The organism is Nocardioides sp., from assembly GCF_036374615.1.
Lineage (GTDB): Bacteria > Actinomycetota > Actinomycetes > Propionibacteriales > Nocardioidaceae > Nocardioides.
On record NZ_DASUTK010000235.1, the window covers coordinates 1 to 55,250 of the forward strand.

The 55,250-nt window shown below is 70.7% G+C and carries 52 protein-coding genes; 33 read left to right on the forward strand and 19 right to left on the reverse strand.

What is annotated here, in order from left to right; translation table 11 throughout:
- From VFZ39_RS18285 to VFZ39_RS18300, 4 genes are all read left to right on the forward strand, one after another.
- Window positions 1–2,053 (forward strand): ExeM/NucH family extracellular endonuclease (locus VFZ39_RS18285; RefSeq protein WP_330867230.1); only part of this gene is annotated, 2,053 nt, incomplete at its 5' end.
- Window positions 2,054–2,116: 63 nt separating this feature from the next.
- Window positions 2,117–2,599 carry a nicotinamide-nucleotide amidohydrolase family protein gene (locus tag VFZ39_RS18290; RefSeq protein WP_330867231.1) on the forward strand — a complete coding sequence of 161 codons (483 nt, stop codon included), beginning with the start codon at window positions 2,117–2,119 and terminating at the stop codon, window positions 2,597–2,599.
- A 37-nt stretch (window positions 2,600–2,636) separates the two neighbouring features.
- On the forward strand, window positions 2,637–2,927 hold the full coding sequence (locus VFZ39_RS18295) for a helix-turn-helix transcriptional regulator (RefSeq protein ID WP_330867232.1): 291 nt from the start codon (window positions 2,637–2,639) through the stop codon (window positions 2,925–2,927).
- 4 nt (window positions 2,928–2,931) lie between these two features.
- Window positions 2,932–4,038, forward strand: coding sequence for a PP2C family protein-serine/threonine phosphatase (locus VFZ39_RS18300; protein ID WP_330867233.1), 1,107 nt, complete (start codon window positions 2,932–2,934; stop codon window positions 4,036–4,038).
- 16 nt (window positions 4,039–4,054) lie between these two features.
- Here the strand turns inward: VFZ39_RS18300 and VFZ39_RS18305 are convergent, their stop codons facing one another.
- Complete coding sequence (locus VFZ39_RS18305) at window positions 4,055–4,819, reverse strand: DNA-formamidopyrimidine glycosylase family protein (RefSeq protein ID WP_330867234.1); 765 nt, start codon at window positions 4,817–4,819, stop codon at window positions 4,055–4,057.
- A complete protein-coding gene (locus tag VFZ39_RS18310; RefSeq protein ID WP_330867235.1) occupies window positions 4,812–9,266 on the reverse strand; it encodes an ATP-dependent helicase in 4,455 nt (1,484 codons plus the stop codon). The genes VFZ39_RS18305 and VFZ39_RS18310 overlap by 8 nt, the downstream gene beginning before the upstream one ends.
- A gap of 95 nt (window positions 9,267–9,361) precedes the next feature.
- Here VFZ39_RS18310 and VFZ39_RS18315 point away from each other — a divergent pair, with 95 nt between their 5' ends.
- On the forward strand, window positions 9,362–10,495 hold the full coding sequence (locus tag VFZ39_RS18315; RefSeq protein WP_330867236.1) for a GNAT family N-acetyltransferase: 1,134 nt from the start codon (window positions 9,362–9,364) through the stop codon (window positions 10,493–10,495).
- A 104-nt stretch (window positions 10,496–10,599) separates the two neighbouring features.
- Complete coding sequence (locus VFZ39_RS18320; protein WP_330867237.1) at window positions 10,600–11,424, forward strand: alpha/beta hydrolase; 825 nt, start codon at window positions 10,600–10,602, stop codon at window positions 11,422–11,424.
- A gap of 6 nt (window positions 11,425–11,430) precedes the next feature.
- On the opposite strand, the gene VFZ39_RS18325 is transcribed toward VFZ39_RS18320, so the two are convergent.
- From VFZ39_RS18325 to VFZ39_RS18335, 3 genes are read right to left on the reverse strand one after another with little or no spacing between them, the layout of a single operon-like run.
- The gene (locus VFZ39_RS18325; protein WP_330867238.1) at window positions 11,431–12,450 is read right to left on the reverse strand and encodes an App1 family protein; all 1,020 of its coding nucleotides are present in this window, start codon (window positions 12,448–12,450) and stop codon (window positions 11,431–11,433) included.
- Window positions 12,451–12,460: 10 nt separating this feature from the next.
- Window positions 12,461–13,939, reverse strand: a complete 1,479-nt coding sequence (locus VFZ39_RS18330) for a serine hydrolase (RefSeq protein ID WP_330867239.1) — start codon at window positions 13,937–13,939, stop codon at window positions 12,461–12,463.
- 47 nt (window positions 13,940–13,986) lie between these two features.
- On the reverse strand, window positions 13,987–14,376 hold the full coding sequence (locus tag VFZ39_RS18335; RefSeq protein WP_330867240.1) for a RidA family protein: 390 nt from the start codon (window positions 14,374–14,376) through the stop codon (window positions 13,987–13,989).
- A gap of 94 nt (window positions 14,377–14,470) precedes the next feature.
- On the opposite strand from VFZ39_RS18335, the gene VFZ39_RS18340 reads away from it, so the two are divergent.
- The 19 genes from VFZ39_RS18340 (at window position 14,471) to VFZ39_RS18430 (ending at window position 29,671) form a co-directional block, all read left to right on the forward strand.
- Complete coding sequence (locus tag VFZ39_RS18340; RefSeq protein ID WP_330867241.1) at window positions 14,471–14,812, forward strand: metalloregulator ArsR/SmtB family transcription factor; 342 nt, start codon at window positions 14,471–14,473, stop codon at window positions 14,810–14,812.
- 3 nt (window positions 14,813–14,815) lie between these two features.
- Window positions 14,816–15,322, forward strand: coding sequence for an SRPBCC family protein (locus VFZ39_RS18345; protein ID WP_330867242.1), 507 nt, complete (start codon window positions 14,816–14,818; stop codon window positions 15,320–15,322).
- A complete protein-coding gene (locus VFZ39_RS18350; RefSeq protein ID WP_330867243.1) occupies window positions 15,322–15,942 on the forward strand; it encodes a dihydrofolate reductase family protein in 621 nt (206 codons plus the stop codon). Before VFZ39_RS18345 ends, VFZ39_RS18350 begins: the two co-directional genes overlap by 1 nt.
- Before the next feature lie 49 nt (window positions 15,943–15,991).
- Window positions 15,992–17,314: an HNH endonuclease gene (locus VFZ39_RS18355; RefSeq protein ID WP_330867244.1), complete on the forward strand. Its 1,323-nt coding sequence runs from the start codon at window positions 15,992–15,994 to the stop codon at window positions 17,312–17,314.
- Between the two features lie 91 nt (window positions 17,315–17,405).
- Window positions 17,406–18,155: an aminoglycoside phosphotransferase family protein gene (locus VFZ39_RS18360; RefSeq protein ID WP_330867245.1), complete on the forward strand. Its 750-nt coding sequence runs from the start codon at window positions 17,406–17,408 to the stop codon at window positions 18,153–18,155.
- Window positions 18,156–18,273: 118 nt separating this feature from the next.
- Window positions 18,274–19,188: an ABC transporter ATP-binding protein gene (locus VFZ39_RS18365; RefSeq protein WP_330867282.1), complete on the forward strand. Its 915-nt coding sequence runs from the start codon at window positions 18,274–18,276 to the stop codon at window positions 19,186–19,188.
- On the forward strand, window positions 19,188–19,982 hold the full coding sequence (locus tag VFZ39_RS18370; protein WP_330867246.1) for an ABC transporter permease: 795 nt from the start codon (window positions 19,188–19,190) through the stop codon (window positions 19,980–19,982). The genes VFZ39_RS18365 and VFZ39_RS18370 overlap by 1 nt, the downstream gene beginning before the upstream one ends.
- A complete protein-coding gene (locus VFZ39_RS18375; RefSeq protein WP_330867247.1) occupies window positions 19,982–20,797 on the forward strand; it encodes an ABC transporter permease in 816 nt (271 codons plus the stop codon). Before VFZ39_RS18370 ends, VFZ39_RS18375 begins: the two co-directional genes overlap by 1 nt.
- Before the next feature lie 30 nt (window positions 20,798–20,827).
- A complete protein-coding gene (locus tag VFZ39_RS18380) occupies window positions 20,828–21,985 on the forward strand; it encodes a class I SAM-dependent methyltransferase (protein WP_330867248.1) in 1,158 nt (385 codons plus the stop codon).
- Window positions 21,982–22,176, forward strand: a complete 195-nt coding sequence (locus VFZ39_RS18385; protein ID WP_330867249.1) for a DUF3046 domain-containing protein — start codon at window positions 21,982–21,984, stop codon at window positions 22,174–22,176. Before VFZ39_RS18380 ends, VFZ39_RS18385 begins: the two co-directional genes overlap by 4 nt.
- Complete coding sequence (locus VFZ39_RS18390; RefSeq protein ID WP_330867250.1) at window positions 22,173–23,444, forward strand: MFS transporter; 1,272 nt, start codon at window positions 22,173–22,175, stop codon at window positions 23,442–23,444. The genes VFZ39_RS18385 and VFZ39_RS18390 overlap by 4 nt, the downstream gene beginning before the upstream one ends.
- A gap of 223 nt (window positions 23,445–23,667) precedes the next feature.
- The gene (recA, locus tag VFZ39_RS18395) at window positions 23,668–24,720 is read left to right on the forward strand and encodes a recombinase RecA (RefSeq protein ID WP_330867251.1); all 1,053 of its coding nucleotides are present in this window, start codon (window positions 23,668–23,670) and stop codon (window positions 24,718–24,720) included.
- The gene (locus VFZ39_RS18400) at window positions 24,710–25,234 is read left to right on the forward strand and encodes a regulatory protein RecX (protein ID WP_330867252.1); all 525 of its coding nucleotides are present in this window, start codon (window positions 24,710–24,712) and stop codon (window positions 25,232–25,234) included. The genes recA and VFZ39_RS18400 overlap by 11 nt, the downstream gene beginning before the upstream one ends.
- A gap of 68 nt (window positions 25,235–25,302) precedes the next feature.
- A complete protein-coding gene (locus VFZ39_RS18405) occupies window positions 25,303–26,166 on the forward strand; it encodes an alpha/beta fold hydrolase (protein ID WP_330867253.1) in 864 nt (287 codons plus the stop codon).
- A gap of 47 nt (window positions 26,167–26,213) precedes the next feature.
- Window positions 26,214–26,918 carry a GNAT family N-acetyltransferase gene (locus tag VFZ39_RS18410; RefSeq protein WP_330867254.1) on the forward strand — a complete coding sequence of 235 codons (705 nt, stop codon included), beginning with the start codon at window positions 26,214–26,216 and terminating at the stop codon, window positions 26,916–26,918.
- 6 nt (window positions 26,919–26,924) lie between these two features.
- The gene (locus VFZ39_RS18415) at window positions 26,925–27,683 is read left to right on the forward strand and encodes an MBL fold metallo-hydrolase (protein WP_330867255.1); all 759 of its coding nucleotides are present in this window, start codon (window positions 26,925–26,927) and stop codon (window positions 27,681–27,683) included.
- A gap of 7 nt (window positions 27,684–27,690) precedes the next feature.
- Window positions 27,691–28,527, forward strand: a complete 837-nt coding sequence (locus VFZ39_RS18420) for a PPK2 family polyphosphate kinase (RefSeq protein ID WP_330867256.1) — start codon at window positions 27,691–27,693, stop codon at window positions 28,525–28,527.
- Window positions 28,527–29,294 (forward strand): HipA family kinase, encoded by a 768-nt coding sequence (locus VFZ39_RS18425; RefSeq protein WP_330867283.1) that lies wholly within the window; start codon window positions 28,527–28,529, stop codon window positions 29,292–29,294. Before VFZ39_RS18420 ends, VFZ39_RS18425 begins: the two co-directional genes overlap by 1 nt.
- The gene (locus VFZ39_RS18430) at window positions 29,291–29,671 is read left to right on the forward strand and encodes a DUF3037 domain-containing protein (RefSeq protein ID WP_330867257.1); all 381 of its coding nucleotides are present in this window, start codon (window positions 29,291–29,293) and stop codon (window positions 29,669–29,671) included. The genes VFZ39_RS18425 and VFZ39_RS18430 overlap by 4 nt, the downstream gene beginning before the upstream one ends.
- 18 nt (window positions 29,672–29,689) lie before the next feature.
- On the opposite strand, the gene VFZ39_RS18435 is transcribed toward VFZ39_RS18430, so the two are convergent.
- The 5 genes from VFZ39_RS18435 to VFZ39_RS18455 all read right to left on the reverse strand — a co-directional run bounded on the left by VFZ39_RS18435 (window position 29,690) and on the right by VFZ39_RS18455 (window position 35,573).
- A complete protein-coding gene (locus VFZ39_RS18435; protein ID WP_330867258.1) occupies window positions 29,690–30,433 on the reverse strand; it encodes a sirohydrochlorin chelatase in 744 nt (247 codons plus the stop codon).
- A 29-nt stretch (window positions 30,434–30,462) separates the two neighbouring features.
- On the reverse strand, window positions 30,463–31,206 hold the full coding sequence (locus VFZ39_RS18440) for a phosphoadenylyl-sulfate reductase (RefSeq protein WP_330867259.1): 744 nt from the start codon (window positions 31,204–31,206) through the stop codon (window positions 30,463–30,465).
- 163 nt (window positions 31,207–31,369) lie between these two features.
- Window positions 31,370–33,091 carry a nitrite/sulfite reductase gene (locus VFZ39_RS18445; RefSeq protein WP_330867260.1) on the reverse strand — a complete coding sequence of 574 codons (1,722 nt, stop codon included), beginning with the start codon at window positions 33,089–33,091 and terminating at the stop codon, window positions 31,370–31,372.
- Between the two features lie 281 nt (window positions 33,092–33,372).
- Window positions 33,373–34,761 (reverse strand): hypothetical protein, encoded by a 1,389-nt coding sequence (locus VFZ39_RS18450; RefSeq protein WP_330867261.1) that lies wholly within the window; start codon window positions 34,759–34,761, stop codon window positions 33,373–33,375.
- Between the two features lie 5 nt (window positions 34,762–34,766).
- The gene (locus tag VFZ39_RS18455; protein WP_330867262.1) at window positions 34,767–35,573 is read right to left on the reverse strand and encodes a hypothetical protein; all 807 of its coding nucleotides are present in this window, start codon (window positions 35,571–35,573) and stop codon (window positions 34,767–34,769) included.
- Between the two features lie 158 nt (window positions 35,574–35,731).
- Here VFZ39_RS18455 and VFZ39_RS18460 point away from each other — a divergent pair, with 158 nt between their 5' ends.
- From VFZ39_RS18460 to VFZ39_RS18470, 3 genes are all read left to right on the forward strand, one after another.
- A complete protein-coding gene (locus tag VFZ39_RS18460) occupies window positions 35,732–38,677 on the forward strand; it encodes a helix-turn-helix transcriptional regulator (protein ID WP_330867263.1) in 2,946 nt (981 codons plus the stop codon).
- Between the two features lie 75 nt (window positions 38,678–38,752).
- On the forward strand, window positions 38,753–39,079 hold the full coding sequence (locus VFZ39_RS18465; RefSeq protein WP_330867264.1) for a hypothetical protein: 327 nt from the start codon (window positions 38,753–38,755) through the stop codon (window positions 39,077–39,079).
- A gap of 9 nt (window positions 39,080–39,088) precedes the next feature.
- A complete protein-coding gene (locus VFZ39_RS18470) occupies window positions 39,089–40,525 on the forward strand; it encodes a glycine hydroxymethyltransferase (protein ID WP_330867265.1) in 1,437 nt (478 codons plus the stop codon).
- Between the two features lie 185 nt (window positions 40,526–40,710).
- Here the strand turns inward: VFZ39_RS18470 and VFZ39_RS18475 are convergent, their stop codons facing one another.
- A complete protein-coding gene (locus VFZ39_RS18475; RefSeq protein ID WP_330867266.1) occupies window positions 40,711–42,378 on the reverse strand; it encodes an acyl-CoA dehydrogenase family protein in 1,668 nt (555 codons plus the stop codon).
- Between the two features lie 17 nt (window positions 42,379–42,395).
- On the opposite strand from VFZ39_RS18475, the gene VFZ39_RS18480 reads away from it, so the two are divergent.
- Together VFZ39_RS18480 and VFZ39_RS18485 are read left to right on the forward strand one after the other, a co-directional pair.
- Window positions 42,396–43,310: a YihY/virulence factor BrkB family protein gene (locus tag VFZ39_RS18480; RefSeq protein ID WP_330867267.1), complete on the forward strand. Its 915-nt coding sequence runs from the start codon at window positions 42,396–42,398 to the stop codon at window positions 43,308–43,310.
- Between the two features lie 9 nt (window positions 43,311–43,319).
- Window positions 43,320–44,426 (forward strand): potassium channel family protein, encoded by a 1,107-nt coding sequence (locus VFZ39_RS18485; RefSeq protein ID WP_330867268.1) that lies wholly within the window; start codon window positions 43,320–43,322, stop codon window positions 44,424–44,426.
- A 55-nt stretch (window positions 44,427–44,481) separates the two neighbouring features.
- Here VFZ39_RS18485 and VFZ39_RS18490 read toward each other — a convergent pair whose 3' ends face one another.
- From VFZ39_RS18490 to VFZ39_RS18520, 7 genes are all read right to left on the reverse strand, one after another.
- Complete coding sequence (locus VFZ39_RS18490) at window positions 44,482–45,777, reverse strand: FAD-dependent oxidoreductase (RefSeq protein WP_330867269.1); 1,296 nt, start codon at window positions 45,775–45,777, stop codon at window positions 44,482–44,484.
- Between the two features lie 58 nt (window positions 45,778–45,835).
- Window positions 45,836–47,788 carry a PxKF domain-containing protein gene (locus VFZ39_RS18495; RefSeq protein ID WP_330867270.1) on the reverse strand — a complete coding sequence of 651 codons (1,953 nt, stop codon included), beginning with the start codon at window positions 47,786–47,788 and terminating at the stop codon, window positions 45,836–45,838.
- Window positions 47,789–48,016: 228 nt separating this feature from the next.
- Window positions 48,017–49,090, reverse strand: coding sequence for a hypothetical protein (locus tag VFZ39_RS18500; RefSeq protein WP_330867271.1), 1,074 nt, complete (start codon window positions 49,088–49,090; stop codon window positions 48,017–48,019).
- Between the two features lie 75 nt (window positions 49,091–49,165).
- Window positions 49,166–49,525, reverse strand: coding sequence for a hypothetical protein (locus tag VFZ39_RS18505; RefSeq protein ID WP_330867272.1), 360 nt, complete (start codon window positions 49,523–49,525; stop codon window positions 49,166–49,168).
- Window positions 49,526–49,610: 85 nt separating this feature from the next.
- Entirely contained in the window at window positions 49,611–50,111 is a 501-nt protein-coding gene (locus tag VFZ39_RS18510) for a hypothetical protein (protein ID WP_330867274.1), read from the reverse strand.
- A 242-nt stretch (window positions 50,112–50,353) separates the two neighbouring features.
- Window positions 50,354–51,388 carry a glutaminase A gene (glsA, locus tag VFZ39_RS18515; protein ID WP_330867276.1) on the reverse strand — a complete coding sequence of 345 codons (1,035 nt, stop codon included), beginning with the start codon at window positions 51,386–51,388 and terminating at the stop codon, window positions 50,354–50,356.
- Between the two features lie 31 nt (window positions 51,389–51,419).
- The gene (locus tag VFZ39_RS18520) at window positions 51,420–51,983 is read right to left on the reverse strand and encodes a DUF1269 domain-containing protein (RefSeq protein WP_330867277.1); all 564 of its coding nucleotides are present in this window, start codon (window positions 51,981–51,983) and stop codon (window positions 51,420–51,422) included.
- 237 nt (window positions 51,984–52,220) lie between these two features.
- Here VFZ39_RS18520 and VFZ39_RS18525 point away from each other — a divergent pair, with 237 nt between their 5' ends.
- The gene (locus tag VFZ39_RS18525; protein ID WP_330867278.1) at window positions 52,221–53,090 is read left to right on the forward strand and encodes a hypothetical protein; all 870 of its coding nucleotides are present in this window, start codon (window positions 52,221–52,223) and stop codon (window positions 53,088–53,090) included.
- 61 nt (window positions 53,091–53,151) lie between these two features.
- Here VFZ39_RS18525 and VFZ39_RS18530 read toward each other — a convergent pair whose 3' ends face one another.
- The gene (locus VFZ39_RS18530) at window positions 53,152–53,769 is read right to left on the reverse strand and encodes a MerR family transcriptional regulator (protein ID WP_330867279.1); all 618 of its coding nucleotides are present in this window, start codon (window positions 53,767–53,769) and stop codon (window positions 53,152–53,154) included.
- Window positions 53,770–53,841: 72 nt separating this feature from the next.
- Here VFZ39_RS18530 and VFZ39_RS18535 point away from each other — a divergent pair, with 72 nt between their 5' ends.
- Both VFZ39_RS18535 and VFZ39_RS18540 read left to right on the forward strand, forming a co-directional pair.
- Window positions 53,842–54,249, forward strand: coding sequence for a hypothetical protein (locus VFZ39_RS18535; RefSeq protein WP_330867280.1), 408 nt, complete (start codon window positions 53,842–53,844; stop codon window positions 54,247–54,249).
- Between the two features lie 37 nt (window positions 54,250–54,286).
- The gene (locus VFZ39_RS18540) at window positions 54,287–54,847 is read left to right on the forward strand and encodes a GNAT family protein (protein WP_330867281.1); all 561 of its coding nucleotides are present in this window, start codon (window positions 54,287–54,289) and stop codon (window positions 54,845–54,847) included.
- Window positions 54,848–55,250: the final 403 nt, after the last annotated feature.

Below are 55,250 nucleotides of genomic sequence, written 5' to 3' on the forward strand. Positions count from 1 at the left end.
TGGCGTCGTGACCGCGGCATACCCGACCGGGGACTTCTTCTCCTTCGTCATCCAGACCGAGGGCACCGGGACGGCCACGGACGCAACGCCCGGCTCCTCCGATGCACTGTGGGTCTTCCACCGGTGCTGCGGGATGGACGCCGAGGTCGGGCAATACGTCGAGGTCACGGGCCTCGTCGAGGAGCGCTTCGGCCGGACCCAGCTGGTCTACGACCCCGACGAGCCGCTGACGGTGCTGGATGAGCCGTTCGACCCGGTGACCCCGCTGGCCACCGAGTGGTGGACCACCGAGACCGAGCGCGAGGCACACGAGAGCGAGCTGCTCGACGTCTCAGGCGTTCCCTTCACGGTGAGCAACAACTTCAACACCAACCGGTTCGGCGAGGTCGGCCTCGCGGCAGGTGACCGTCCCCTCGTGTCACCGACCGAGGTCGCGAACCCGAACCTGGATCCGGCCGGGTACCAGGCGGCGCTCGCCGACAACTTCGCCCGCGGCGTCGTCCTCGACGACGGAGCCGATTGGGACTACCTGAACGACGAGTTCAGCTGGGACGACGCCGTCCCGTGGATCGACCGCGAGACCACCGCGCGGGTCGGTGCACCGGCGACCGTGACCGGGCCGGTCATCCTCGACTTCGGCTTCGGTGACTGGCGGTTCCAGCCGACCAGCCAGGTGATCGGGACCCAGCCCTCGCTGGTCAGCTTCGGCGAGACCCGGCCGGAGAACGCCGCCCCCGCGTCGGTTGGCGGCGACCTGCGGATCGCGACGTTCAACGTCCTGAACTACTTCAACACCACGGGAGAGGACTTCGAGGCTGCCGGGGGTAGCTGCACCTACTTCACCGATCGCTTCGGCGAGGAGGTCACGAACGAGGAGTGCGTGCCCGACGGACCCCGCGGCGCCGCCGACGACGAGGACCTCGACCGGCAGCAGCGCAAGATCGTGACCGCCATCAACGCGCTCGATGCGTCCGTGGTCTCGCTGGAGGAGATCGAGAACTCCGTGAAGCTGGGCGAGGACCGCGACGACGCGCTGCAGGCGCTGACCGAGGCGTTGAATGCCGCCGCCGGGACCGAGCGCTGGGCCTTCGTTCCGTCACCGGCGCCCGAGAACCTGCCTGCGCTCGAGGACCAGGACGTGATCCGGACCGCGTTCATCTACGACCCCTCGACGGTCGAGCTGGTCGGCGGCTCGGAGGTCCTCGTCGGCTCCCCGGCGTTCGGGAACGCCCGGCAGCCGCTGGCCCAGGCGTTCAGGCCGGTCGGTGCCAGCGACGCTGACGCATTCGCGGTCATCGTGAACCACTTCAAGTCCAAGGGCTCTCCGTGCGCTGGGGAACCGAACGGTCCGCAGGGCAACTGCAACCAGAGCAGGATCGCCCAGGCCCGGGCGCTCGACGGCTTCGCCGACGAGTTCGCGGCCGAGCGCGATCTGGAGCAGGTGTTCCTCACCGGGGACTTCAACGCCTACTCCCAGGAGGACCCGATGGTCGTGCTGGACACCCTCGGCTGGACGAACCTGGAGTCGGACACCGAGGACGAGTGGAGCTACTCCTTCGACGGTATGTCAGGCTCGCTCGACCACGTGCTGGCCAACGATGCAGCGCTCGCAGAGGTCACCGGTGTCGACATCTGGGAGATCAACGCCAACGAGGCCTTGGCGTTCGAGTACAGCCGCTTCAACTACAACGTGACTGACTTCTACGAGGACAACCTGTTCCGCGCGTCCGACCACAACCCCGAGCTGGTGGGCATCGACGTGCGCGACGCGAGCGAGGTGTCGCTCGCGCTCTCGCCGAGCCAGGTGAAGCGCAAGCGAGGCATCTCCACCGCGACCGTGACCGTCACCGGGGTCGACGACCAGGCGACCGGCATCGTCCGGTTCCTGGTCGACGGTGAGCCCATCGGTCAACGTGCGCTGCTCGAGGGTTCCGCGTCGATCGCGGTCGGTCCGTTCGACACGAAGGGCAATTACACCGTCACCGTCGAGTACCTCGGCGACGACGACAACCTGCCGGGCACAGACTCGGCAACACTCCGCGTCGGTAACTGACGCTCACGTCCCGGGCCGCGCGAGTGCGCGCGTGGCCCGGGCGTGATGGCCTACCGTCGCCTCGTGGACGCGCGGGTGGTGCTCGACCTGCTGGCCGGCCGCGGTGAGACCTTGGCAACTGCCGAGTCGCTCACCGGCGGCCGGCTGGCGGCGCTGGTCACGGCGGTCCCCGGCGCCTCACGCGTGTACGTCGGAGGCGTCGTGTCCTACGCGACCGCGGTCAAGCAGGACCTGCTCGGCGTCCCGGAGCTGGTGGTGGAGCGGCACGGCGTGATCTCGCCCGAGTGCGCCCGGGCCATGGCCGAGGGCGCCCGGCACCGGCTCAGTGCGACGTACTCGATCAGCACCACCGGGGTCGCAGGCCCGGACCCGCAGGAGGGCCACCCGCCGGGGACCGTGTTCGTCGGCATCGCCGGTCCGGGCGGCGTGACTGCGCTGGCGCTGGAGCTCGCCGGGAGTCGTTCGACGATCCAGGACCGCACCTGCACGGAGGCGTTGGAGGCTGTTGCGGACATCCTGCGGCGGGAAGAACCGGGCCTCGGGTAGCGTTGGCCCCTAGCAGACCTGGAGGAGGTGGACCCGGATGGCGTTGTTCCGACGGTTGCTCGGCGACGTGCTCCGCCACAAGCGGTTGCAACGCGGCATGACCCTGCGCGAGGTTTCCGCCGAGGCCCGGGTCTCGCTCGGCTACATCTCTGAGATCGAGCGCGGTCAGAAGGAAGCCTCCTCCGAGCTGCTCGCCTCGTTGTGCGCCGCACTCGACGTGCCCTTGTCCGAGGTGCTGCGCGACGTCTCCACCCTGGTCGCGGTGGAGGAGACCCCGAGCCTGAGCGAGGTCGCATCAGGCCCCGAGGTCGTCGCTTCCGCAGCCTGAGGCGGTGGTCACCACGTCCGGCAGGCCGAGCGCGATCGGGGCTGCGCTTGCCGCAGTGACGCTGGTGGCGCTGGTGGTCCTCGATGTCGCGACTCCCGACCGGACGGTCGCGCTGGCGCCGCTGTTCGCGCTCGCTCCGCTGATCGCGTGCGCCGTGCTGCCGCCGGTCCCCACGGCCGGGTTCGCGGCCGCGGCGTTCGCCGCCGCCGTCGGCTCCGGTGTGTGGAACAACAACTCCGACGCGGCCCAACAGCTGGTCCGACTCCTCGACGTCGCTCTGATCGGTGCGGCTGCCGTCGTCGTCTCGGCGGTCCGGGTGCGCAGGGAGCAGCAGGTGGGCCGGCTCGCCACGCTCGCGGAGGTGGCGCAGAAGGCGGTGCTGCCCGTGCTGCCGGCCCATGCGCGGCACACCGACATCGCGGTCCGGTACGAGTCCGCGGCCGAGGACGCCGTGATCGGCGGGGACCTGTACGACTGCTACCACTCTCGTACGCACACCCGGTTCCTGATCGGTGACGTGCGCGGCAAGGGGATCGGAGCGGTCGAGCAGGCTGCGCGGGTGATCCGGTCGTTCCGACAGGCGGCCGCCGTCCAGACCGACCTCCACGCGGTTGCCGAGGACATGAGCGACTACCTGACCCCGTTCTTCGACCCCGAGGAGTTCGTCACCGCACTGCTCCTCGACACGACCGCCAGCGCCCGGCCGCTCCTGGTCAACGCGGGACATCCACCCCCGCTGCTCGTCCATCCCGACGGGACGTGTGAGTTCCTCGAGACGGACGCGGACCTCCCTCTCGGGCTCGGGGAGCGGTACGGCTTTCACGAGTTCGACTGGGGTCCGGGGGACCGGTTGCTGATGTACACCGACGGGGTGAGCGAGGCGCGTGATCGTGACGGGGACTTCCTCGATCTGAGTCGGCTCGCGCCGCTGATCGTCGACGGGTCGTTGGAGGACGCGCTCGACCGTCTGCTGGATGCGGTGCGCGCGCACACGGTGCGAGGCGATCTCAGCGACGACGTCGCGGTGCTGCTCCTGGAGCACACGACGACAGGACAGGAGTTCCAGCCGGTGGCCGGCGAGCACGACTGGCGCACCTCGCTGCCCCGATGACACAGGTGACACCGGGTCACGGCGCCGGCTGACACCGAGGGCAGAAGTACGACGGACGCTCTCGCCCCGGCGGGCCGAGCTGTTCGACCTCGACCGGCCCTCCGCACCGGGGGCAGGGATTCCTCCGCCGGCCGTAGACCCACATCCGTTGTCGCATCCGAACCGCGCTGGCGGCCATCAGCTCCTGTGCCTTCGTGACCAGGGCGGTCAGGTCCGGGACCACCGCGACCGGGGTGCGTGGATGGACGCGCACGGCGAAACAGGTCTCGGCGACCCACATCGTGCCGATCCCGGCCAGGTTGCGCTGGTCGAGCAGCGCCTCCCGGATCGTGAGGTCGGGGTGCTGCCGCAGCCGCCGAACGGCCTCGGCGGGGTCCCAGTCCTGACCCAGGACGTCAGGGCCGAGGTGGGCGACCGGCTCCTCCTCGCGGGCACGGGGCAGCAGCTCGACCACGCCGAGGGAGAACCCGACGGCACTGCGCTCAGCCGTCGTCAGGACGACCCGGGCCTGGAACGCGGGACGGGTCCACCGCTGCCCGGAGTCGTAGACGCGCCAGGACCCTTCCATCTTCAGGTGGGTGTGCAGCGACCACCGCTCGTCGCCCCGGTCCACGCGCGTGAAGAGGTGCTTCCCGCGGGTGTGGGTGCCGACCACGACACCGCCCGACAGGTCGGCGGTCGCGTGCTGCGGCACGCGGAAGTCGGTCGCGGTCAGGACCTGGCCGGCCAGGCCCCGGTCGAGTCGTCGCGCGGTCCGGACGACGGCGTCACCCTCAGGCACGCAACCGCAGTCCCCTCGGGGTGGACACGAAGCCGGCCGCGTTCAGCGCGGCACGCAAGGGCGTGTCACCGGAGCCGAGCAGGGCGGTGCCGTCGGCCTTCTCGACCGTGAGCCGGCCGAGCTGACCGCGACGTACGGCCGTCGCGAGCGCCTCGGTGGCAGGCGTGAGCAGGTCGCCGTCGTCGGACCACGTGAGCAGCGTCTTGCCGCCGCGCTCGACGTACAGCGTGAGCACGCCGTCGACCAGCACCACCAGGGCGCCGGCCTTGCGCCCTGGCCGGTGGCCGCCCTCGGTGTCGGGCCAGGGCAGCGCCGCGCCGTACGGGTTGGCGGGGTCGGTCGCGGCGAGCGTGACCGCTGCCGGCTTGTCGGACGTGACGTCGGTGAAGGTCCGGAGCCGATCGACCGACCCGGCGGTACCGAACTGCGCGGCGCCGAGGCCCTCCACGAAGTAGCCGCGGCGGCAGCGACCGGACTCCTCGAACGTCGAGAGCACCTTGTAGACCGCAGCGAACCCGCCCGGCGTGCGCTCGCTCTGGACCGCACCCCGGGTGACCACGCCGTGCCGGTCGAGCAGCCGCTCGGCGGTGGCGTGGGCGCGGCGCGTCGGGTCGGTGTCGAGCGCGGGCAGCAGCGCCCACCGTCCGGCCGTGTGGGGTGGGCCGCTGCGGAGCACTCGCGGGCCCGGGCGCCGCTGCCGATGGGTGCCCCGGCCGCCGATCAGCGAGCGCAGGGGTGCGAGTGTGTCGTTGCCGATCCGACCCGCCCACACGAGGTCCCAGAGGACGGCGGCCAGCGGTTCGTCGAGTGCGTCGACAGCTTGGCCGAGCTGGCGGAAGAACCACGCTCCGCCGGGCTCGAGCGCATCCAGGACCTGCTGGTGCAGCGCTGAGAGCTCCGTCGGCGTCGGCTCCGGGAGCGTCAGTGGCGCCTGGTCGGCGAGGTGCAGCGAGACCCAGCCGTCCTGTCCCGGGAGCGGGCCGTGCCCGGCCCACACGACGTCGCCGGCGCTGGTGAGCTCGTCGAGGAACGCCGGCTCGTAGTCGTCGACCCGGCTCGGCAGCACCAACGACTCGAGAGCGCTGGCCGGAACCGGGCACCCGGCCAGCTGACCGACCACGGTCAGGACCCCGTCGACACCACGGGGACGGCGACGAGTGGTGCCGACGTGCTGCCACGCCGCCAGGAACCGAGCCAGCACTGCTGGCTCGACCGGCTCGATCTCCTGCCGCAGTCGCGCCAACGAGCGACGACGCAGCCGGCGGAGCACCTCGGCGTCGCACCACTCGATGCCGGAGCCGGACGGCCGGAACTCGCCGTCGAGAACCCGCCCCTGCGCCGCGAGCCGGTGCAGCGTCTGCCGCACGACGGCGGCACCCAGGCCAAGCCGGGTGGCGACCTCGTCGGCGAGGAACGGGCCGTGGGTGCGCGCGAACCGCCCGACCAGGTCGGCCAGCGGGTCCTCGACCGGGTCGGCGAAGACATCGGGAGTGCCGGGCGGGACCGGCACGCCGAGACCGTCGCGCAGCCGGGCGACGTCCTCCACGACGGCCCACCGCTCATCGCCCGCGATCCGGACCTCGACCACCCGACGGGCGTCGGTGAGCGTCGTGAGCCAGTCGTCGACGTCGGCTCCGTCGACGGCGCGGGCCACGACCTCGTCGGTCGTCAGCGGTCCGAGCAGCCGGAGCAGGTCGACCGCACCCTCGACGTCGCGGACGCGGCGGTCGGGAGCGAGCCGCTGCAGCTCAGCCTCCACCTCGGCCAGCACGTCGGGGTCGAGCAGCTCGCGCAGCTCCGCGCGGCCGAGCAGCTCGGCGAGCAGTCCCTGGTCGAGGCTCAGCGCGGCGGCGCGGCGCTCGGCGAGCGGTGAGTCGCCCTCGTAGACGAACTGGGCGACGTAGCCGAACAGCAACGTCCGGGCGTACGGCGACGGCTGGGTCGTCGCGACGTCGACGACCGATACCTCGCGCCGGTCGACGCGCTTCATCAGGGTGACCAGGCCCGGTAGGTCGTAGACGTCCTGGAGGCACTCGCGGATGGCTTCGAGCACGATCGGGAACGAGGGGTAGCGCGACGCCACCTCGAGCAGCTGGGCAGCGCGCTGCCGCTGCTGCCACAGCGGGCTGCGTCGGCCCGGATCGCGCCGGGGGAGGAGCAGCGCCCGCGCCGCACACTCCCGGAAGCGACTGGCGAAGAGCGCACTGCCGCCGACCTCGGTGGTGACGATCTGCTCGATCTCCTCCGGGTCGAACGCGACGACCTCGCCGGTGGGCGGCTCGGCGTCGGTGTCGGGGATCCGCACCACGATGCCGTCGTCGGACGCGACCGCCTGGCCGTCGATGCCGTAGCGCTCGCGCAACCGGGCGTTGATCGCCAGTGCCCAGGGCGCGTGCACCGGGACGCCGTACGGCGAGTGGACGACCAGCCGCCAGTCGCCGAGCTCGTCGCGGAACCGTTCGACGAGCAGCGTGACGTCACTCGGCACGGTGCGCGTGGCCTCGGCCTGCTCGGCGACGTAGGCGACGAGGTTGCTGGCGGCATACTCGTCAAGGCCACGGTCGCGGGCGAGGGCCTCCGCCTTGGGGAGGGGCAGGCCGGCGAGCTCGCGCGTGAACGAACCGACCGCCTCGCCGAGCTCGGCGGGTCGGCCAAGCGCGTCGCCCTTCCAGAACGGCAGCCGACCCGGCACCCCGGGCGCGGGGGTCACCATCACCCGGTCGTGGGTGATGTCCTCGATCCGCCAGCTGGTCGCGCCGAGGGCGAACACGTCGCCCACCCGCGACTCGTAGACCATCTCCTCGTCGAGCTCCCCCACGCGCCGACCCGTACCCTCACCGACGAGGTAGACACCGAAGAGGCCGCGGTCGGGGATGGTGCCGCCGCTGGTGACCGCGAGCCGCTGGGCGCCGGGTCGGCCGGTGATGGTGCCGCCGACCCTGTCCCACACGATCCTAGGGCGGAGCTCCGCGAACTCGTCGGACGGGTAGCGGCCGGCGAGCAGGTCGAGGGTGGCGTCGTACGCGCTGCGGGGGAGGTTCGCGAACGGCGCGCTCCGCCGGACCAGGGCGTAGAGCTCGTCGACGTCCCACTCGTCGAGCGCGGTCATGGCCACCACCTGCTGCGCGAGGACGTCGAGCGGGTTGGTGGGGATCCGGAGGCTCTCGATCGCACCTTCTCGCATCCGTTGGACGGCCACGGCGGTCTGCGCCAGGTCGCCGCGGTGCTTGGGGAACAGCACCCCGCGGCTCACCTCGCCCACCTGGTGGCCCGCGCGGCCGACCCGCTGGAGAGCGCTCGCCACGCTGGGCGGCGACTCGATCTGCACCACGAGGTCGACGGCACCCATGTCGATACCGAGCTCGAGGCTGCTGGTGGCGACCACGGCCGGGAGTCGGCCGGCCTTGAGGTCGTCCTCGATCAGCGCCCGCTGCTCCTTGGAGACCGATCCGTGGTGGGCCTTGGCCAGGACGGAGTCGGTGGCGTGCGAGGCACCGGACTGGGCCATCACCTGCGCCGGTGGTCGGTCGTCGTCGGATCGTCCACTGGCGATCTCGTTGAGCCGCGCGGTCAGGCGTTCGGCGAGCCGCCTACTGTTGGAGAACACGATCGTCGACCGGTGCTGTCCGATCAGGTCGGCGACCCGTTCCTCGACGTGAGGCCAGATCGACTGGCTGCGGTCGGGGTCCTCGCCTGACTCGTCGTACTCCTCAGGCGCCGTCATGTCCTCGACCGGGACCACGACCTGCAGGTCCCAGGCCTTCTCGCTGGGGGGTGCCACGATCTCCACCGGCGCCTGGCCGCCGAGGAAGCGCGCGACCTCCTCGTGAGGTCGCACGGTCGCGGACAGGCCGATCCGCTGCGCGGGACGGTCGAGCAGCGCGTCGAGCCGCTCGAGGGTGAGGGCGAGGTGGGCGCCCCGCTTGGTGCCGGCCACGGCGTGCACCTCGTCGAGGATGACCGTCTCGACGTGGTGCAACGACTCGCGGGCCCGGCTGGTCAGCATCAGGAACAACGACTCGGGGGTGGTGATGAGGATGTCAGGCGGCGACGTCACCAGCTTGCGGCGGTCGGCTGCCGGCGTGTCACCGCTGCGGACGCCGACCCGGACCTCCGGCAAGGACTCGCCCAGCCGTTCGGCGGTGTGACGGATGCCGGCCAGTGGCGCCCTGAGGTTGCGCTCGACGTCGACGGCGAGCGCCTTCAGGGGCGACACGTAAAGGACCCGGCACCGCTCCTTGGTCGGGGGCACGGGTTCGGTGAGGAGCCGGTCGAGCGACCAGAGGAACGCACTGAGCGTCTTGCCGGACCCGGTCGGCGCGACCACGAGTGCATGGTTGCCCTTGCTGATCGACTCCCAGGCGCCGTTCTGGGCGGGAGTGGGCTCCGCGAAGGCGGCACCGAACCACGTGCGCGTGGCTGCGCTGAAGCGGTCGAGGGCGGGCACTCGTCAATCCTGCCTGACGCCACTGACAGGCGTCGCTTCGCGAGTGGGTGCAAACCCGGTCGCGTCCTGCCCGCGACGTCGGTGAGACTGTCGCGGTGCGATTCCCAGACGACGTCCCGACCTTGACCGACGGCGTGGTGACGCTGCGGGCGCACCAGCCGGCCGACTTGCCACGCATCGTGCAGCAGGCCACCGACCCCGAGTCGGTCCGATGGACCACCGTCCCGCACCCGTACGCCGAGAGCGACGCCGTGGACTGGACCACGAACGTGCTCCCCAAAGGCTGGGCGACGGACTCGACGTACGGCTTCGCGATCGAGCACGAGGGGCTGTTCGCAGGCTCGGTGGACCTGCGGATGCGCGGTGAGCTCGAGGCCGAGGTCGGCTTCGCCCTGCACCCCGGGGCCCGCGGCTCCGGGGTGATGCGCCGGGCGCTGGACCTGCTGCTCGACTGGGGCTTCGGGCGTGGGGTCGAGGTGGTCTACTGGCGTGCGTTCGTCGGGAACTGGGCGTCGCGCCGGATCGCCTGGCGGCTCGGGTTCCACTTCGGCCCCACGATCCCGCGGTTGCTGCCGCAACGGGGCGAGCAGCGAGACGCCTGGACCGCGTGGCTCGGGGCCGACGACCCGCGCGAGCCGGTCGAGCCGTGGCTCGTACCACCGGTGCTCGAGGCCGACGACGTGCGGCTTCGGCCATGGCGCGAGGCCGACGGACCGCGGCTGGTCGAGGCTGCCAACGACGCGGTGCTGCGCGAGTGGATCCCCGACACCCCGCTGCCTCGCTCCCTGGAGGCCGTTCCTGCCTACCTCACGCGCGTGCACGTCGGTGCCGCAACCAACGGCCGGCTGGCGTGGTGCGTCGCCGACGCCGGAACCGACGTGGCGCTCGGCAACGTCGCCCTGTTCGAGTTTGAGGACGAGCCCGACGACCTGACCGCCCAGGTCGGGTACTGGTCGCACCCCGCCGGGCGGGGTCGGGGGGTCATGACGGCTGCGCTGCGACTGGCGACCGACTGGGCGTTCGGGAGAAGTGCCGAGGGCGGGCTGGGTGCCCGTCGGCTGTACCTGCTCACGTCGGTGCGCAACGACGGCTCGCGTCGTCTCGCCGAGCGCGCCGGGTTCGAGCACGTCGGCACCGAGCGTGGCTCGGCGCCGCTGGCCGCCGGTGGCTACGAGGACAACGCGCTGTACGACCGGTTGCGGGAGGAGGAGACAGCACCGACGACCTAGGGGTCGGCTCGCTGGCCGAGCCCGGGACCCTTGGAGGTTGCGGGGGAGCCGTCCGGAGGACGATGCTCGCTGCGACCTACGGCGGGAGGGAGGCGGATGCGACCATGGGACCTCAGCAGACCGCCGCTCGCGGGATGTTCGGTAACGGGATGGAGTACCTCTCGTGGGGAGCCGGGCCGAGGACGCTCCTGTTCCTCCCGGGAGGACCGGGGAGTGGTGTCCCTCAGGGCGTGACGGGTCGGATGGCCCGCCGGTGGTTCGACCCGTTCGTCGAGGCCGGGTACACCGTCTGGTACGTGACCCGCCGCCGGAACATGCCGTCCGGGCACACGGTCGCCGACATGGCGGACGACTACGCCCGAGCCCTGGCCGGTGAGCTAGGCGGGCGGGTCGACCTCGTGGTGGGTGAGTCGTACGGCGGGATGATCGCGCTGTACCTGGCCGCGCGTCACGGCGACGCCTGTGGGCGCGTCGCCGTCGTGGTGGCGGCCGTCGAGGTCAGCGACTGGGGCAAGGAGGTCGACACCCGACTGGCCACTGCGTTGGCCGCAAGCGACCGGACGGGGGTCGGGACGGCGTTCGCCGAGTACGCCCTCCCCGGGGCTCGCAGCCGCTGGATCCGGCGCGTGGTCGCGCCCTGGATCGCGCGGAGCCTTCTCTCGGGGAAGAGCTACCCGCCGAGTGACCTGCTCGTCGAGACCGAGGCGGAGCTCGCGTTCGACGCCCGACCGGTCCTGCCCGAGATCGGCGTGCCGGTGGTGCTCCTGTGCGGAGACAGCGATCGGTTCTTCCCCCAGGAGCTTGTGGAGGAGACAGCTCGGATGATCCCGGAGTGCACGCTGGTCAGCTACGAGGGGCTCGGCCACATGAAGGCCGCGACCAGCCGTCAGGTGCCCCACGACGTGCTCACGTTCGTCGACCGAGGCTGACGACGGTCAGAGCAGGCCCAGGCCGCTCGCGTGTCGGCGTACGACGTCGGTGTCGGCTGCGAGCACGAACGGCACGTCCTCGGCCCAGCGACTGCTGACCTGCTCGACCCGGCCATCGCCCGGGTCGAGGCGCACCTCCCGGATGTAGGTCGCCCGGATCCTCCCGGGATGGTCGCGGACGGTGTCGGCATAGATCTCCGGGTCCTTCTCCCCGGAGTCGCCGATCAGCACGAACTCCAGCTCCGGGTGGAGCTCGAGGACCTCGGCGATCCGGTCGTGCTTCTGCTCGCGACCCTCGGCGGTGCCCAGCAGGTCGCGCAGCAGTACCGGTCCGTCGGGGAACCGCCGGTACGCAAGGAACGACACCAGGAAGGTGTGGAGGTTCCACGGACTGGAGGAGACGTAGAACACCGGGTTCGTCCCCGCGGTGAGGTCGCGGTAGAGCTCGGGTGCTCCCGGGAACGGCGTTCGCGTCAGGGCCGACCCGGTGAGCGTCTGCCGGACCATGTGACCCACTCGCTGCACGCCGGTCTCGAGGATCGTGTCGTCGACGTCGGAGATGACTCCGAATCTGGCGTCCTTGCCCGGTACGTGGACCCGGACCGAGGTGGTGTGCGGTTCGCTCAGCCCTCGGTAGGGCTCGGCGAGCTCGACGGTGCCGTCGGTCCACGGGCTGGTGAGTCGCTCGGCATCCGGCGTGAGGACGACGCGGAAGTAGCCCTCGGTGTCGGTGACCGTCCCGACGGTCGTCCCGGCGACGGTGATGCGTAGCGGGACTCCCGGCAGCTCGTCGGTGAGGAACTGGCGCACAGTGCGCAGCACCGCCGCGCCGACTCCCTCGCCCTCGACCGCCTCCGAGGGAGGGGGATCGTCGAGCACCCGACCGCGCACCACCACGCCTGCGGCGCTCCCGTGACCGCCGTACGGCTCGATCCGGAAGTGATCCGGCGTGCGGTTCGCCGCTCGGCGCTGCCGGGCGCTGTCCCACGCGCTCTCGAGGCCGAGGGCCCAACGAGGGACACCCATGGGCGGCACCCTAGAGGTTGCCCAGGATCTGCGCGGCCTCCTCGTTGTCGGGGTCGAGGTCGAGAGCGCGGCGGAGGTTCTGGCTCGCCTGGTCGAGGCGGCCGTCCACCTGGTGCGCCCATCCGGTCATCGTCCACGCATCGGACGAGTCCGGACGCAGCTCGGTCCACACCCGCAGGAGGGGCCAGACCGCCGCAGTGTGGTGAAGCTCGATCGCGCCCCACACAGCGTCGATGAACACCTCGTCGTCGAGGTCGAAGGTCGCCGGCTCGACCGTGGCCAGTCGGTGGAACGTGTCGTGTGCGGCCGCCGCGCCCGCCGTCGTGATCGCGTCGGCGAGGGGTCGGGTGATCGGCGGCAGCAGGGTACGCAGCTGGGCGACCCCTTCGCCCGGCTCGTCGGGCGCCACCTCGGAGAGAGCCGAGAGCGGCAGGTCGGTGAAGAGGATGTCGAGCGCTGCCGCTGCGATGGACCCGGTATGGCCGGTGTTGGAGTTGGCCAGCACGACCACACCGGTACGCCGATCGGGGACGAGCACCAGCTTCGAGCCGAACCCGGGGTCCGCGCCGCTGTGGCTCAGCACGTGGTGCCCGCGGTAGCTCCCCACGGCCCAGCCGAGCGCTTGTGCCTCCTCCCAGGGGGGTCGGCCGACGGGTGCCACGGGCTGTCGCATCTGGTCGACCAGACCCGGGTCGAGCCGGGCCCAGGGACCGGCTGGTCCGTCGGTGCCCGGTTCTGCCGGCTCGAAGTGGGCCACCATCCAGCGACACAGCTCGTCCACGTTGGAGTGCAGGGTCGAGCTGGGCGCATGGCGGCGGGTGTAGGGATAGGCACCATCCAGGACCGTCAGCGGCATCCCGACGTGGGGCGACGCGGCCAGGTGCTCCGGCACCTCACTGCGCAGGAACGTGCTGTTCCGCATTCCGAGCGGTATCAGCACCCGTTGTCGGACGGCGTCCTCGAAGGTCGTGTCCATGACCCGGGACAGCACCAGCCCGAGCAGCTCGAACCCGGCATTCGAGTAGGAGAACGACGTACCGGGTTCGGCCTGCAGTCGCCAGCCTGACAGGCTTCGGGCGAACTCGCTGAGGGCGTCGTCGCCGAGCTGGGGGTCGTGCCAGCCGTACTCCGTCACGTCCGGAAGACCACTGGTGTGGCTCAGCAGTCCCCGGGCCGTGACCTCCTCGGCCCGGCCGTCGGCCAGCGAGAACTCCGGCACCCAGTCGGTGATCGGAGCATCGAGGTCGAACAGGCGTCCACCGGAGTCGCCTCCGGTGGCCAGCGACACGATCGCGGTCGCGACGAACGGCTTGGAGACCGACGCCAGGTGGAACATCGTCTCAGGGGTGGCGGCAGCACTGGTGCGGACGTCACGGACGCCGAACCCGCGGGCCACGACCTCCTCGTCGGAGACGACCGCGACGGCCAGGCCGGCTGCCTCGTACGAGTCGAGGAAGTGCTCGACCAGGGGCCAGAGACCTACCTCCACGCGTTCTCGCAGGCGTCCCGTGCTAGCCCTGTCGTCCCGTCGCTGCGTCACGAGGTCGCCCGCCCCAGCACCGCGTCCAGCTCCACCTCGACGTGCCAGCGAGGATCGAGCAGTCCCACCACGACCATCGTGCTCGCCGGCCGGACGTCTCCGAACACCTCGGCGTGGACAGCGCCGACCTGCTCGGCCACGTCGGGCGAGACGACGTACTGGCGGGTGCGGACCACGTCCGTCACCTCACCGCCGAGCTCGCGCAGGGCGGCCAACGCGATCTCCCAGCACCGCCGGGCCTGGTGGGTGGGGTCGGGGTCGACCGCATCGTCGGGCCAGACCGGGGCGGTGCCCGACACGGAGATCAAGGTTCCTGCGCGCGTTGCGCGGCTGAAGCCGATGGTCGTCTCGAACGGGGAGTCGGACGCCGCGCGTTGGTGGTCCACAGGGGACACCGTAGAGAGGGTCCGTGCCGAGATCCATGATCCGCCGCGGCGGCCCTTCCGTTGACGCATGCCGATATAGGCATATGATGTCACCATGGCACGAGCGGCGACGACATCGGACGTCTTCAACGCGATCGCCGAACCGCAGCGACGGGAGATCCTGGTGCTGTTGCGAGCAGGGGAGCGGCCGGTGACCGAGCTGGCCGGGGAGCTGGGGATGACCCAGCCGCGCGCGTCCAAACACCTGCGGGTGCTCCGCGCGGTCGGACTCGTGCGGGACCGCAAGGCAGGCAGGCAGCGCATGTACGGCCTTGACGCCCGGGGGCTGAGGCCGGTCCACGAGTGGGCCGGTGGGTTCGAGCTGTTCTGGAACGAGAGCTTCGACCGACTGGATGCGTACGTGCAGGACCTCAAGCAGGCAAGGCAGGAGGAGTAGCTGATGAGCGCGACGGGACGAGGAGCACCGGCGCGGTCCGCGACCGCCGACCGCGAGATCGTCATCTCACGGGTGATCGACGCGCCACGGGAGCTGGTGTTCGATGCGTTCACCGAGGTCCGGCACCTGTCGCGGTGGTGGGGACCGGACGGGTTCACCACCAGCACGCGAGCGTTCGAGTTCCGCGTCGGCGGGGAGTGGGACTTCGTCATGCACGGACCAGACGGCACGGACTACGCCGAGTGGATCTCGTGGACCGAAATCGTCCGGCCGGAGCGCATCGCGATGCTCCACGGCGAGTCTCGCGGCGACCCGAACGCGTTCGAGTCCGTCGTGACCTTCGAACCCGACGGTGCGACGACCCGGATCGAGATGCGCACGGTGTTCCCTACCAAGGAGCTGCGCAACGAGGCGATCGAGAAGTACCACGCCATCGAGGGTGGCCAGCAGACCCTGAGCAGCCTGGCTTCGTACGCCGCCGAGCTCCTTGGGCGCGGAGCGGAGGGCTGATGCCCGGGAAGGTGTTCTTCAGCGTGTCGATGTCGCTGGACGGGTTCATCGCGCCCGAGTCCCTCGCGGACTTGATGGGTCCGCAGTGGATGGAGCTGCAGGCATGGGTCTTCCCGCTGCGGTTCTTCCGGGAGAACCTGAAGCTCGGCGAGGGCGGCGACGAGGGCCGCGACAACGAGATCGTGCGGGAGACGTTCGACCGCAGCGGCGCGAGCATCATGGGCAAGCGCATGTTCGACGCGGGCGCGCGGGCGTGGCCCGAGGAGGCGCCGTTCCACACGCCCGTCTTCGTCGTGACGCACGAGAGGCGTGAACCCTGGGAGCGGCCGGGCGGGACCGCCTTCCACTTCGTCAACGACGGCATCGAAGTCGCGCTCGACCAGGCCCGCGACGCCGCCGGCGACCGCGACGTACGCATTGCGGGCGGCGGCGCGACGATCCTGGAGTACCTGAACGCCGGCCTGGTCGACGAGTTCTCGATCGCGCTGTCGCCCGTGCTCTTCGGCTCCGGGATCCGCCTGTTCGAGGGCGTGGACGCGGACCGAGTAGCCCTGGAGCAGGTTCGCGCGGAGCCGTCCCCGAGGGTGACGCACCTGACCTACGCCGTCCGGGAGCGCTAGTCGGCGACGGTCCGGGTGGCTGTCGGTGGATTCCCCTACAATCGAACTTGTGTTCGAACTCGACCAAGTGCCCGACCGCCAGGCAGCGCCGGCGGTGGCCCCGACGCCCGCGGAGGTGCTGGCGTTCGCGGGCTCGCTGGCTGCTGGGGTGGAGCAGCTGGACGATCGTGCGCGGATCGACCTGCTCCGGGCCCTTGAGGTCCTGAAGTGCGCGGCCGAGGGCACCCAGGTCGTCGTCACGGCTGACTTCGACGTCAGCCGGCGCGCTTCCGCGGCCGCCCGCGGGGTCCCCGAGCAGAGGCAGGGCAGGGGCATCGCCCACCAGGTGGCGTTGGCTCGCCGGGTATCACCGCACCGGGGGCAGCGGCTCACCGGTCTCGCAAAGATCCTGGTCCGTGAGATGCCGTGCACGCTCGCAGCGTTGCGTGCCGGACGTATCACCGAGTGGAAGGCGACGCTGCTGGCCCGGGAGACCGCGTGCCTGTCGTTGGCGGACCGACGCAGCATCGACAGGCAGCTGGCCGGTGACCTCGACAAGATCGAGAAGATGGGCGACCGCGAGCTCGGCGACCGGGCGCGCAAGCTGGCCGCAGAGCTCGATCCCGCCTCGGTCGTCGCGCGCAAGCGCAAGGCCGAGGCCGACCGGGGCGTCACCATCCGCCCGGCGCCCGACACCATGACCTGGCTGACCGGCCGCCTGCCCGTGAAGCAGGGGGTCGCCGTGTACGCCGCGCTGCGCGCTGAGGCCGACCGTCTGATCGGAGCCGGTGACGGGCGCAGTCGCGGCCAGATCATGGCCGACACGCTCGTGGAGAGAGTGCTCGGTACGCCGGCGGTGGCCGTCCCGGTCACCGTCAGTGTCGTGATCAGCGGCGACAGTCTGGTGGGTGGCAGCGAGTCAGCCGCCGACATCCCGGGCTACGGCCCGATCCCCGCCAAGGTCGTCCGGGAGTGGATCCGCGACGGCTTGGCGGCCGACGCCGAGGTCGAGCTCCGTCGGCTCTTCGCCGACCCGTCGACCGGCCAGCTGGTGGCCATGGAGTCGGCCGCACGATTCTTCCCCCCGCCGCTCGCCGAGCTGATCGCGCTGCGCGACCAGCGTTGCCGGACCCCTTGGTGTGATGCACCGGTTCGACATGCCGACCACGCCACGGCACATGACGACGGAGGCGTGACGAGCTTCGTCAACGGGCAGGGCCTGTGCGAGTCGTGCCACTACGCGAAGGAAGCGTTCGGGTGGACCGCCAGACCGCGGCCCGGACCCGCTCACGTGGTGGAGACGACGACACCGACGGGCCACATCTATCGGTCCCGCGCCCCCTCGGTCATCGAACCGAGAACCGCCAGGATGGACCTCGCCTGGGCCGCCTGACTGTCGAGCGACGCAGTGTTGGCCGGCCGTGGCGCTCGGAGGACGGCGTGGAGCCGCGACAGGCGGACGACGCTCACGACATCATGGCCCGGTGGCGAAGTGGCGACTGGTCGGCGGGGGCGTCACGATCGTCGACGACCTGGTGCTGCGTCCTGTCCGCCCGTGGACCGGCGCGGTCCACGCACTCCTGACCCACCTGCGGGACTCCGGGCTGGACTGCGTGCCTGAACCGGTCGGGGTCCGGCACGACGTCGAAGCCGTGACGTTCATCCCCGGTGACGCCGGGGGCGACGCCTTCCGACACCAGCTGACGATCGAAGGACTCGAGTCCGCCGCGAGGTTGCTGCGCAAGGTCCACGATGCGACCGCCGGGTTCGAGCCCCCGGATCGAGTCGAGTGGGCGCACTCGCCGGTACGCGGCGCGACGACGGTGTGTCATGGCGATCCTGCCCCCTGGAACTTCGTGTGGCGCGACGGCGAGGCCGTGGGCCTGATCGACTGGGACCATGCCTACCCGGCCGCCCCGATCGACGACGTGGCCTACGCACTGGACACCTTCACTCCGTTCCGGCCGGACGACGTGACCGTCCGCGACCACCGTTTCCCGCAGCCGCCGGAGCGTGCCGCCCGGGTGCGGGCCTTCGCCACGGCGTACGGACTCGGGGGGACGGCCGGCATCGTCGACCGCGTCATCGAGCGCCAGCAGCAGACCGTGGCCCGGGTGCTGTCGCTGGCCGAGCGAGGACTGGATCCGTGGGCGGCCTGGTGTCGCGAGGGGTACCTGGAAGAGCTGCAGGCCAGACCCCGGTGGACCCGTAGCCACCGCCACCTGTTCGAGTGACGTGAGGTTGTCCAGACCCAGTCCTTCCCCTCTACGCCAGCCCGACTCCCCCGACGACCGATAACCGCTGGGGACCTGTGGGGGGTCGTGCCTAGGATCGACCCTCGTGAGCGACGCGATGATCCGGGCTGTCGGCCTGCGCAAGTCCTTCGGCGGCTTCGAGGCGGTCAAGGGCATCGATGTCGAGGTCCACAGGGGCGAGGCGTTCGGCTTCCTCGGCCCGAATGGCGCCGGCAAGTCCTCCACCATGCGGATGGTGGCGGCTGTCTCGCCGGTGACCGCTGGTGAGCTGCAGATCCTCGGCCTCGACCCGGCCACCGACGGTCCCGCGATCCGTGGCCGGCTCGGCGTCTGCCCCCAGGAGGACACGCTCGACAACGAGCTCAACGTCTTCGACAACCTCTACATCTATGGTCGCTACTTCGGCATCGACAAGGCGACGGTCCGGCAGCGCGCCGAGGAGCTCCTCGACTTCGTGCAGCTGACCGAGAAGCGCAAGGCGCGGGTCGAGGACCTCTCGGGCGGCATGAAGCGGAGGCTGACCATCGCCCGCAGCCTGATCAACGACCCCGAGGTGCTGCTCCTCGACGAGCCCACGACCGGGCTCGACCCGCAGGCGCGGCACGTGTTGTGGGACCAGCTGTTCCGTCTCAAGCAGGCGGGCGTGACGCTGGTGATCACCACGCACTACATGGATGAAGCAGAGCAGCTTTGTGACCGGCTCGTCGTCATGGACAAGGGCGTGATCGTCGCGGAGGGCAGCCCGAGGGAGCTGATCGAGCAGTACTCCACCCGCGAGGTGGCCGAGCTGCGGTTCGGCGTCGGTGAGCACGAGGCCCTCGGTGAGAAGCTCGCCGACCTCGGCGACCGGGTGGAGGTGCTGCCCGATCGACTGCTCGTCTACAGCGACGACGGCGAGCAGGTGATCGCCGAGACCCACGAGCGCGGCCTCCAGCCGGTCGCCACCCTCGTGCGCCGGTCGACGCTCGAGGACGTGTTCCTCCGGCTCACCGGCCGGAGCCTGGTGGACTGATGGCGAGCACGCTCAGCCTGCGCGAGGGCACCGCCCGCCAGTACGACTACTGGTGGACGGTCTACAAGCGCACCTGGAAGGCCACCATCGTCAGCAGCTTCCTCAGCCCGGTCTTCTACGTGCTCGCGATGGGGGTGCTCCTCGGCGGCTTCATCGCCGGCGACCCGGACCAGCTCGAGGGTGCCACCAGCTACCTCGCGTTCGTCGTACCCGGTCTGGTCGCGGCGCACGCGATGCAGACCGCGGTCGGCGAGACGACGTACCCCGTCATGGGTGCGATCAAGTGGCACAAGAGCTACTACGCCCAGCTCGCCACCCCGCTCGATCCGGCTCACCTGGTGGCGGGTCACCTGATGTTCGTGTTCTTCCGGCTCGTCTCGACGTGTGCCGTCTTCATGGCAGTGCTGGCGCCGTTCGGGGTGTTCGAGTCCTGGTGGGGGCCGATCCTCGCCTTCGTGTCGCAGGTGCTGGTCGGCATGGTGTTCGCCTCGCTCGTCTTCGGGTGGAGCGCTCGGCTCAAGGACGAGGCAGGATTCGGCGTGCTGTTCCGGCTCGGCATCTTCCCGTTGTTCCTCTTCTCCGGAGCGTTCTTCCCGGTCTCCAACCTCGGCGACGCCGGCGCGTGGGTCGCTCGCCTCACGCCGTTGTGGCACGGCGTGAACCTGTCCCGGATGTTCTGCGTCGACGCCGTCGACTGGCCGGTGGCCGCCATCAACACCGCGGTGCTGGTCGGACTGCTCGTGATCGGCTGGTTCTGGTCGGTGTCCGGGCTGACGAAACGGCTGGTGGTCTGATGAGCACCGTCCTCGAGAGCACTGCGCTCAAGGACCCGGTCACGCCACTCCGCCCGCTCGGTGCGCTGCGGATCCTCGTGCTCCGCAACTACATCACTTACCGTCACGCGTGGAAGCTCTTCCTCACCGGCTTCCTCGAGCCGGTCTTCTACCTGTTCTCGATCGGGATCGGCGTCGGGCAGCTGGTCGAGGGTTTCGAGTTCAACGGCGAGCCGATCTCGTACGCCGCGTTCGTCGCGCCCGGGATGCTCGCGGTGTCCGCGTTCAACGGGGCGCTGATGGACTCCACGTTCAACGTGTTCTTCAAGCTCAAGTACGACAAGCTCTACGACCAGATGCTGGCCACTCCGCTGACGACGGCCGACATCGCGCGGGGCGAGATCACGTGGGGGCAGCTGCGCGGGGCGAGCTACTCGGCGGCGTTCCTGGTCGTGATGTGGGCGATGGGGCTGGTCGGGTCGTGGTGGGCCGTGCTGGCACTGCCGGCAGCGCTGCTGATCGGATTCGCGTTCAGCGCGGTCTGCATGGCGCTGACGACCTGGATGACGAGCTGGCAGGACTTCGACAAGATCACGCTCGCACAGCTGCCGATGTTCCTGTTCTCGGCGACGTTCTTCCCACTGACGGTGTTCCCGGGCTGGCTGCAGTGGGTGGTGGAGGTGACACCGCTCTACCGCGGCGTCGTGCTCTGTCGAGAGCTGACGACCGGCTCGATCACCTGGGCGAGCGGGGTCTCGGTGGTCTACCTCGTCGTGATGAGCCTGATCGGCCTCGCCGTGGTGCGACGTCGGCTCGACACGCTCCTGCTCACCTAGCCCTTCGAGGGGTCTGACAGCATGACGCCCATGATGATCGAGCCCGACACCAAGGACTGGACCTGGGTGCTGGAGCGTCCCTGCCCCGAGTGCGGCTTCGACGCCCCCGGCCTGGACCGTGACCGCATCCCGCAGGCGATCCGCGACAACGCGACCCTGTGGGACGTCGTGCTCGACACCGAGGACGCCGCGGTCCGCCCGTCCGCGCACGTGTGGTCTCCGCTCGAGTACGCCTGCCACGTCCGTGACGTCAACGAGCTGTTCGCCCGCCGGCTCGAGCTGATGCTGACCGAGGACGATCCCGCGTTCGAGAACTGGGACCAGGACGACGCCGCGGTCGTGTCCGACTACGGCAGCGAGCAGCCCGACAAGGTCGCCGCGGAGGTCACCGCGGCCGCCGACGCCGTCGCCAGCGCGTACGAGCGCGTGACGGGGACGCAGTGGGACCGCACCGGTCGCCGCGACGACGGCGCGGTGTTCACCGTCGACTCGTTCGCGCGCTATCACCTCCACGACCTGGTCCACCACGCCCACGACGTCTCCCACATCACCAAGCGGGTGACGGTCGCGTCGTACGAGGCCGCGGTCGAGGCGTACACCGCCGGCCAGCCGCCGATGTCGGCTGACGTGCTCGCGGCCATCGACCAGTTCGTCTCGATGCTCCCGGCCGGAGCTCGGGTTCTCGAGATCGGGAGCGGCTCCGGTCGCGATGCCCTCGCGCTCGAGGAGCGCGGCCTCTCGGTCCGTCGGACCGACATCACCCCGGCGTTCGTCCGGATGCTGCGCGAGGCCGGCCACGAGGCGACCGTCCTCGACCCGCTGACCGACGACCTCACGGACCCCGAGCGCACTGGTTCCCCGGAGTCGGGGCTGTACGACGGGGTCTGGGCGTCGGCGAGCCTGTTGCACGTCCGCCGTGAGGACCTGCCGCAGGTGCTGGCCAACCTGGCCGACGCAACCGTCCCGGGCGGCGCCCTCCACCTGGCGGTGAAGGAGGGCGACGGCGCCCGGTTCTCGGTGCACGGCAACGTCAGCGGACCCCGGCACTTCACGTTCTGGCGTGAGCCGGGTCTGCGAGCCGTGCTCGCCGACGCCGGCTGGGAGGTCCGTTCCCTCACGCGCAACCTCGGCCGGCGCGACGAGACCTGGCTGGACGTGATCGCCGTCCGCGCCACCTCCGGGCCATGAGGCACACCGAGTTCTGGTCGCGGCTGGAGGAGGCGCTCGGCCCCGCCTATGCGCATGCCTGGGCCAAGACCCAGGTGATCGGCACTCTCGGCAGCCGCACACCACAGGAGGCCCTGGACGCCGGAGTCCCGCCGAAGGAGGTCTGGCGCGAGGTGTGGCGGGTGCTCGAGCTCCCGCCCTCGCTGCGGTGAACGCCGCGCCGGCGTACGACGTCGCGGCCGTGCACCGTCGCACGGTCCGCACCCTCGTGGCGGCGCAGGCGCTCGGCGGCATCGGCATCACGATCGGGGTGGCGACCGCGTCCCTGCTGGCCCGGGACGTCAGTGGCTCGGAGAGCCAGGCGGGCCTGGCCCAGACGACCCAGGTCCTCGGTGCGGCGGTCGCCTCCTTCCTGCTCGCCCGGCTGATGTCACGACGTGGCCGACGCGTCGGGCAGGTCACCGGGCTGCTGCTCGGGGCCAGCGGGGCGGCGCTGGCGGTCGTCGCCGGCGTGGTCGGCTCGATGGCGCTGCTCCTCCTCGGCACGGCCATGCTCGGTTGCTCGTCCGCGGCCAACCTCGCCGCGCGGTACGCCGCCACCGACCTGGCGCCGGTCGAGACCCGTGCCAGGGCGCTGGCGTTCGTGGTGTGGGCGACCACCGTCGGCGCCGTGGTGGGGCCCAACCTGACCGGGGTGGCGAGCGCGCTGTCCCGATGGCTCGGGATCCCTGAGCTGACGGGACCGTTCCTGATCGCCGCCATCGGCATGCTCGTCGCTGCGTTCGTGATCGCCGTGTGGCTGCGGCCCGACCCGTTGCTGCTCGCTCGCGACGTGGCCGGGGTCCAGCCGTCGGGTGCCGGTAGCACGTCGTGGCGACGGGCGCGGCAGGCCCTGGCGACCAGCCGCCCCCTGCTCGCGGCCATCGTCGGCCTGGCGAGCGCCCACGCGGTGATGGTCTCGGTCATGATCATGACGCCGTTGCACATGGAGCACGGCGGCGCCGAGCTGTCGGTGATCGGGTTCGTGATCTCCGGGCACGTGATCGGAATGTTCGCCTTCAGCCCGGTCGTCGGATGGTGTGCGGACCGGTGGGGGAGGCCCACCATGATCCTCGCCGGCGCCGCCCTGCAGCTGCTGTCGTTGCTGCTGGCGGGCAGCTCACCTGAGGGGTCGTCGTGGCAGATCACCGCCGGCCTGTTCCTGCTCGGTCTGGGGTGGTCGAGCGCCACCGTCGCTGCGTCAGCCACGGTCGCCGACCTTGCTCCCCTCGAGTCCCGCGCCGACGTGCAGGGGATCGCCGATGCCTCGATGTGGCTGATGGCCGCCGTTGGAGGAGGCCTCTCCGGGTGGATCGTGGCGGCCTGGGGGTACCCGGCCCTCACCGGCTTCTCGGCGGTGCTCGCCGGGGGTGTGGTGCTGGCCGGGGTGGTCGTCGCCGGTCACCAGCGGACGCGCGAGGCGGAACCGACCTACCCCTGAGCCCGGGTGTGACGCTCGAGCGCACCCCAGGGCTCCCGACTCGTCTGCGACACGCCGCCCCAACGCCCCGGATCGAACAGTTGTTCGGGCTAGGTTTGTGTCCACAGGTACGACGCGGACGGAGTTGTCCACAGGTGTCGGTGTCCTCGACGAGGGGATGTCGGTGGCCCGTCCTAGCGTCGCCGACGTACCTGGCCCGTCACGACACGAGAGGAACCGGCACATGGCTGGTGGAGACCGCGAGAAGGCGCTCGACGTAGCGCTCGCGAACATCGAGAAGCAGTTCGGCAAGGGGTCGGTGATGCGGCTCGGTGACGAGACCCGTGCGCCGCTCGAGGTGATCCCGACGGGCTCGATCGCCCTCGACGTCGCGTTGGGCCTCGGTGGTCTGCCGCGCGGCCGGGTGGTGGAGATCTACGGTCCGGAGTCCTCCGGAAAGACGACGGTCGCGCTCCACGCGGTGGCCAACGCCCAGCGGGCTGGCGGCATCGTGGCGTTCATCGACGCCGAGCACGCCCTCGACCCGGACTACGCGAAGGCCCTCGGTGTCGACACCGACGCGCTGCTGGTCAGCCAGCCCGACTCTGGCGAGCAGGCGCTCGAGATCGCCGACATGCTGGTGCGCTCCGGTGCGCTGGACCTGGTCGTCATCGACTCCGTCGCGGCGCTGGTGCCCCGCGCCGAGATCGAGGGCGAGATGGGTGACAGCCACGTCGGACTCCAGGCGCGCCTGATGAGCCAGGCGCTGCGCAAGATGACCGGTGCCCTCAACGGCTCCAACACGACCGCGATCTTCATCAACCAGCTGCGCGAGAAGATCGGAGTCATGTTCGGGTCGCCTGAGACCACCACCGGCGGCCGGGCGCTGAAGTTCTACTCCTCGGTGCGGCTCGACGTGCGCCGGATCGAGACCCTCAAGGACGGCACCGACATGGTCGGCAACCGGACCCGGGTCAAGGTCGTCAAGAACAAGGTGGCTCCGCCGTTCAAGCAGGCCGAGTTCGACATCATGTACGGCAAGGGCATCTCCCGCGAGGGCGGCCTGATCGACGTCGGCGTCGAGGCCGGGCTGGTCCGCAAGGCCGGAGCCTGGTTCACCTACGAGGGCGACCAGCTCGGGCAGGGCAAGGAGAACGCGCGGAACTTCCTGCGCGACAACCCCGACCTCGCCAACGAGCTGGAGAAGCGGATCCTCGAGAAGCTCGGCGTAGGCCCACAGGTCGACACGCCGGCCGACGACCTGTCCGACGAGCCGATCGGGATCAATGACTTCTGAGCCACCGGATCCGCGGGACGTCGACGCGGACCCCGAGTCGGTGGCCCGGACGATCCTCCTCGACCAGCTGGCCGGTCGAGCCCGGTCGCGACGCGAGCTGGCCGACAAGCTGGCTCAGCGCCACGTGCCGGACGAGCTCGCCACCCGCCTGCTCGACCGGTTCGAGGAGGTCGGCCTGGTCGACGACACGGCCTTCGCGCACTCCTGGGTGGAGGGACGCCACGCCGCCCGGGGCCTGGCGCCCCGGGCGCTGGCCCAGGAGCTGCGACGCAAGGGTGTGGCCGACGAGGTGGCGCGCGAGGCTCTCGACCAGCTCGGGTCCGACGAGCTCGAGGAGGCCGCCCGGGTGCTGGTCCGCAAGAAGCTGCGCTCGATGGAGCGGTTCGACGACGCGACCAAGACTCGCCGGCTGGTCGGGATGCTGGCCCGCAAGGGCTACAGCCCTGGCATGGCGCACCGCGTGGTGAAGGATGAGCTTGGCGAGCACGAAGCCCCCTCCGGCCCAGACATCTAGGCGGGGGCCCGATCGGCTACCCCACGTGGGGGGTGACGCCGAATGTCGCCTCTGCTGCGCTGGACGACATGAAGGTGTTCTGCCGTCGCGGGCTGGTCGTGGCGACGACCGTTCTGCTGGTATCCGCGTGTGGGCAGGATCCGGCAGCCGAGGCGCCACCCGAGGAGCCGTCTTCGACTGACAGCGCGTCGGAGTCCTCGTCGGAGTCGCCGTCGGAGTCGCCGTCGGAGTCGCCCTCGCCAGGCGAGTGGCAGGACGGCATGCTCACGCTGTCGTCCGGTGGGGAGGTCTACTACTGGTGCGCCGGGGAGGGGAGTCCCGGCGTGCTGCTGGAGGCGGGCACCGATTCCGGGGGCACGGACGCCTATCCCACGGCATTCACCGACCCGCTGGTCGCGCAGACGACCGTGTGCACCTACGACCGGCCCGGCACCGGTAGCAGCGACCCGCCCCCGCGTGGCCGTCGGACGCTGGACGACCTGTGCGCCGTCCAGGACGAGGTGCTGGCCCAGCTGCCGATGCGCCCACCGTACGTGCTGATCGGGCAGTCCGGCGGAGGCAACCTCGACATCGCATGTGCGGCCCGGCACCCGAAGCGGGTAGCCGGACTGGTGACGATCGACAGCTATCACGACGACCCCGAGGTGCTGCGGGCCGAGGGCTTCGTGTGGCACGACAACGTGGAGCAGGTGGATTACGTCCACTACTCCGAGGAGCTCGACACACTGCGGATGCCGATCGGTGACTTCCCGGTGCTCATCGTCAGCGCGACCGAGGCCGACCCTGGGGGTGAGAAGAACCAGCGCTTCTGGCTGCAGCTTTCCCCGCAGAGCCGGCAGGTGGTGATCGAGGGCCCGCACGACCTGCAGGAGGTCGTCCCGGACCAGGTCGTGTCCGAGGTCCTCGAGGACCTGCGCGCCGTCCTCGGATGACCGGGGAGCCGACCGCGTCGGCGCGGGCCCGCCGCTAGGGTGCGGCCATGGCGGTCCACCTCACCGTCTCCGATCGGGGTCACGAGCTGGGCGGCGTGGTACGTGCGGGTGAGTCCTGGGCAGCCGCGGCGCGGCGTACCTGCGCCAGCCTGCACGCCGACCCCGTGCCGCTGGACCTCTCGGGCGAGGTGAAGCGGTTCGCGATCGACCACGACCGCCGGGTGGCGTTGCGGGCGATGACCCGCGGCGACCTGCCCGACGTCGCCCGGTGGCTCGCCGCCGAGCACGTCCGGCGCTGGTTCGGCTCCCAGGGTGAGCCCACGATGGACTACGTGACCGAGCGCTACGGCCCGCGGATCGACGGGATGTCGCCCACCCGGATGTGGGTGGTCGAGGTCAACGGCCGGTCCGTGGGGTTCTGCCAGGACTACCGGCTGCGCGACCACCCCGAGTTCGCGGCGCTGACACCCGATCCGGAGGCGGTCGGGGTCGATTACGCGATCGGAGAGCCTCACCTCGTCGGCCGCGGCGTCGGGACCGTCATGCTGTGGGCGTGGCTGTTCAGCGCCCGCCGCCGCTACGCCGACGTCACCACCTACTTCGCCGCGCCCGACCACCGGAACGAGAGCAGCCTGCGGATGCTCGACAAGGTGGGCTTCGTGCGCGGCACCTGGTTCGACGAGCCCCAGCGTGACGGGTCCACCGCCACCATGGTCGGGTGCTCGCTCGACGTGCGCCAGGTGGTGGGCTGAGCGGCGATGCGGCTGACGATCCTGGGTGGCGACGGAGGCTGGCCACGACCCGGTGGCGCCTGCAGCGGCTACCTCGTGGAGCACGAGGGGTACTCGGTGCTGCTGGATCCCGGACCGGGGACGTTCCCTCGGCTGACGACGCTGCTGCCGGCGGCCGCACTCGACGCCGTGCTCGTCAGCCACGGGCATCCCGACCACGTGCTCGACCTCAACCCGCTGCTGCGCGCCCGGGCGTTCGCGGACCCGGGGCCGCCGCCGCTGCCGGTGCACGCGCCCGAAGCAGCCCTGGCGCCGGTGCTGGCCCTCGACCGTGCGGGCGTGCTCGACCAGGCTGTGTACGTGCGCGAGCTCCTCCCGGGCAGGGAGGTGACGCTCGGGCCGGTCACCGTCCGAGCGGCCGAGCTGCCACACACCTGGCTGAACCTGGGTCTGCGGATCTCCGCCGCCGGTGCGACCCTCGTCTACACCGGTGACAGCGGCCCGAGCCCGGCCCTGCACGAGCTCGCGCGCAACGCCGACGTCCTGCTCGCCGAGGCCAGCCACGTCGACGAGGTGCCGCCGGCGATGGCCGGACTGCTCTCGACCGCCGGCCAGCGTGGCGACGACGCCCGCGAGGCCGGGGTCGGGAGGTTGGTGCTGACCCACCTGCTCCCCGGCGAGGATGCGTCGGAGGCACGCGACCGGGCGGCCGCACGGTTCGCCGGGCCGGTCGACGTGGCCCGGCCGGGACTGGTGGTCGAGGTCGGGGCCGGTCGTCCGCAATGATGCATCCATGACATCGCTGCGTCCCGCGCCAGGTCCGGTCGACCTGAGCTCGATCGAGACCGACGCCGCTCCCGGCTTCGCTGGGAAGAAGGCGGAGGGCCAGGCCGCGCTGGCTGCGCTCGGCCCCGAGCTGGCCGACCAGCAGGAACGGCTCTTCGCCAACCGCACCACCGGTAGCGGTAGCCGGGTGTTGCTGGTGCTGCAGGGCATGGACACTTCCGGCAAGGGCGGCGTGCTGCGTCACGCCGTGGGCCTGATCGACCCGCAAGGCGTGCGGATCACGAGCTTCAAGGCGCCAACCGACGAGGAGAAGCAGCACCACTTCCTCTGGCGGATCGAGCGCGCCCTGCCGGAACCCGGCTACGTGGGTGTCTTCGACCGTTCGCACTACGAGGACGTGCTCATCCATCGGGTCCGCGGCTGGGCGGACGCCGACACCCTCGAGCAGCGGTACGCCGAGATCAACAACTTCGAGTTGCGGCTCGTCGAGGACGGCTGCGTCGTCCTCAAGTGCATGCTCCACATCAGCGCCGACGAGCAGAAAGCCCGGTTGCAGGAGCGGCTCGACAACCCGGAGAAGCACTGGAAGTACAACCCCGGCGACCTCGACGAGCGAGCGCTGTGGCCGGCGTACCGCGAGGCCTACGAGATCGCCATCGAGCGCACGAACACCGAGACGGCCCCCTGGCACGTCGTCCCGGCGGACAAGAAGTGGTTCCGCAACCTCGCCATCGCGACCCTGTTGCTCGATGCGCTGCGCGGCCTGGAACTGCAGTGGCCGAAGGCCGACTTCGACGTGGCGACCGAGAAGCGCCGGCTGCAGGAGGAGGACCCGGTCCGGTGATGGACACCGTCCGGGTCACCCGCTACGTCACGCCGCTGCGCGAGGGTGGCTCGCTTCCCGGGATCGTCGAGGCCGACGACCTCGGCACCTACGTCTGCAAGTTCCGCGGTGCCGGGCAGGGCGTGCGGGTGCTCGCGGCGGAAGTGATCGCCGCGGGCGTCGCCCGGCTGGTCGGCGTCCCGACCCCACGGCTGGTCGCCCTCGACCTCGATCCTGAGATCGCCCGCTACGAGGCCGACGAGGAGGTCCAGGACCTGATCACGGCCAGCCCCGGCCTCAACCTGGGCATCGACTTCCTCCCCGGGGCCTTCGGGTACGACGGCACCATCCCGGGCGACGACGACTCGGCCGGTGCCCGGGTGCTGTGGCTCGACGCGTTCCTCGCGAACGTCGACCGGACCTGGCGGAACCCGAACCTGCTGGTGTGGCACCAGGAGCTGTGGGCCATCGACCACGGCGCCGCGCTCTACTTCCACCACGGCTGGGCCGGCGGCCTCACCGACCCGGCCCGGTTCGCCGCGCAGCCGTGGGATGCGACCGGCCACGTCATGGGTCGTCACGCCGCCGGCCTCGCGGACGTCGACGCCGACGTCACCTCACGGCTCGACCGGGCCGCGCTGGAGACTGTCGTCGGCGACGTGCCGGACGACTGGCTGCCGGGCATCCCGGGTGCCGAGCGGCCTGATCGGCTGCGGGCGGCGTACGTCGACTTCCTGCTGGCCCGGCTCGGGACCCGGCAGTGGCTGCCCGCGGCGGAGGCGGCATGAGCGGACATCCGTACCAGTACGTCGTGCTGCGCTGCGTGCCGCGCGCCGACCGGGAGGAGTTCCTCAACGTGGGCGTCGTCCTCTACTGCGAGGAGGCGACGTTCCTGGCCGCCGCGTGGCGCGTCGACGAGGACCGGCTCCGGGTGCTGGACCCGCGGATCGACCTCGCCCAGGTCTGCGAGGCGCTCGACTTCGTCGACGGGGTGTGCGCGGGCGACGAGCGGGCGGGGGCGGCGGGCGAGCAGCCGCTCGGGACCCGGTTCGGGTTCCTCAAGGCGCCACGCAGCACGGTCCTCCAGCCGGGCCCGGTCCACGGCGGGCTCACCACGGACCCGCCCCGCCAGCTGGAGCACCTGCTCGAGCGGCTGGTGGGGTAGGCGTCCAGAACCGGTGGCTCAGACGGGAACCAGCTTGACCGCGCCCACTGCGTACCGCGCCAGCACCACCCGGGCCAGTTCCGGGTGCGCACCCAGCGGATCGGACACGGCGACCGCGCCGGCCTCGAGGGCCAGCTCCTTGGCCCGGTCGGGCAGCAGCCCCGGGGCGAGGAAGAGGGAGGCGACCGCGATGTGCCGACGGCCCTCGCTGCGGAACGCCCGCACGGCCTCGCCGGTCGTCGGCGGCGTGGCCGATGCGAACGCGGCCGTCACCGGCAGCTTGTGCCGCACGCCCCACAGCCGGGCGAGCCGGGCGACCGCCTGGTTGGCGACCGGGTCCGACGAGCCCGCGCCGGCCAGCACCAGCGCGTCGAGCTCACGGACCCGGGACGCCCTGAGCGCCTCGCGCATCCGGATGTCGAGGATCTCGAGGAACTGCGCCTCGAGGCCGAGGATCGCCGACGTCGTGATCTTGACGTCAGGGTGACGCTCAGCGGCGTCCTTGACCGCCTGGGGGACGTCGACCTTGGCGTGGAACGCCTCGGTGAGCAGGAGGGGGACGACCACGATCTCCTCGTGTCCCTTGCGCACGAGCCGGTCGACGACCGTGTGGAACGACGGCTTGGACAGGTCGAGGAACGCGCGCTCGATCGCGAGGTCGGGGCGGATCGCCTTCACCTCGTCGACCAGCGCCTTGATCGTCGCTGCGGACCGTGGATCACGACTTCCGTGAGCCAGGGCAACCAGTGCCGGAGCAGCCATGGGGTTCTTCCTTCTCTCTCACCGAGATCTCAGTGGATCCCGCACTCGGTCTTCGTCGTGCCTGCCCAGCGCCCGCTGCGCGGGTCGTCTCCGGGAGCCACCCTGCGGGTGCAGGGCCAGCACCCGATGGACGGGTAGCCGTCGTAGACGAGCGGATTGACGAGGACACCGTTGTCCGCGATGTACCGCTCCACCTGGTCGTCGCTCCAGCGAGCCAGGGGAGACACCTTCACCTTTCCCTTGCGGGCGTCCCAGCCGATCACCGGCGCGATCACCCGGTTGTGGGTCTCGGCCCGGCGCAGCCCGGTGGCCCACGCGTCGTACGACGCCAGCGCGTCCGTCAGCGGCGCCACCTTCCGCAGCGCGCAGCACCGGTCGGGATCGGTCTTGTAGAGGTCCGTGCCGTGCTCGGCGTCCTGCTCGGCGACGCTCTGCTCGGGCTCGATCGTGAGCAGGGTGACCGGCAGTGTCGCCTCGACGGCGTCACGCGTGCCGATCGTCTCCGCGAAGTGGTAGCCGGTGTCGAGGAACACCACGTCGATCCCGGGTGCGACCGTGGACGCGAGGTGCGCCAGGACCGCGTCCGCCATCGACGACGTCACGCAGAACCGGTCGCCGAACGTCGCCACCGCCCACTCGATGATGTGCTCGGCCGGTGCCAGCTCGAGCTCGGCCCCGGCGTGCGACACCAGCTCGCGCAGCTCCTCGGGAGAGCGGCCGGCGGTGTGGGTGCCGCGGAACTCGCGGGCCTTACGGGTGATCGCGGTGGTCATGTCCGCGCACCTCCCGGGCGCACCAGCCCGAGCATGCTGAGCCTGAACGCGCGCAGGCATGCCCGGCACTCCCATGCGCCGTGTCCGGGTCCGTCCTCGGTCTCGTGGGGGTAGAGGTCGGTATCGCCGCAGTAGGGGCAGTGGAAGGGGACTGCGCGCTCGCTCATGACACGGCCTCCAGCAGGCGGTCTCCGCGCAGGAGTGCCTCGTCGGCGCGCTGCACCCAGTCGGCGAAGGACTCGCCGTCGCCGCGGTCCTCGAGGTAGCTGGTCACGACGGCGGTGATGTAGTCGTCGAGTCCCGCGCTGGTGACCTTGTGCGCGCGGAGCTTGCGGCCGAAGTTGGCCCCGAGGCCGGTCGCGCCCCCGAGGTGGACCTGGAAACCCTCGACCTGCTCGCCCTCCGCGTTGAGCACCAGCTGGCCCTTGAGGCCGATGTCGGCGACCTGGGTCCGGGCGCAGGCGTTGGGGCAGCCGTTGACGTTGACGGTGATCGGGGTGTCGAGGTCGGGGAACCGGCGCTCGAGCTCGGTGACCAGGTCACGCGCGCGGTTCTTGGTGTCGACGATCGCCAGCTTGCAGAACTCGATGCCGGTGCAGGCCATCGTGTTGCGACGCCATGCCGAGGGACGACCGGACAGGCCGATCTGGTCGAGCCGGTCGAGCAGTCCGTCGAGGACGGCGGGGTCGACTCCGATCAGCACGATCTTCTGGTACGGCGTGAAGCGGGCCCCGGAGACGCCGAACTCCTCCAACGCGTCGGCCAGGGAGACCAACAGGGTGCCGGACACCCGACCGGCGACCGGTGCGACGCCGACGTACTTGAGGCCGTCGTGCTGGTCGTGCACCCCGATGTGGTCGCGGTGCCCGACCGGGGACGCGGGCGACTCGCACCGCAGCAGCGGCCGGTCGAGGTACTCCTGCTCGAGCACCTCGCGGAACTTGTCCACGCCCCAGTCGGCGACCAGGAACTTGAGTCGTGCGCGCGATCGGAGCCGGCGGTACCCGTAGTCGCGGAAGATCGAGGCGACGCCCTCCCAGACGTCGGGCACCTCGTCGAGCGGGATCCACACGCCGAGCTTCTGGGCGAGCATCGGATTCGTGGACAGCCCACCGCCGACCCACACGTCGAAACCCGGACCGAACTCGGGGTGGACGCTGCCGACGAACGCGACGTCGTTCACCTCCGGTGCGACGTCGTGGCTCGGGTGGCCGGTCAGGGCCGTCTTGAACTTCCGCGGCAGGTTCGAGTACGCCGGGTTGCCGAGTGCCCGACGCTTGATCTCGGCCAGTGCCGAGCTGCCGTCGATGATCTCGTCCGCCGCGATACCGGCGACCGGGGAGCCGAGGAACGGGCGGGGTGAGTCACCGCACGCCTCGAGTGTCGTGAGTCCCACGGACTCGAGTCGCCGCCAGATCTCGGGCACGTCCTCGATCCGGATCCAGTGGAACTGCAGGTTCTCGCGGTCGGTGACGTCCGCGGTGTCTCGCGCGAACTCCTGCCCGATCGTGCCCAGCGTCCGGACGGCCGCCGGGGAGAGCAGCTGACCATCGGAGCGGACCCGCATCATGAAGAACTCGTCGTCGAGCTCGTCCTCCTCGAGCATCGCGGTCTTACCGCCGTCGAACCCGGGCGCGCGTTGTGTGTACAGGCCGAGCCAGCGGAAGCGGCCGCGCAGGTCGGCGGGATCGATCGAGGCGAATCCGCGCTTGGAGTAGATGTGCTCGATCCGTGACCGCACGTTGAGTGGGTCGTCGTCCTTCTTGGACTGCTCGTTCTTGTTGAGCGGCTCGGCGTAGCCGAGCGCCCACTGGCCCTCCCCACGCCTGGGGCGCGGGATCTCGGTGCGAGAAGCGGGCTTCGCGGTGTAGCGAAGATCGGACATGGTGGTGGTCCTTCGGCTGAGGCGCGCGTCGTCGGGCGCGGAAAGAGGGAGCGGACGGCGTGATCAGCGAGGCCAACACATCATGCTGCGCGTGCGCCCGAAGTCCACGTGGCGTCGAACCACGAGGTGCGCGTGCGTCGCAGCGATGTTCATCTCAAGAAGTCTCAGGGGATGGACGCGTGTTCCACAAACTGGAATCTCGTGATGTGAGACGTCAGTTCAGATGATGAGACAGCGGCCAGCCGTCCCCCCAGGCGGCTGGCCGCTGTCGTGCGGTCACGTCACATCGGTGTGCCGGCGTGTGACGCCTCGACGGCGTCGACTCGACTGCCGGAGTGACGAACCCCGTTGACCGCACGTTCGGGAACCCGTGACCGGGAGCCACGCCAGACGCGCAGCGCCAGTGACGGGCGGACCAGGTCCTGGGGGCGGTCCACCAGGTGGTTGACCCGGAGGAAGGCCCTGGCCAGTACCGGGTCGTGTGCCGCGGTGCCGATCAGGCGCGCGAGGTACTGCTGCAGCAGCCGGTCGCGCTTCCGGCTGGACGCATTCGCCGGGCCCACCGCGATCGTCCACGGCGTCTCGATGGTGGTGGCAGCGGCGGCGTGGAACCGGCGTGCAAGACCGAGGACCCCCTCCGCGAGGCACCGGTCCAGTGCCTCGGCCTCCAGCGCCGCGACCGACATCCCCTGGGCATAGACCGGGTCGAAGGCGCACAACGCATCGCCGGTGACAACGAGTCCACGAGGGAACCGGGTGAGGTGCTCGTAGCGGCGTCGTCGGTTCGCGGGGAACCGGAACCGGGCGCCGCCGTCGATCGGGACCACCCGCTCCATCTGTTCTGCGAGCGCCGGGGTCACCAGGCTGCGCGCCCAAGCGCGGAACTCCTCGAGCTCCAGCGGTGGCCGCTCACCGTCTCGGCCCATGAGGGACACCGTCCAGATGTCGTCCTCCTGAGCGAGCATGACACCGCCCCTAGGCAGTGCCGGTGACGCGGGCGCCGTCAGCACGATCGGATCGCCGGGCCGGCGTGCCCCACGGAACGTCCGGGTGGCGTAGTGCTTGTCCGCCCGGCGTACCTCCTCGGGCGGCGCGTCGTAGCCGCGCCGCTCCAGCCACTCCGGCGTCCGCGACGTCCGACCGGAGGCGTCCACCACGAGCTCGGCTGGGAGCAGGTGTGGCGACTCCTCGTCGCAGTCGGTCACGATCAGCCCCACGATCCGGCGCTCGTCTGCGGAGAACGCGAGGTCGAGGACGGACGTGCGAGCCTGCACCGTCACCGGGAAGTCGCGCAGCAGCCGGCGACGCAGGTACCACTCCAGGAGCGGTCGGCTGACTCCGAGGGCGGGCAGGTCCCCGTTCCCGGTGGCGAGCGGGCGCGGACCGAAGTGGTAGCGACCGTCCGCCTGGGCATCACCCAGCTGGGCCCCCCGGGCCACCAGGTCGTCCGTGGCTCCGGGGAACATGCGCTCGACGACGCGGAGTCCTGATGAGAGCAGTCCGTGGACGTGGCGTCCCTGAGGGACACCGCCCCGGAAGACCGGCCGGGACGGCATCTCGTCTCGATCCACGAGTGTCACGCGGTCGTAGTGCTCGGCGAGCACGCGCGCGGCGAGCACGCCCGCGATGCTGGCGCCGATGACCACGGCGTGCCGATCCCGGCCGGTCATCGCACTCACCCGACCGGCTCGAGGATGTTGCCGACCGTTCCGGGAACCCGGTTCAGCCGAACGTTCCTGAACTCCGGCTCGTGGTCGGTCAGGTCCGCGACGAGCGCGCGGCCGACGTGCGGGCTCGGGCAGAAGACCGTCTCGACGTCCCGCTGTCGCACGGTGACGACCGGGGTGCCGTTGACGTTGAACCGCACGAGGAACTCGAAGCCCAGGTTCTCGCTCGCCGGGACGTCGACGATAGTGCAGCTGAACGCCGCCTGCCCGTCGATGTCGACCCGCGGGATCCGTCGGCCGTCGGACCGGGTGAGCAGGAGCTCCCCGTTGGCCCTCTCCACGAACGGCGCGAAGATCATGGTGTCCCAGCCCTGGTGGCCGATGAACGCATCGCTGCCGTCCCCGGGCGCCCAGATGTTGATGTCCGCGCCCGGGTCGCCCAGCAGGACGTCACTGTTCGGCTGCGTGCCCTTCTCCGGACCGCCGACCAGGATGTCGGACGCCCCGCCGCCGAGCAGCGTGTCGTCACCGAGCTTGCCGATGAGCAGGTCGTCGTTGCCCCGGCCGAACAGCACGTCGGTGTTGTCCATGTGCTGCTTGGCGGTCACGCCGGGAGGCTGGATGAACGGGTTGTCGGCGTTGTCGTTGTCGCCGCCGATGTGCACGTCCTTGCCGGGCGTGCCCGGGAAGGTCAGGCTGGTGGCCGCCACGCTGGTGCCGAGCACGAGAGCGCCCGCGGCCAGTGCGGCGGCGGCGAAACGGCGCCTCCGACGCGTCGAGCCTGGCTCCGGACGGGTGCTGAGGTGGTGGGTCATCGCTGTTCCTTTCGTCGTATGAGCGATGTCGGCGACGCTACGAACCGGCGGGGCCGGTCGGCATCGGGAAGGCACCTCAGATCCGGACCCGACCCCCTCAGACCCGCCGTTCGGGAAACGCCGGTGACGGGGGAGCACCCAGGGCGCAGAATGGCGAGATGCAGGCGCAGGCCCCACCCGGCCTGGTCGGGCGGACGCGCATCCTCGGCCAGTTGTCCGACGCGCTGTCTCGCGCAGCCTCCGGGACTCCCACCGTCGTGGTCGTCTCCGGTGAGACCGGCGTCGGCAAGACCCGGCTGGTCGCGGAGTTCCTGGCCGGGGCGGAGGTCACGACGTTCGCGGGCGCCTGCGTGCCGGTGGCCGGCGAGCCACTCCCGTACGCCGCGCTGACCCAGGCCCTGCGCCGTAACGCCGGCCTTGGGGCGGTGCGACAGGAGACGCAGCGGTCACCCGAGCTCGCACGGTTGCTGCCCGGTGCCGCGTCGGCCGCGGCGGCGGACGCGGCTGTCGAGGACGAGGCCCGAACCGGCGCCAGCTCCCGGCTCCGCCTCTACCAGGCGGTCCTGGCGTTGCTGGGACGGCTGGGGGCCGGGCAACCGGTGGTGCACGTCGTGGAGGACGTCCACTGGGCGGATCGCTCCACCCTGGACCTGCTGGCGTTCCTGGCCACCAACCTGACCGACGAGCGGGTGCTGGTGCTGCTCACCTGCCGTGACGACGCCGTCGACGAGTCACGCACCCTCGACACCTGGCTCGCCGAGCTCGGCCGGATGAGGACGGTGCGGATCGAGCTGCCGCGCCTCGACCAGGGTGAGGTCGCCCGGCTCGTGGCGGGTCTGGGTGTGGAGCTCACGCCCGAGCAGCTCGACGAGACGTACCACCGCTCCGCCGGGAACCCGCTGTTCGTGGAGCAGCTGCTGCTCGCCGGCGACGAGCCGGGCCCGCTGCCGGCGAGCCTTCGCGAGCTGCTGCGCAGCCGCGTCGACCGGCTGCCCGAGGCGGCCCTGGCGGTGCTCCGCGCCGCAGCGGTCATCGGCCGCCCGGCCACCGTGTCACTCGTTGCTCACACGGTCGGGGACGCCGAGCCGGAGGTCGAGAGCAGGCTGCGACCAGCGCTCACGGCCAAGGTGGCCGAGGTACGCGACGACCGGGTGAGCTTCCAGCACCCCGCCTTCGGCGAGGTCGTGTACGCCGAGCTGCTTCCCGGTGAGCGCGCCAGGATGCATCGTGCGGCGGCCGAGGCGTTGGCGCGTGAGCCCGACCCGGCGCCGGTCGTGGCCGGTGAGATCGCCCGTCACTGGCACGCGGCCGGCGACCTCGAGCGCGCGTTGACGGCCTCGATCCACGCGGGCGCGTCGTACGAGCGCATGTACGCCTTCTCAGAAGCGTTCGCGAGCTTCGGTCGAGCCCTGGAGATCCTCGACCGGGTTCCGTCGGACGTCGACCGGGTCGACCTCGCCAGCCGTGCTGCCGAGTCGGCGAGCCTGATCGGTGAGAGCGCCGCCGCGGTCCGACTCCTCGAGCAGGCGATCGGCTTCGCCGACGACGAGCGCACGCGCGCTGCGCTCCTGGAGCAGCTCGGCGCGGTGCACCTGATCGCAGGAGACGCCGAGGGCTCGAGCAGCGCGTACCGGGCCGCGATGGAGCTGTTGCCCGACGACGAGCAGTCACCCCTCGTCGCACGCGTGTACGCCGGCTTCGCACTGCTGGCCGCAGGCTGGTCCTGGCTGGACGAGGCCGAGCTCGCCGGCTTCCGTGCCTTGGAGGTCTCGCGCCGGGTGGGCGCGCGGCGTGAGGAGGGAACGAGTCTCAATGCCCTCGGGATCGTCACCGCCACCCGCGGTGACCCGGACCGGGGGATCGCGCAGCTGCGCGACGCGCTCGACCTCGCGCGGGAGGTGCAGAGTCCGTACTCGGTGGGCGCGGCCTACGTGAACCTCAGCCACGTGCTCGCCTTCGCCGGGCGACTCGACGACTGCGCCGAGCTGTGCCGGGAGGGCATCGTCGAGCTGGGCCGCTACGGGCAGGACCGTCAGTTCGGGAGCATCCTGGTCACCAACGGCAGCGACGCGCTGATCAAGGCGGGGCGGCTCGCCGAGGCGGAGCCGCTGATCGCCGCCGCGATGGCCAGGCACCCGCGTGGGCTGATGGCGGCGCCGGTGCTGCTGGCGGCAGCGCGGCTCGCCGTGGCCCAGGGCAACCTGACCCTCGCGTGGGAGCGGTGCGAGCAGGCGCGAACCGTGATCGAGGCCGAGGGTGCCCCGCTCGGCTGGCTGCGCGAGATCACCGAGACCGCGAGCGACGTCGAGCTGTGGGCCGGCCGACCGGTCGCGGCGCTCGAGCTCGTGACCGACTGCTTGTCGGAGATCGCGGGGACCGACGAGGCGATGTTCGGGACCGGACTGGTGGCGCGAGGGCTGCGGGCCCTGGCGGACGAGGCGATCACCCACCGCGACCCGCAGTCACGGGAGCAGCGCGCTCCCGTGCGGGACCGGCTGCTCGCCGAGCTGGCCACGGTTCGGGGCATCCCCGGCTGGGACGAGCTGCCTGAGGCGGACGCGCTCGCACGGTTGTGTGCAGCCGAGCAGGCGCGACTGGACGAGGGAGCCGCGCCACCCGCCCTGTGGGCGGACGCGGCCGACGCCTGGGCGGCGATCGAGCGGCCGCTGCCGGCGGCCTACGCTCGGTGGCGCGAAGCCGAGTCGCTGCTCGCCGGCGGGATCGATGCCGAGTCGATCGCGGCGCTGCGACGGGTGCACGACACGGCCGGTGCGCTCGGTGCCGCGCGGCTCGTGGCCGAGGTCGAGAACCTCGCGACCTGGTACCGCATCGACCTGCTGCCGCCGGTCGAGGAGCGGGACGACCAGGGGGCCGACGCCCTGGCGGCGTACGCCCTCACCACCCGCGAGGTGGAGGTCCTGGCGGCGCTCGCCGAGGGCCGCACCAACAAGGAGATCGCGGAGGCCCTGTTCATCAGCGTCAAGACGGCGTCGGTCCACGTCTCCAACCTCCTGCGCAAGCTCGACGTCCCGGGGCGCCGGGAGGCGGCGCGGCTCGCGCACCGACTCGGCGTCACCGACTCCGACGCCGCCGCCGGGCTCTGAGCCGCGACCGCACCCATCTGAGGCCGGTTGCCGATGTCGCGGCCTGCCGCGGCTACCTACGGTGACGGTCGTCAGGTGCCGCTGGACCCGGGGGAGGTGATCATGGACCCGCACGACCTGCCCGTGCTCGCGGGCACGGTGTCGACCGTGATGTTCGTGATCAGCTACCTCCCGATGTTGGTCAAGGCGGTCACGACTCGTGACCTGGCGTCGTACAGCCTGGGCAACCTGGTGATCGCCAACGTGGGCAACGGAGTGCACTCCGTGTACGTGTTCAGCCTGCCCATGGGGCCGATCTGGTTCCTTCACGGGTTCTACCTGCTCGCGACGGCGTTGATGCTGGTGTGGCATCGCCGGTTCGCCGGCCGAACGGTCAGCCACGCGCCGGAGACGACGCCGTAGGGTGTCGCCATGTCCGACGCGACCATCAGCAGTGCGTACTCCCAGATCCTCGAGGTGATCGGCTCGGTCGAGCCCCGGATCGCCGACGCGACCCGCCAGGAGCTGGCCGACCAACGGTCCTCGCTCAAGCTGATCGCCAGCGAGAACTACGCGTCCCCTGCGGTGCTGCTCACCATGGGCAGCTGGTTCAGCGACAAGTACGCCGAGGGCACGGTCGGTCACCGCTTCTACGCCGGCTGCCAGAACGTCGACACCGTCGAGGCGGTGGCGGCCGAGCACGCCCGCGAGCTGTTCGGCGCGCCGTACGCCTACGTGCAGCCACACTCCGGCATCGACGCGAACCTGGTGGCCTACTGGTCGATCCTCGCGCACAAGGTCGAGGGCCCGTGGCTGCAGAAGTTCGGCGCGAAGAACGTCAACGAGCTCAGCGAGCAGGAATGGGAGACGTTGCGGGCGGAGTTCGGCCACCAGCGACTGCTCGGCATGAGCCTGGACGCCGGCGGGCACCTCACCCACGGGTTCCGTCCCAACATCAGCGGCAAGATGTTCCACCAGCAGCAGTACGGCACCGACCCCGAGACCGGCCTGCTCGACTACGACGCGCTGCGCGACAAGGCCCGCGAGTTCCAGCCGCTGGTGCTGGTCGCCGGCTACTCGGCGTACCCGCGTCGGATCGACTTCGCGAAGATGCGCGAGATTGCCGACGAGGTCGGCGCGGTGCTGATGGTCGACATGGCGCACTTCGCCGGCCTGGTGGCCGGCAAGGTGTTCACCGGCGACGAGGACCCCGTCCCCCACGCGCACATCACGACGACCACGACCCACAAGTCACTGCGAGGACCCCGTGGCGGCATGGTGCTGGCCCAGGAGGAGTTCGCAGGCGACGTCGACCGCGGCTGCCCGATGGTGCTCGGTGGCCCGCTCTCCCACATGATGGCGGCGAAGGCAGTCGCGCTCGCCGAGGCCCGGACCGACGCCTTCCGGACCTACGCCCAGTCGGTCGCCGACAACGCGAAATCCCTCGCCGAGGGCTTCCTCAGCCGCGGCGCCACCCTCGTGACCGGCGGAACCGACAACCACCTGGTCCTGCTCGATGTGACGTCGTTCGGCATCACCGGCCGCCAGGCGGAGTCCGCCCTGCTCGACGCCGGCATCGTGACCAACCGCAACTCGGTCCCGGCCGACCCGAACGGTGCGTGGTACACCTCCGGAGTCCGGCTCGGCACGCCGGCGCTGACCACGCGTGGCTTCGGCCACGACGAGTTCGACCGGGTGGCCGAGCTGATCGTCGACGTCCTGCAGAACACCGCGCCCGGGACCACCAAGGCAGGCGGGCCGTCGAAGGCGTCGTACACCCTCGAGGACGGGGTCGCGGACCGGGTCAAGGACGCCTCGGCCGACATGCTCGAGCGCCACCCTCTCTATCCCGGTCTCGATCTGGCGTGATTTTCATCGACCAGAGCCAACGACCGGCGTAGCATCGCTCTCACCTACAGCGGGTCGGGGGGTGGCCGCTGTCCCCGCGCTGCCCCACACCGGCTGACGGGTAGCGCGCTCCCGCGTGATGCTCCTCCACGGCCCACGGTGCGAGGACCCACCGGGAGCGTGCGTACGTCCGGTCTGGCCGGGGGTCACGCATCCACAGTAGGCGTGGCCCGGTCGACGATCGCTCGCAGGCCGCCGCTGGTGAGCGTGCCGTACGTGCCGTCGTACGCCGTGCCGAGCCGCGAGCCGCAGAAGGCGTCGGCCACCTCCGCCGGCGCGAAGCGCACCAGCAGCGAGCCCTGCAGACAGGCCGCCATCCGCCCTGCGAGACGGCGAGCCGAGCCCTCAGCTGCGGCGTCGTCACCGAGCAGCCGAAGCGTGTCGTCGATCGCCCGGTCCAGCCGCTCGTCACCGCCTCGTGCCTCCCCGACCTCAGTGAGCCAGGCGTCGAGCACCTCCGGCTCCCGCGACAGCGCGCGGAGCACGTCGAGAGCGTTGACGTTGCCCGAGCCCTCCCAGACGGAGTTGAGCGGCGCCTCGCGGTACAGCAGCGGCAACCCGGAGTCCTCGACGTAGCCGTTCCCGCCCAGGCACTCCAGTGCCTCGGCGACCATCCCGGGGGTGCGCTTGCAGACCCAGAACTTGGCGAGCGGGAGCGCGATCCGGCGCAGCGCCGCCTCGCGCGGGTCGTCGATCCGGTCGACCGCTGCCGCCAGCCGGATCGCCAATGCCGTGGCCGCCTCGGTCTCGACGGCGAGGTCGGCCACCACGTTCTGCATGAGGGGCTTGTCGACCAGCAGCGAGCCGAAGGCGGAACGGTGGGCGACGTGCCACGCGGCCTCGTTCAGCGCCCGCCGCATCAGCGAGGTCGACCCCAGCACGCAGTCGAGCCGGGTCGCCGCCACCATCTCGATGATGGTGCGGACCCCACGGCCCTCGTCGCCGAGCCGGTAGGCGAGCGTGCCGGAGAACTCCAGCTCGCTCGAGGCGTTCGACCGGTTGCCGAGCTTGTCCTTGAGCCGCACCACGTCGATCCGGTTCCGCGTGCCGTCTGCCAGCACGCGGGGGACCACGAAGCACGTGACCCCTGCCTGCCCTCCGGCCTGCATGGCTTGTGCCAGCACCAGGAAGACGTCGTTCATCGGAGCCGAGGTGAACCACTTGTGCCCGTGCAGGGTGTACTCGCCGTCGACGGCGGTCGGCTCCGCCCGGGTAACGTTCGCCCGGACGTCCGACCCGCCCTGCTTCTCGGTCATGCCCATCCCGGCGAGGGCGCCGCGCTTGGTCCCGAGCGGACGCAGTCCGGGGTCGTAGGTCGTCGACGCCAGCAGCGGCGTCCACTCCTTCGCGAGTGCATCGTCGGCCCGGAGCGCCGGCACAGCGGCGTACGTCATCGACACCGGGCAGCCGTGCCCGGGCTCGGTGTGGGACCACGCCATGAAACCGGCGGCCCGCCGGACGTGCGCGTACGGCGAGTCGGACTCCCACGGCGCGGCGGCGAGGCCCTGGCCGACCGCCCGCTCCAGCAGCCAGTGCCACGACGGGTGGAACGCCACCTCGTCGACCCGGTTCCCGAACCGGTCGTACGGCGTGAGTCGAGGCGGGTTCTGGTTGGCCAGCAAGCCGTGCTCGCGAGCCTCCTCGGTGCCGGCGAGTGCCCCGATGCCGGCGAGGTCGTCGACCACGTCGGCGGCTGCGTGCCGAGAGACCGCCTCGACCAGTGGCGCGTCGGAGGTGACCACGTTGTGCCCGGCGAGCGGGGGCGGCTGGTTCGTGCTGGCGCGCAGGTCGCCTCCAGGGATCCCGGTGGTCATGTGGATACCGTAGGCGCATGCGGGAGGTGCTGTGGCGACTGGTCGTCACCACGTTCGGCTCCTGCATGAGATATCGCGTGACAGGGCTGGCGGCGGAGGCGGCGTTCTTCGCGATCCTGTCTGTCCCGCCGCTCGTCTTCGCGATGGCGGGGATGATCGGCTATGTCACCGACCAGTTCTCCCAAGGTGATGTCGAGCAGGTCCGCCAGGCCGTGATCGACCTGTCCGGCCGGGTGCTCACCGAGGGCGCGGTCAACAGCGTGATCGTGCCGACGATCGACGATGTGCTGGCGGGCGGTCGGTTCGACGTGATCTCGCTCGGCTTCATCCTCGCCCTGTGGTCGGGTTCGCGTGCCCTCAACGTCTTCGTCGACACCATCACGATCATGCACGGGCTCGGCGGGCACCGGGGGATCGTCAAGACCCGCGCGCTGTCCTTCGTGCTCTACATCCTGGCCATCGTCACCGGCGTACTGACGATCCCGTTGGTGGTCGCCGGCCCCTCCTTGGTACGCCGGGCGCTGCCCGAAGGCGCCGACTTCCTCGTCCAGTTCTACTGGCCGACCGTGATCGTGCTGTCGATCTGCTTCCTGGCGACGCTGTACCACGTGTCGGTGCCGGTCCGGACCAACTGGAGCTTCAACCTGCCGGGTGCCACCTTCGCGCTGGCCGCGTGGATCGTCGGGTCCTTCCTGCTGCGCTGGGTGCTGACCGAGACGGCTGCCGACTCGAAGTCGATCTACGGTCCGCTGGCCTCGCCGATCGCCGTGTTGCTGTGGCTCTACCTGCTCTCTCTCGCGGTGCTGGTCGGCGCTGCCGTCAACGCGGCCTTCGACTCCGTCTTCCCGCAGAAGGCGACCACCAGCGCGCGCCTGGAACTCGTGCAACGCCTCAGGGACCGGATGACGCCCGGGACGCGCACGAGCGACTAGATTCAGCGCGTGGCCGGAGATCTGCTGGACCAGAGCGTGGGGAGCGCGCGGGGCACGGTCTCCCTCCCCGATCAACCCCGATCTCCGTGGTGGGAGCTCGGCCGCCGGCTGCTGGCGGCGCTCGCGATCCTGCTCGGGACCGTCATGCTCGTCTACGTCGACCGCGCTGCGTACGTCGACAACAACGACCTCCCGGGCCGGGCCGTCGGCCTGATCGACGCGTTCTACTACTCGACCGTCACCCTGAGCACCACCGGCTACGGCGACATCGCCCCGGTGGAGCCCCACGCCCGGCTGCTCAACGCGTTCATCATCACCCCTGCCCGCATCGCGTTCCTGGTGCTGCTGATCGGTACCACCCTGGAAGTGCTCGCCACCCAGGGCAGGGAAATGTTTCGGGTCGCCCGATGGAGGAAGAACATGGGAGATCACGTCGTCATCGTCGGCTACGGCACGAAGGGCCGCAGCGCCGTCGAGACCCTCGTCAACAACGGGTACGACCGGGACAACATCGTCGTGGTCGACAGCAGCCCGCTCGCGAAGACCGATGCCAACAACGACGGCCTCACGGTGATCCCCGGCGACGCCACCCGGCGCAGCACCCTGCGGACCGCGGGCGTGGGGCGGGCCAGCCAGGTCATCATCACCACCGACCGTGACGACTCGAACGTTCTCGCGACACTGACCGTCCGCCAGCTCAACCCCGACGCGTGGATCGTGTCCTCGGTGCGGGAGCAGGAGAACGCGCCCTTGATGAAGCAGTCCGGCGCCAACTCCGTGATCACCTCCTCCGACGCGGTCGGCCGGCTGCTCGGCCTCTCGTCCCTGTCGCCGATGCTCGGGTCGGTGATGGAGGACCTGCTGACCTACGGCGAGGGGCTCGAGGTGGCCGAGCGGGACCTGCTGGTCTCCGAGGTGGGACAGCAGCCGCAGTCGTTGCCGGACCAGGTGATCGCCGTGGTCCGCGACGAGAAGGTCTACCGCTACTTCGACCCGGTGGTCACCCAGCTCTCGCGCGGTGACCGGTTGATCGTCGTGCGGCCCGCCAAGGAGCTGCCCTGGGCGCCCCGACCCGGCACGCACGACGAGGACTTCGCGGCCGACGAGGAGGACTGAGCGGGCGCGGCTCTGCCGGGTTTCTCCGGCTGAGCGGGGAACCCGTCGGACGCTGTCAGCCCAAGACGCTGCGGGGGCGGTCGGCGGCAACCGGCCGCCGGCGGGACCACGCCGACAGGTCGACCTCGCGACCGGTGCGCGGCAGGGTGAGCCGGACCGGGTCGCGGTCGTGGTCGTGCCCCGCCTCGACCGCGTCGATCAGCGTCCGCATCAGGGTGCCGACGACCGGGGCGTTCTTGAACTGGTTGCCGCTGGTGCCGATCGCGACGTAGAACCCCGGCCGGTCGGTGCGGTCGTAGATCGGCGCCCAGTCGGTGGTCACGTCGTACACCCCGGCGATGCCGACCGGCCGGTTCGGCACCGCGAGGTCCGGGAAGCGGCGGGCGGCGCGCAGCACCTGCGCCTCGAACACGGGCACGGTCGGGTGCGGGTTGACGACGTCGGCGTCGTCGAGCCACTCGGGCGGGTCGCACTCGGGCTCCATGCCGCCCACGATCATCCGGCCCGGACCCGCGGGCCGGGTGTAGATGCCGAGATCGGGGTCGGCGACGATGACGCGCGGATCGGTGCCAGCGGTCGCGAGCTCGTGCACCTCCTGGCGCATCGGCCGAGTGGTGACCGTGAAGTCCGACCCTGCTCCGGCGAGGGCGTTGACCCGGCCCGACCACGGACCGGCTGCGTTGACGACGACGTCGGCGTCGTAGGTGTCGCCATCGGCCAGCACCACCCGCCACCGCCGCGGCCCGTCAGATCCGAGCGCGACCACCTCTCGGTGGAGCAGGATGGTGGCACCCTGCGCGGTCGCGGCGACCGCGAGATTCTGGGCCGCCAGAGCCGGGTCGCCGACATAGCCCGCGTCGGGGGTGAAGGTCCCGGTCAGGGAGCCGTGTGCCTCGGCGAAGAACGCGTCGGACTGAACCGGGGCGGGGGGTCCGAAGGCACCGGTGTCGAGGTGGGGGAGCCGAGCCGCGATCTGCTCGGTGTCCCACCACTCCCACGGCACGCCGACCTGGTCGAGGAGCGCCGTCACGGGGGCGGAGGCGCCGGGCGTTCGGTCGAGCACCAGCATCCCGGTCTGCTCGAGCCGCGCCAGTCCGGCTGGGTCGACGTGCCCGAGGTGACCGGCCCAGTCGTGCCAGCCGTGGAGCGCCTCCCAGGCCAGAGCCACGCCGGCGTACGTCGAGTAGTGGAACCGCACGATTCCGCTGGACGCGCTGGTGGAACCGTGGCCGGCACCGCCGGCCTTGTCGATCACCACGACGTCGCGTCCGCCCCGGGCCAGCTCCAGGGCGATCGAGGACCCCAGGACCCCGGCACCGATCACGACGGCATCGGCCGACCGGTCCACCACGCGTACCTCCCTCGTACAGGTGGTCCAATCCTGGCACGCGGGGCGGAGCCGGTCGGTGTTACTTGGTGACCTTGAACAGTGCCTCGATGGCGGTGCCGTCGAGGGCCGTCATGGTCGCGCGGTAGCACCCGACAGCGGTCGGGACCTTCCAGTTCTGGATGAACTGGCCACCTGTGACGTCATACCGCAGGCTGGTGCTCCCGCTCGTCAGCATCTCGATCTCGTCCGAGGCGAGCATGTTTTCGCACTGCACGCTCCGGTAGTTGAACGACTTGATGCTGGCGATGCTCGTGAGCTCGTTCGTGCCGGCGAACAGCTCGAACTTGAGTGGGACGGTGCTGCCGCCCTTGACCTTGTTCCACACCCCGTTCATGTCGACCGGGCTGTAGAAGCCCTGTGCAGTCCACGCGTTGACCGTGTAGGTGCGGCTGACGGTCGTCGTGTTGCCTGCCTCGTCGGTCACCGTGGCGGTGACGGTGTGGGTCCCGACACCGGTGGCGTAGCCCGACACCGTGCAGGGCTCCGCGATGCCGGACGTCGCGTCCGACGCCTCGCAGGTCGGGGCAGCCGGCACGCTGCCGAAGTAGTGGCTGCTGCCGTCGTCAGGACCGTCCACCAGGTTCACCGACGGAGCGACCGAGTCGACCTTGACTGCGACACTCTTGGCTCCGGAGCCTGTGACGTTGCCGGCCAGGTCCCTGAACTCGGGGCTGTGCAGCGTCATCGAACCCTGTGCGCCGCCGCTGGTGACGATGCCCGGGTTGGTGCTGGCAACGCCGGAGGTGGCATCCGTCGCGGTGAAGCTGGCCGACACGTCGCTGGTGTACCAGCCGTCGTTGCCTTCGGTACCGGACAGGTCGGCATCGCCGACCGTCGGAGCGGCGGTGTCGATCTTGAACCCCGGACTCGAGACCACATCGGCCACAGTGGTGTTGCCGGCACGGTCGGTGAAGGCAGGGTTGCCGATGCTCACGGCGTGGCCGTCACCACTGCTCGTGGCCGTCGCGGACGCCGAGCCGGCCACGCCCGAGAAGCCGTCGGTGGCCGTGAACGTCGCCGTCACGTCACCGACGTACCAGCCGTTGTCACCCGGGGTGCCAGTGGCGCTGTCGTAGGCCACCACCGGGGCGTTGCCGTCACGTTTGATCGTGACGCTCACGGGGCCGGCGGTGCCTCCGCTGCTCGTGGCCGAGCACGTGTACTCCGTGGCGAGCTGGTCGGCGGTGATGGTGACGTCCTCGCACCCGTCGAGCGCGAGCGACCTCGGCGAGTCGCCCTCTGCAACGGTCCAGTCAAGGACCGGGCTGCCCGTCCACCAACCGTCGAGCCCGTCCGGGTCCGGGGGACTGATCGTGTAGCTGATCTCCGGTGCGCTCTGGTCGACGATCGAGTACGTCGCAGACACCGTGCTCGTGAGACCGCCCGTGTCGGTGTACGAGCAGGTGGTGGTCACGTTCCCGAGGCCGTCAGGATCAAGCGTGCCTGTGATGGTCGGCGCCGGGTTGCTGGGGCCGTCCTCGGCGTCCGTCACCGAGCACCCGGGCGGCGGTACATCGCCGACCTGGTAGCTGGCGCCGTTCGTCACCCCGGTGACCGACACCTGCGGTGCCGTGTTGGCGGGAGCGGCGACGTTCACCGTGAACGTCGCGGGCGCGAAGTTGAACGTCGCACCCGTGTTGTTGCTCGTCTGGGAGACGGTGACCGTGGTCGTACCGGCGCTGACGGGTGTCACGTTGACGATCTTCGTGTCGCCACAGGCCGTGAAGGTGCTGTTGCTGATACTGACGGTGGCTACCGCAGGATTACTTGAGGCGACGGAGACGCCCAAGGTCGTGGAACCCGTCAGGTTGCAGCCCGACTTGCCATCGCCGCCCGTCGGCTGGACAAACAACGTCGTCGTGCCGTTCGCGCCACCGACGTTGAGCGTCATCAGCTCGGCAGTGGCGTCGATGGTCTCGTCGACGTCATTCGCGATGTCGTCGGCCGCGGCGATCCCCGCGCTCGTGAACATGAGCGCCACCGCTAGCACGGCCGCGGCGACTGTCCGGGTCCGCGTGAAGATTCCAAGCATGTGCAATGACCCCCACAGTCAGTTGTGCGGCCGTCCCCCGGCCGCACGGTGATTGTGCGTCAGTTCCGCATGGTCTGTCCGGGAGTCGGCGAGATCGGCCGATTATTTGTCCAAGCGCCCGAACAGCGTCGGGACCGCCGACGATCCGCGTGACTCGACGGGGTGTCCTCAGGTGGGCTCGCGGGCCGCGGCGGCTGCGTCCCGCGTTGCCCGGATCGGGAGCCACCGGTCGTGCAGGCTCGTGAGCAGCGACAACATCACGAGGAAGAAGATGCTGCCACTGAGATTCACGTCGGCGGGGCCGATCAACCAGTTGGCCACCAGGACCAGCCCGATGTTGGTCGCGAGGCGGGTGGCGAAGACGGCCGCCGCGGACTCGAGGGTCATCGACCGGCGCGCGGTCGCCAAGGAGATGGCCGCGTTCACGACGACGAGCAGGCCGATACCGACCGCGAGCTCGAGGTTGCTGGCGCGCACGCCGGGCACGGTCTGGGCGAAGATCACCGACAGCAGCGAGACGAGCGCGACCTTCTCGAACGTCGCCCAGGACCAGACGCGGGTGTGCTCGGCATGCCACGCCGCCCGCTCGACTCCCTCGTCCATCTCCTCGGGCAGCGGATCGGCGGCGACCCGGATCGGCCAGTCGGGCTCCGGTGTGCGCGGCCGCACCACGAACCACAGGATGGCCGCGAGCCCGAGCAGCAGCGTCACGAGCAGCGGCCATGCCCACGAGTACTCCGCCAGGGTGTCCGTCACGTCCAGCTGCGCGACGTGGATCCAGTACTCCTGCGGAAGCTTGACGAAGATCCAGATGGCGGCGGCCACGAGCACCCAGGTGGCGAACAGCAGCCGCACCGGGTTCCACCGCGACCTGACGGTCTCGTAGGCGATGAAGTAGTACTCGAAGGTGTTGGGGAACACCAGCAGGAGCGCGCGTACCTGCGCCAGCTCGAAGGCAACCACGCCCACGAGCCGGTAGAAGTAGAGGAAGCGACCTACGGCGAACCCCGGCCGGCTGGTCCAGTTGCGCAGCGTGGTCAGGTACGCGATGGCCAGGTAGAAGACGTCCATCGCCTTGTCGTAGCTCTGGTACCCGGGCGGGTCGTAGCCGAACGCCTGGAAGATCGACTGGTCGATGCCGTCGAGCACCAGGCAGGCGATGATGCCGGGGAGCGGGTAGCGGGGGATCGTGAGCGGCAGCAGGAAGCGGGCACCCACCACCGCGACGAACACGAAGATCACGCCCGTACTCTGCCGCTTCCGGCTCTCCACAACCAGAACCGGCCATGGTCGGCGGCGTGTCGGCCGAGGTGACCTTCAGAGCGCCTTGGCGTCGGCGCGCAGCTCGTACGGCTCCTCGACGATCCGGTGCCGGTGGTGCGAGCGGACGAACATCGCGACCAGGACGGCCGCCGCCGCGGCGTACCCGACCCACGCGAACGGCGCCCCGACGAACAGCCCGAAGGTGGTGGCCGCGGCGACGATGATCAGCCGGGCCCACATGACGTCGAGCGGACGGCGGGCGATGAGGTCGAGGCAGAGCCACGCCACGAGCACCCCGACCATGCTCAGCACGAGCACGTCGAGCGGACGCAGGTCGCCGCGGACGTCATGGAGGAACGTCATGCCTGCGAGCGCGACAGCGAGGGCGACGACGCCCGATGCAGCCCATTTCACAGAGGGGACAGTAGGGGCGCGCGAACCTGCTCGTACGGAGAATCCGTGAACTGTTAACGAGTTCGCCGGACGGGTTCGTGGTCGCTCACGCGGCGAGCGTCGGGTTCGAGGTCGGTTCCGACTTCGGCGAGGTCGTCCGCATCCCGGTCCGGGCCGTCACGGTGAAGGCTCCGGCGGCGACGACGTAGAACACGAGGTCTGCCGCGATCTTGCCGACGACCAGTCCCCACACCGGACTTCCGAGCAGCCAGATTCCCAGGGTCATCGCGGCAGGTCGCACCAGCAGCGTGTCGAGCAGCTCGGCAGCGCCGAACTCCGCGGTGAGCAGCACCAGGGTCCGCCCGAGGATGCGTGCGACCTGCCTGCCACCCGGCTGCGCCCGCTGCTCGCGGTAGACCATGGCGCCGAGGACCAGGTAGAACCCGACGATCTCGCCGAGCGCGGCGGCGTAGGCGATCGCCGCCGGGCTGCTCGTCGCGGTACTGGCGGCGAGCCCGCCTCCGAGGAGCGTCGCCGAGCCGGCCAGTTCGGCCGGCAGGTAGCGCCGGACCCAGAACGGCAGGCCGTGGCGTTCGCTCGCGGGCATGTGAGGAGGAGGCCCAGCCCGTCGACCTGATACATCGGTCCCGACCGCGCGAGTACGAAAGCGGCCGCCGGCACCAATTGCCGTGGTGCCGGCGACCGCCGTTCGGCCCGCGCTCCCGACGAGAGGCGGAAAACGAGGCGGACCTCGCGGGAAACCCACCACCGGGAGCAGCGCTGCAGCACCAAAATATCACCGCCGTCACGACGATTGACCCACACGCGATCAACGATGCCGAGCTCTCGCTAGGTCGGCACGCTCCCTTCCGCTGGAACAGACGCGAAGAGGTTGAGACCGAGCCGTTCCGCGAGGTACTTGGTCGCCAACTGGCCCCGGATGCTGTTTCCGGCGCCGTCGAGGGGTGGCGAGTACGTGGCCAGCCCTCCCTTCCCTGGGGAGACCGTCACGATGCCACCGCTGACGCCGCTCTTGCCCGGAACCCCTATCTGGTAGAGCCAGTCGCCCGAGAGCTCGTAGAGTCCTGCGCTGGCCATCACGGCCAGCACCCGCCGGCACACGCCAGGCCTGACCACCGTGCGGCGGGTGATCGGGTTCACTCCGCCGTTCGCCAGCGTCGCCGCCATCACGGCGAGGTCGTGGACCGTCACGTCCAGTGAGCACTGGCGGGTGTAGATGTCGGTAGCCTCGTCAGGGTCGAAGTACAGGCGTCCGTAGCTCTTGAGCAGATGGGCAATGCCCTGGTTGCGCAAGTTGGTGGCCGACTCGGATGCGTAGACCTCCTCGTCGACGGTGAGCTCGCGGCCTGCGAACAGCGACAGGCCTTCCCGAATCGACTCCCACTTCTCGTCACGCGTGGCCCCCGTCGCGAGACTGGTGGTGGCGATGGCGCCGGCGTTGACCAGCGGGTTCATCGTCCGGTCGACGTTGAGCTCGACGGCCATGAGCGAGTCGAACGGCAGCCCGGTGGAATTGACGCCGAGCCGCAACCGGGCCGCTTCGTACCCGAGTGCATCGCACACCAGAGCGAACACGAACGGCTTGGAGACGCTTTGTATCGAGAACCTGGCACCGATGTCCCCGATCTCGAAGGATCGGCCTCGAGGTCCGACCACGGCTATCCCGAACAGGTCCGGCGATGCCTGGGCCAGCACGGGGATGTAGTCCGCGACGGTGCCACTGTCGTTGTCGCGGTATCGGGCGTAGGCATCGGTGACCAGCTGTCGGATCTCCGCGCGCCTCGGGAGCTCGCCGGTTGACACGCGTGGGGGCGTCGTCTCCTCGTCGAACGGGAGGGTCTCGTTCATGGTGAGGTCTGTCATGGTGGCCCCCGCGGGTTCACGCCTCTCGGGGTCAGGCGTTGTCCTGCTGCGCTTCCTTGGCGGCTGCCTTGATGTCGTCGGCCTCGACCTTGTTGATGGCGGACTCGACGATGGCGTCGGCCCGTTCGAGTGCCCGCCGGATCTTCACCTCGCCGGGGTCGGAGACCAGGGCCACCAGGCCGGAGTGGCCGGGCGGGATGGCGTCCTGGAGCTGGTCTTCGAGCTCGCCGTGATGATGGCGCTGACGCAGCTTGCCGGCGAGAGCGCCGACGGAGCCGGTCACGGCGGCGCTCCCGAGGATCGACGGCGGGAAGATCACACCGAGCGCGATGCCACCGACCACGCCCCACTTGAGACCGGACTTCGTGCTGTGGTCGGTCGCCTTCTGTACCTCCAGCTTGCCCTCAGCTGAGCGGTTGACCACGATCACGCCTTCGATCTCGACGGTGCGGCCATCCTCGACGGACTTGAGGGTCTCATACGCTTCCCAAGCCGTGCTGGTGTCGCTGAAGTCCGCGACGAGGAGGGTGTAGGCGCCGTCAGAGACGGCGGCGGCTCTCATTCCGAGGTCGGGGTTCTGGTTCTCGTCTGACATGCGAGGAGCTCCTTGTCTGTGGGGTTCCCACTCTCGGCCTCCCCACGGTCCACGTCCTCATCCGCTACGGGTGGACCAGTCGTCACGCGCCGTCGTCAGTGCCGCCGAGCTGGCGGGTGACGGCTTCGTGGTCCCGATCCATGGGTCCAATGGCCCTGCCCGCCTGCGGCGAGTGGAGGAACCATGGAGATGGTCCTGGAGCCTTCCCCGGGTGGATCGGAGGACGAGATGGATGCCATGACGACGGTGGAGCGCCCGGCGCTGGGCAGCACCGCGCCACCGACGTACCTGCGCCGGCTGGCCGTGCTCCTGGGCATCGTGTCCGCAGCCGCCGCAGCCCTCACGGCCTTCGTTCCTGATGTCCTGGTCGGGACTCCGGTCATGAACGGTTCGGCGCGCGGCACTGCACTGGTCGTGCTGTTCGTGGCGTTGCCCGTCCTCGCCGGGTCGACGCGCTCCGCACACCGGGGCTCGACGCGGGCGCTGGCCGTGTGGGTGGGGGTCGCCGGCTACCTCACCTACAACGCCGTGATGTTCTGTATCGCCACGCCGTTCAACCGGCTGTTCCCGCTGTACGTCGCCATGCTCTCGCTGAGCATCTTCCTGCTGGCCGGCCTGGGGGTCCACGCGGCACGTGCGGGTCGCCATCTCACCGCTGGCCGATGCCCCCGGTGGATCGCCGTCTACATCGCGGTGGTCGTCGTGCTGAACGGTCTCCTGTGGCTCCGCGGAGTCGCTGCCGCCGTGATCGCGGACGACCCGATGTCGTTCCTCGCGGGGAGCGGACTGACCACCAACCCCGTGTACGTGCAGGACCTGGCGTTCTGGCTGCCCGTGATGGGGTGGCTCGCCTACAGCGTGGCCACTGCGCGCCGGGATCGGTGGGTGCTGGTGGCCGGGGGACTGGTCTTCTGGGTGATCGAGGGCCTCGGCGTCGCCGTCGACCAGTGGATGGGGTACCGCGCGGATCCCACGACGGTGTGGGCCACCGCGGGCGCCGTCTGGCTGTTCGTCGTGACGACCGCCATCGGGCTGGTCCCTGCGTGGGCCGCACTGCGCGAGCTCCCGAGCCGTGCCGCTGCCGACGTGTCGCGGCTACGGACGTGATGGGCAGGCGTCACACAGCCTTCGGCGCGGTCGTCGTCGCCTCAACTCACGCCGCACCCGGTCAGCGTCGGCGGCGCAGAGCCCGGGACGAGACGTGCTCGTGCGCCATCCGGCGGAGCGCCAGCAGCACCGGCTCGATCAGAACCGTGCGCAGCACCGTCTGTCGAACCGCGGTCTCGCTCGAGGTCGTGTCGATCGTGGGCACCTCCACCTCGGCGAGCCCGCTGACCGTCTCGGCGTAGCCGCTGAGGGCATCGTCGGGAAGTGCGTCGTCGGCGTCGTCCAGCGCATCCAGCGCCCGGGCCAGGACCGTGCGGTTGACGCTGTCCGGGGCGACCCGCCAGCGGCGTCGACGGATCAGGGCATCCACTCGCTCCAGGGAACGGGCGCTCGGGGAGGGGCCGACCGGCGAGATGGCCGACTGGGCGACGCCGAGGACCTCGTGAAGCGGGGTGCCGGAGTCGTCGACGGCCGCCAGCACTCGATTGACGTCGGCCAGTCGTAGCCCGCCGACCTCGACCAGCGCGCGGATCAGCCGGAGCCGGCGTACGTGATCCTCGGAGTAGATGGCGCGGGTGGCGCCGGTCGCCTCACCCGGCGGCAACAAACCCTCGCGGAGGTAGTACTTCACGGTCGGTACCGGCACGCCGGACCGGGCGGCCAGCTCGGACATCCACATGCAAAGAGTTTGACATTGGATAGTGCTACTCGCCAATACTGGGTACTCGCGCTATCCAAAGGAGAATGAATCGTGGAACTCTTGTCCAGCGAGTCGCAGGTGCTTGCGGGGATCCTGTTTCTCGCCCTGGTCACCGTGGAGTCCGGTGGCCTGTACCTGATGCGTCTGGTGCGAGGGAAGGATCAGGTGACCCCCTTCCAGATGTCGTTCGCACGTGCCGGGCACGCCCACGCCGGCGTGCTGCTCGTGCTGGCCCTGGTGTGCCAGCCGTACGTCGACGCGACCGGGCTCGACGGGGTGCTCGGTTGGCTGGCGCGCAGCGGCGTCGCCGTCGCCGCGCTGCTGATGCCCGGGGGCTTCTTCTTCAGCTCGATGGGCAAGGGGCGTACTCAGCCGAACGGCTTCATCGTCATGGTCTTCCTCGGCGCCGCGCTGCTCGCGGTCAGCCTGACCAGCCTCGGCCTCGGGCTGCTTCTCTGAGGGTGTCGCCGCGTACCTGCCTGGTTGACTGACGCCCATGCCGCTGCCGACTCCCACGCTGCAGACCGCTCGGCTGCTCCTGCGGCCCTTCGAGGACTCGGACGCCGACAACCTGTTCGCGCTGCAGAGCAATGCGTACGTCCTGCGCTACTGGGACTCGCCACCGTGGGTTGAGCGTTCCCGGGCTGACGGGTTCATCGAGCGGTGCCGGCAGATGGCGTCGGAGGGGACGGGCGCGCGACTGGCCGTGGAGCGCCGGTCGGACGGCGCGTTCCTCGGCTGGTGCGGCCTGAGCTCGTGGAACCCGGACTACCGCAGCGCCTCGCTGGGCTACGTCTACGGCGAGGCGGCGTGGGGTCACGGCTACGCGACGGAGGCCGCCGCCGCGCTGCTGGGCTGGGCGTTCGACTCGTTGGACCTGAACCGCGTCCAGGCTGAGACGGACACCCGCAACGCGGCCTCCGCCCGCGTACTCGAGAAGCTCGGCTTCGTACGTGAGGGCACGCTGCGGGAGGACTGCATCGTGAACGGCGACGTGTCGGACTCGTGGGTCTACGGCTTGCTCAGGCGTGAGTGGCGGTCCCCGTCCGACGGGTGACCGCTCCGGCGGCTCGGTGCCGCGACTCTCAGAGGGCCCCGCCGGCACCGCGGGCAACTGTCCCCGCTTCGTGGTCCTCGTAACCGCACCGCAGACAGCGGATGAAGGTGCCGGTGGGCTCTCCATCAGGAGAGGGGGTCTGTCATCGACGCTACGCCCGTCGTGCCCCTCGACAACCGCGACGAGCAACGCCTACGGAGGTTGAGATAGTCGGCCCCGGAGGTCGAGGTAGTGGGCCCGGTGGTTGAGGTGCGAGGGCCGTCCAGGCCCGAGCCTCGAAACCCCCGGGCATGGGTCGCCAAAGTCAGCCTCGAAAGGGTTCGCGAAGATGCGCGGAAACCCCTGTGGAATAAGGGGATTCCGGCACCCCGGTTGTCAGTGGTGGCTGCTTGGGTAGAGGCAT

Excerpts from the sequence above, each read along its gene's own strand:
- VFZ39_RS18340 (WP_330867241.1), top strand. The coding sequence starts at position 14,471 with ATGGCACGAGCGGCGACGACATCGGACGTCTTCAACGCGATCGCCGAA.
- VFZ39_RS18435 (WP_330867258.1), bottom strand. The coding sequence starts at position 30,433 with ATGGCTGCTCCGGCACTGGTTGCCCTGGCTCACGGAAGTCGTGATCCA.
- VFZ39_RS18450 (WP_330867261.1), bottom strand. The coding sequence starts at position 34,761 with ATGACCGGCCGGGATCGGCACGCCGTGGTCATCGGCGCCAGCATCGCG.
- VFZ39_RS18440 (WP_330867259.1), bottom strand. The coding sequence starts at position 31,206 with ATGACCACCGCGATCACCCGTAAGGCCCGCGAGTTCCGCGGCACCCAC.
- VFZ39_RS18475 (WP_330867266.1), bottom strand. The coding sequence starts at position 42,378 with ATGACCACCGGGATCCCTGGAGGCGACCTGCGCGCCAGCACGAACCAG.
- VFZ39_RS18380 (WP_330867248.1), top strand. The coding sequence starts at position 20,828 with ATGATGATCGAGCCCGACACCAAGGACTGGACCTGGGTGCTGGAGCGT.
- VFZ39_RS18405 (WP_330867253.1), top strand. The coding sequence starts at position 25,303 with ATGAAGGTGTTCTGCCGTCGCGGGCTGGTCGTGGCGACGACCGTTCTG.
- VFZ39_RS18460 (WP_330867263.1), top strand. The coding sequence starts at position 35,732 with ATGCAGGCGCAGGCCCCACCCGGCCTGGTCGGGCGGACGCGCATCCTC.
- glsA (WP_330867276.1), bottom strand. The coding sequence starts at position 51,388 with ATGACAGACCTCACCATGAACGAGACCCTCCCGTTCGACGAGGAGACG.
- VFZ39_RS18295 (WP_330867232.1), top strand. The coding sequence starts at position 2,637 with ATGGCGTTGTTCCGACGGTTGCTCGGCGACGTGCTCCGCCACAAGCGG.
- VFZ39_RS18415 (WP_330867255.1), top strand. The coding sequence starts at position 26,925 with ATGCGGCTGACGATCCTGGGTGGCGACGGAGGCTGGCCACGACCCGGT.
- VFZ39_RS18350 (WP_330867243.1), top strand. The coding sequence starts at position 15,322 with ATGCCCGGGAAGGTGTTCTTCAGCGTGTCGATGTCGCTGGACGGGTTC.
- VFZ39_RS18320 (WP_330867237.1), top strand. The coding sequence starts at position 10,600 with ATGGGACCTCAGCAGACCGCCGCTCGCGGGATGTTCGGTAACGGGATG.
- VFZ39_RS18455 (WP_330867262.1), bottom strand. The coding sequence starts at position 35,573 with ATGACCCACCACCTCAGCACCCGTCCGGAGCCAGGCTCGACGCGTCGG.
- VFZ39_RS18385 (WP_330867249.1), top strand. The coding sequence starts at position 21,982 with ATGAGGCACACCGAGTTCTGGTCGCGGCTGGAGGAGGCGCTCGGCCCC.
- VFZ39_RS18365 (WP_330867282.1), top strand. The coding sequence starts at position 18,274 with ATGATCCGGGCTGTCGGCCTGCGCAAGTCCTTCGGCGGCTTCGAGGCG.
- VFZ39_RS18445 (WP_330867260.1), bottom strand. The coding sequence starts at position 33,091 with ATGTCCGATCTTCGCTACACCGCGAAGCCCGCTTCTCGCACCGAGATC.
- VFZ39_RS18470 (WP_330867265.1), top strand. The coding sequence starts at position 39,089 with ATGTCCGACGCGACCATCAGCAGTGCGTACTCCCAGATCCTCGAGGTG.
- VFZ39_RS18325 (WP_330867238.1), bottom strand. The coding sequence starts at position 12,450 with ATGGGTGTCCCTCGTTGGGCCCTCGGCCTCGAGAGCGCGTGGGACAGC.
- VFZ39_RS18480 (WP_330867267.1), top strand. The coding sequence starts at position 42,396 with ATGCGGGAGGTGCTGTGGCGACTGGTCGTCACCACGTTCGGCTCCTGC.
- VFZ39_RS18525 (WP_330867278.1), top strand. The coding sequence starts at position 52,221 with ATGACGACGGTGGAGCGCCCGGCGCTGGGCAGCACCGCGCCACCGACG.
- VFZ39_RS18495 (WP_330867270.1), bottom strand. The coding sequence starts at position 47,788 with ATGTTCACGAGCGCGGGGATCGCCGCGGCCGACGACATCGCGAATGAC.
- VFZ39_RS18430 (WP_330867257.1), top strand. The coding sequence starts at position 29,291 with ATGAGCGGACATCCGTACCAGTACGTCGTGCTGCGCTGCGTGCCGCGC.
- VFZ39_RS18510 (WP_330867274.1), bottom strand. The coding sequence starts at position 50,111 with ATGCCCGCGAGCGAACGCCACGGCCTGCCGTTCTGGGTCCGGCGCTAC.
- VFZ39_RS18410 (WP_330867254.1), top strand. The coding sequence starts at position 26,214 with ATGGCGGTCCACCTCACCGTCTCCGATCGGGGTCACGAGCTGGGCGGC.
- recA (WP_330867251.1), top strand. The coding sequence starts at position 23,668 with ATGGCTGGTGGAGACCGCGAGAAGGCGCTCGACGTAGCGCTCGCGAAC.
- VFZ39_RS18530 (WP_330867279.1), bottom strand. The coding sequence starts at position 53,769 with ATGTGGATGTCCGAGCTGGCCGCCCGGTCCGGCGTGCCGGTACCGACC.
- VFZ39_RS18540 (WP_330867281.1), top strand. The coding sequence starts at position 54,287 with ATGCCGCTGCCGACTCCCACGCTGCAGACCGCTCGGCTGCTCCTGCGG.
- VFZ39_RS18370 (WP_330867246.1), top strand. The coding sequence starts at position 19,188 with ATGGCGAGCACGCTCAGCCTGCGCGAGGGCACCGCCCGCCAGTACGAC.
- VFZ39_RS18520 (WP_330867277.1), bottom strand. The coding sequence starts at position 51,983 with ATGTCAGACGAGAACCAGAACCCCGACCTCGGAATGAGAGCCGCCGCC.
- VFZ39_RS18400 (WP_330867252.1), top strand. The coding sequence starts at position 24,710 with ATGACTTCTGAGCCACCGGATCCGCGGGACGTCGACGCGGACCCCGAG.
- VFZ39_RS18425 (WP_330867283.1), top strand. The coding sequence starts at position 28,527 with ATGGACACCGTCCGGGTCACCCGCTACGTCACGCCGCTGCGCGAGGGT.
- VFZ39_RS18345 (WP_330867242.1), top strand. The coding sequence starts at position 14,816 with ATGAGCGCGACGGGACGAGGAGCACCGGCGCGGTCCGCGACCGCCGAC.
- VFZ39_RS18420 (WP_330867256.1), top strand. The coding sequence starts at position 27,691 with ATGACATCGCTGCGTCCCGCGCCAGGTCCGGTCGACCTGAGCTCGATC.
- VFZ39_RS18375 (WP_330867247.1), top strand. The coding sequence starts at position 19,982 with ATGAGCACCGTCCTCGAGAGCACTGCGCTCAAGGACCCGGTCACGCCA.